This is a genomic window from Dysgonomonas sp. ZJ709 (assembly GCF_011039195.1).
In the GTDB taxonomy this organism is placed as follows: domain Bacteria; phylum Bacteroidota; class Bacteroidia; order Bacteroidales; family Dysgonomonadaceae; genus Dysgonomonas.
This window is the reverse complement of record NZ_JAAKEM010000028.1, coordinates 1-44562: the sequence shown is the minus strand read 5'-3', so window position 1 is coordinate 44562 and position 44562 is coordinate 1. Positions and strand designations below refer to the sequence as shown.

General features: G+C 33.2%; 39 protein-coding genes and 1 other RNA gene. 23 read left to right on the top strand and 17 right to left on the bottom strand.

What is annotated here, in order from left to right:
• Window positions 1–1157 precede the first annotated feature (1157 nt).
• The 10 genes from G7Y56_RS15240 to G7Y56_RS15195 all read left to right on the top strand — a co-directional run bounded on the left by G7Y56_RS15240 (window position 1158) and on the right by G7Y56_RS15195 (window position 9652).
• Window positions 1158–1475 (top strand): helix-turn-helix domain-containing protein, encoded by a 318-nt coding sequence (locus tag G7Y56_RS15240; RefSeq protein ID WP_165044812.1) that lies wholly within the window; start codon window positions 1158–1160, stop codon window positions 1473–1475.
• Window positions 1450–1749, top strand: a complete 300-nt coding sequence (locus G7Y56_RS15235; protein ID WP_165044810.1) for a helix-turn-helix domain-containing protein — start codon at window positions 1450–1452, stop codon at window positions 1747–1749. The genes G7Y56_RS15240 and G7Y56_RS15235 overlap by 26 nt, the downstream gene beginning before the upstream one ends.
• A gap of 12 nt (window positions 1750–1761) precedes the next feature.
• Window positions 1762–2049 (top strand): helix-turn-helix domain-containing protein, encoded by a 288-nt coding sequence (locus G7Y56_RS15230; RefSeq protein WP_165044808.1) that lies wholly within the window; start codon window positions 1762–1764, stop codon window positions 2047–2049.
• Window positions 2046–3287, top strand: coding sequence for a tyrosine-type recombinase/integrase (locus tag G7Y56_RS15225; protein WP_165044805.1), 1242 nt, complete (start codon window positions 2046–2048; stop codon window positions 3285–3287). Before G7Y56_RS15230 ends, G7Y56_RS15225 begins: the two co-directional genes overlap by 4 nt.
• Before the next feature lie 851 nt (window positions 3288–4138).
• Entirely contained in the window at window positions 4139–4357 is a 219-nt protein-coding gene (locus G7Y56_RS15220) for a hypothetical protein (RefSeq protein WP_165044802.1), read from the top strand.
• A 152-nt stretch (window positions 4358–4509) separates the two neighbouring features.
• On the top strand, window positions 4510–6078 hold the full coding sequence (locus G7Y56_RS15215; protein WP_165044800.1) for a vitamin K epoxide reductase family protein: 1569 nt from the start codon (window positions 4510–4512) through the stop codon (window positions 6076–6078).
• A gap of 20 nt (window positions 6079–6098) precedes the next feature.
• Entirely contained in the window at window positions 6099–6872 is a 774-nt protein-coding gene (locus tag G7Y56_RS15210) for a glycosyltransferase family 32 protein (RefSeq protein ID WP_370457704.1), read from the top strand.
• Window positions 6873–6962: 90 nt separating this feature from the next.
• The gene (locus G7Y56_RS15205) at window positions 6963–7208 is read left to right on the top strand and encodes a hypothetical protein (RefSeq protein ID WP_165044798.1); all 246 of its coding nucleotides are present in this window, start codon (window positions 6963–6965) and stop codon (window positions 7206–7208) included.
• A 645-nt stretch (window positions 7209–7853) separates the two neighbouring features.
• Window positions 7854–8714, top strand: a complete 861-nt coding sequence (locus tag G7Y56_RS15200) for a glycosyltransferase family 2 protein (protein WP_165044796.1) — start codon at window positions 7854–7856, stop codon at window positions 8712–8714.
• Window positions 8715–8869: 155 nt separating this feature from the next.
• Entirely contained in the window at window positions 8870–9652 is a 783-nt protein-coding gene (locus G7Y56_RS15195) for a hypothetical protein (protein WP_165044794.1), read from the top strand.
• A 26-nt stretch (window positions 9653–9678) separates the two neighbouring features.
• Here G7Y56_RS15195 and G7Y56_RS15190 read toward each other — a convergent pair whose 3' ends face one another.
• Window positions 9679–10557 (bottom strand): HEPN domain-containing protein, encoded by an 879-nt coding sequence (locus G7Y56_RS15190; protein WP_165044792.1) that lies wholly within the window; start codon window positions 10555–10557, stop codon window positions 9679–9681.
• Window positions 10558–10810: 253 nt separating this feature from the next.
• Between G7Y56_RS15190 and G7Y56_RS15185 the strand changes: the two genes are divergently transcribed.
• The gene (locus G7Y56_RS15185; RefSeq protein ID WP_165044790.1) at window positions 10811–11206 is read left to right on the top strand and encodes a hypothetical protein; all 396 of its coding nucleotides are present in this window, start codon (window positions 10811–10813) and stop codon (window positions 11204–11206) included.
• Window positions 11207–11265: 59 nt separating this feature from the next.
• Here the strand turns inward: G7Y56_RS15185 and G7Y56_RS15180 are convergent, their stop codons facing one another.
• The 9 genes from G7Y56_RS15180 to G7Y56_RS15140 all read right to left on the bottom strand — a co-directional run bounded on the left by G7Y56_RS15180 (window position 11266) and on the right by G7Y56_RS15140 (window position 20165).
• Window positions 11266–11970 carry a hypothetical protein gene (locus G7Y56_RS15180; RefSeq protein WP_165044788.1) on the bottom strand — a complete coding sequence of 235 codons (705 nt, stop codon included), beginning with the start codon at window positions 11968–11970 and terminating at the stop codon, window positions 11266–11268.
• A 2-nt stretch (window positions 11971–11972) separates the two neighbouring features.
• Window positions 11973–12968 (bottom strand): relaxase/mobilization nuclease domain-containing protein, encoded by a 996-nt coding sequence (locus G7Y56_RS15175; RefSeq protein WP_165044786.1) that lies wholly within the window; start codon window positions 12966–12968, stop codon window positions 11973–11975.
• The gene (locus tag G7Y56_RS15170) at window positions 12934–13311 is read right to left on the bottom strand and encodes a MobC family plasmid mobilization relaxosome protein (RefSeq protein ID WP_165044784.1); all 378 of its coding nucleotides are present in this window, start codon (window positions 13309–13311) and stop codon (window positions 12934–12936) included. Before G7Y56_RS15170 ends, G7Y56_RS15175 begins: the two co-directional genes overlap by 35 nt.
• A 398-nt stretch (window positions 13312–13709) precedes the next feature.
• A complete protein-coding gene (locus tag G7Y56_RS15165) occupies window positions 13710–14051 on the bottom strand; it encodes a helix-turn-helix domain-containing protein (RefSeq protein WP_165044782.1) in 342 nt (113 codons plus the stop codon).
• A 312-nt stretch (window positions 14052–14363) separates the two neighbouring features.
• Window positions 14364–15860 (bottom strand): RNA-binding domain-containing protein, encoded by a 1497-nt coding sequence (locus G7Y56_RS15160; protein ID WP_165044780.1) that lies wholly within the window; start codon window positions 15858–15860, stop codon window positions 14364–14366.
• A gap of 27 nt (window positions 15861–15887) precedes the next feature.
• On the bottom strand, window positions 15888–16691 hold the full coding sequence (locus G7Y56_RS15155; protein ID WP_165044778.1) for a hypothetical protein: 804 nt from the start codon (window positions 16689–16691) through the stop codon (window positions 15888–15890).
• Window positions 16684–17946, bottom strand: coding sequence for a site-specific integrase (locus G7Y56_RS15150; protein WP_165044776.1), 1263 nt, complete (start codon window positions 17944–17946; stop codon window positions 16684–16686). The genes G7Y56_RS15155 and G7Y56_RS15150 overlap by 8 nt, the downstream gene beginning before the upstream one ends.
• Window positions 17947–18463: 517 nt before the next feature.
• On the bottom strand, window positions 18464–19480 hold the full coding sequence (locus G7Y56_RS15145; protein WP_165044774.1) for a YafY family protein: 1017 nt from the start codon (window positions 19478–19480) through the stop codon (window positions 18464–18466).
• The gene (locus tag G7Y56_RS15140) at window positions 19464–20165 is read right to left on the bottom strand and encodes a hypothetical protein (protein WP_165044772.1); all 702 of its coding nucleotides are present in this window, start codon (window positions 20163–20165) and stop codon (window positions 19464–19466) included. Before G7Y56_RS15140 ends, G7Y56_RS15145 begins: the two co-directional genes overlap by 17 nt.
• A gap of 17 nt (window positions 20166–20182) precedes the next feature.
• Here G7Y56_RS15140 and G7Y56_RS15135 point away from each other — a divergent pair, with 17 nt between their 5' ends.
• The 8 genes from G7Y56_RS15135 to G7Y56_RS15100 all read left to right on the top strand — a co-directional run bounded on the left by G7Y56_RS15135 (window position 20183) and on the right by G7Y56_RS15100 (window position 27400).
• On the top strand, window positions 20183–20932 hold the full coding sequence (locus G7Y56_RS15135) for a nucleotidyltransferase domain-containing protein (RefSeq protein ID WP_165044770.1): 750 nt from the start codon (window positions 20183–20185) through the stop codon (window positions 20930–20932).
• On the top strand, window positions 20929–21987 hold the full coding sequence (locus tag G7Y56_RS15130) for a DNA polymerase beta superfamily protein (RefSeq protein WP_165044768.1): 1059 nt from the start codon (window positions 20929–20931) through the stop codon (window positions 21985–21987). The genes G7Y56_RS15135 and G7Y56_RS15130 overlap by 4 nt, the downstream gene beginning before the upstream one ends.
• Window positions 21988–22000: 13 nt before the next feature.
• A complete protein-coding gene (locus tag G7Y56_RS15125) occupies window positions 22001–22768 on the top strand; it encodes a HEPN domain-containing protein (RefSeq protein WP_165044766.1) in 768 nt (255 codons plus the stop codon).
• Window positions 22769–22850: 82 nt separating this feature from the next.
• Window positions 22851–24152: a class I SAM-dependent methyltransferase gene (locus G7Y56_RS15120; RefSeq protein ID WP_165044764.1), complete on the top strand. Its 1302-nt coding sequence runs from the start codon at window positions 22851–22853 to the stop codon at window positions 24150–24152.
• Between the two features lie 2 nt (window positions 24153–24154).
• Entirely contained in the window at window positions 24155–24415 is a 261-nt protein-coding gene (locus G7Y56_RS15115) for a MafI family immunity protein (protein ID WP_165044762.1), read from the top strand.
• A complete protein-coding gene (locus tag G7Y56_RS15110) occupies window positions 24415–25599 on the top strand; it encodes a hypothetical protein (RefSeq protein ID WP_165044760.1) in 1185 nt (394 codons plus the stop codon). The genes G7Y56_RS15115 and G7Y56_RS15110 overlap by 1 nt, the downstream gene beginning before the upstream one ends.
• 7 nt (window positions 25600–25606) lie before the next feature.
• Window positions 25607–26482: a DUF5677 domain-containing protein gene (locus tag G7Y56_RS15105; RefSeq protein ID WP_165044758.1), complete on the top strand. Its 876-nt coding sequence runs from the start codon at window positions 25607–25609 to the stop codon at window positions 26480–26482.
• The gene (locus G7Y56_RS15100) at window positions 26483–27400 is read left to right on the top strand and encodes an AAA family ATPase (RefSeq protein WP_165044756.1); all 918 of its coding nucleotides are present in this window, start codon (window positions 26483–26485) and stop codon (window positions 27398–27400) included.
• A 137-nt stretch (window positions 27401–27537) separates the two neighbouring features.
• On the opposite strand, the gene G7Y56_RS15095 is transcribed toward G7Y56_RS15100, so the two are convergent.
• The 7 genes from G7Y56_RS15095 to ssrA all read right to left on the bottom strand — a co-directional run bounded on the left by G7Y56_RS15095 (window position 27538) and on the right by ssrA (window position 38069).
• On the bottom strand, window positions 27538–30819 hold the full coding sequence (locus tag G7Y56_RS15095) for a reverse transcriptase domain-containing protein (protein ID WP_165044754.1): 3282 nt from the start codon (window positions 30817–30819) through the stop codon (window positions 27538–27540).
• Complete coding sequence (locus tag G7Y56_RS15090) at window positions 30812–31486, bottom strand: hypothetical protein (RefSeq protein ID WP_165044752.1); 675 nt, start codon at window positions 31484–31486, stop codon at window positions 30812–30814. Before G7Y56_RS15090 ends, G7Y56_RS15095 begins: the two co-directional genes overlap by 8 nt.
• An 85-nt stretch (window positions 31487–31571) precedes the next feature.
• Window positions 31572–33245, bottom strand: a complete 1674-nt coding sequence (locus tag G7Y56_RS15085) for a hypothetical protein (protein WP_165044750.1) — start codon at window positions 33243–33245, stop codon at window positions 31572–31574.
• Window positions 33245–35335, bottom strand: coding sequence for a hypothetical protein (locus tag G7Y56_RS15080; RefSeq protein WP_165044748.1), 2091 nt, complete (start codon window positions 35333–35335; stop codon window positions 33245–33247). Before G7Y56_RS15080 ends, G7Y56_RS15085 begins: the two co-directional genes overlap by 1 nt.
• Entirely contained in the window at window positions 35332–35982 is a 651-nt protein-coding gene (locus tag G7Y56_RS15075) for a hypothetical protein (protein WP_165044745.1), read from the bottom strand. Before G7Y56_RS15075 ends, G7Y56_RS15080 begins: the two co-directional genes overlap by 4 nt.
• A gap of 203 nt (window positions 35983–36185) precedes the next feature.
• The gene (locus G7Y56_RS15070) at window positions 36186–37409 is read right to left on the bottom strand and encodes a site-specific integrase (RefSeq protein WP_165044743.1); all 1224 of its coding nucleotides are present in this window, start codon (window positions 37407–37409) and stop codon (window positions 36186–36188) included.
• Window positions 37410–37672: 263 nt separating this feature from the next.
• Window positions 37673–38069, bottom strand: a transfer-messenger RNA (tmRNA) gene (gene ssrA, locus G7Y56_RS15065).
• Between the two features lie 207 nt (window positions 38070–38276).
• Here ssrA and G7Y56_RS15060 point away from each other — a divergent pair.
• From G7Y56_RS15060 to G7Y56_RS15045, 4 genes are all read left to right on the top strand, one after another.
• Entirely contained in the window at window positions 38277–40961 is a 2685-nt protein-coding gene (locus G7Y56_RS15060; protein ID WP_165044741.1) for a TonB-dependent receptor, read from the top strand.
• 141 nt (window positions 40962–41102) lie between these two features.
• Window positions 41103–42269, top strand: coding sequence for an ATP-binding cassette domain-containing protein (locus tag G7Y56_RS15055; protein WP_165044738.1), 1167 nt, complete (start codon window positions 41103–41105; stop codon window positions 42267–42269).
• 12 nt (window positions 42270–42281) lie between these two features.
• Entirely contained in the window at window positions 42282–43832 is a 1551-nt protein-coding gene (locus tag G7Y56_RS15050) for a hypothetical protein (RefSeq protein WP_165044736.1), read from the top strand.
• Window positions 43833–43910: 78 nt separating this feature from the next.
• Complete coding sequence (locus G7Y56_RS15045; protein WP_165025886.1) at window positions 43911–44342, top strand: helix-turn-helix domain-containing protein; 432 nt, start codon at window positions 43911–43913, stop codon at window positions 44340–44342.
• Window positions 44343–44562: the final 220 nt, after the last annotated feature.

Sequence of the window (44562 nt, the reverse complement as noted above, 5' to 3'; positions counted from 1 at the left end):
ATACCTTATCAACATGAATGGACAGTCGTACAGAGTTAAAGAAACTAAAAAAATGTTACAACCTGATGAAGAATAAATATCTTTAGCCAATCTCATCCGAGACACTTAGTGGTATACTTTTCAATTACTAAGTGGACTACTTTTCAATTATATTATACAATATATATTCTTGAATAATCTATATTGATATCAACTATTTTATAACAATAAAGAATTTCATAAAGACTGAAAGAGCATAATAATTGGTGGCTGACAGATGAGCGATCAGTATAGAAAGTAATATTGCAAATATGACAGTAAAGAGCAAACTATACAATTATTGACCAGCTTGCTAGCATACCTGATAAGTATAAAGATAATGAAGTATAACGGAAAATATAGCTGAGTGCTTTTCATGAACTCTAGCAGACAAACAATTTGCAATCCACAACTTGCTTGATGAGACTTAAGCTTTTAAAACATATAAAAATAAATTTATTGAGACATTAGCAGAACAACCAATGAACCTGCCAATACGATTCCCAATTATACTTTTTGAATCTATATCTCTATTTATCAATTATATTCTGTTGAGGTGAGAATTCTATAGCATGTGTCAAACGGCTAAGGCATATCAACAAGATTAACCCATTTTAGATTTCTATTGGCTTACATTACACCAGAGTACATTTGTTCATTAGTTACTCCTATATACTATAGAAATAATTTTTGACTAAATTAAAGAATCATTTAACTCTACTTTTAGCTATCTGTACATATAATATGTAGCTCTTTATATATATTGAACTTCATCAGGCAATTATTCGGTTTAATTATTGATAATAAATAAATTAGATCAATGTATTGGGTGCGGATAAACTCTGAATTTTCCAACCCACATATATTTACCGTCCTTTTCTGAATATTAGTAGAGTTATTAATATATTGGAACTGGCATTTGTTGGATTATATTCTAGAATTGCGTTATTGTCTACAATTTCAATTTCATAAAATATGCATGTCTAATAATCAGAAATCCGGTTTTTAGATCAGAACAGTTTATCTGTGTAATGAAATCAGACGAAATATGATGAAACGTTATGACACGTATTTTTATTTTACATCAAGATATAATAAATTAGCAATCAATAATTTAAAAACTATTAATTTTAAAAAAGATGGATATTATCAATATCGAAAAACAGACATTCGAAGAAATGTTAGTCAGGTTTGGCCTACTGGCTGACCATATAAAATTATTATGTGAGAAATATAGCAGCAAAAAATTAGGAGAGTGGCTCGACGGGCAGGATGTCTGCCTGGTGCTGAATATTTCACCACGCACCTTGCAGACTTATCGGGACTGCGGTAGGATTGGATTCTCTCAGATTAATCATAAGATTTATTACCAATCAAGTGTTGTCGCAAAATTAATCAATAACAACAATATTAACCCTAAAAAAGAAAAGAATGAAACTGATCACAAGGAACGATGAAAAAGTTATCTCTTTTTTCAATTCAATGAACCGAATTTACGAGTCATTGAAAAAGCTGGAAGAAATAAAGCCATTATTCAATGGAGAGCGCTACCTGACAGATAAGCAACTTTCCCAAAAGTTGAATATCAGCAGACGTACACTACAGGATTACCGGACTAAGGGTATGTTATCATATATCATGATAGGTGGGAAAGTATTATATAAAGAGTCCGATATACAAAAGATGCTTGATAATGCTTATTTGAAAGCCTGGAAGGAAAATAACATTTAATATAATAATATTATGGATAAATATATCTACGAATCTATTTTTAGAAAGCTTGAATCCATTGAAAAAATACTTACTGAAATTAAAAAATCAGGAACAATCAGTATTACGATGGAGCCAGATCCTAAACTTATCAAAATTGATGAGGCAGCTATAATAACAGGATATTCAAAAAAATACCTCTACATCTTGGTACATAAAAAAGTAATTCCTTTTTACAAGAGAGGCAAAGCAATACGTTTTGACCCTGAAACCTTGAGGGAATGGATGAGAAATAATAACATTCAAAATAAAGATATATGAAAGTAACAGTTTCATTATTAATAAATAACAGATATCTTAAAAAGGATAATACCTATGCAGTAAAACTTGCAGTTTATTTTGATGACAAATGTAAAAGGTACACTTTACCAAATAAGGTTTCGATGACGAAAGAAGAGTGGGATAAGTTGAACCAAAAGTGGCTTCGCAACAATGATTTAATCCAAAAAAGAGATTATATCACTGAAGAAAAGTCAAGAGCCTTTCATATAGTTAAAGAGCTTGGAGATAATTTTTCTTTTGAACAATTTGAGGCAATTTATAAGGGTAAACATATAAATAATAATCAAGTTCAACTATATAGACTATATCAGGAAATCATTGATTATTTATCTATTGGGCACAGATTAGGGATGTTGAACTGCCATAAAACAGCAATGAAGTCCATACAAAGTTTCGCACCTAAATTGAAGCTAACGGAAATTACGCCTATGTTCCTCAAAAATTATGAGCAATGGATGCTGGATAGCGGGAATTCAATAACAACAGTGGGTTTTTATTTACGTTCTCTACGTGTTATTATGAATATTGCCCGTAACCGTAAACTAATAACAGATGAGATGTACCCGTTTGGGTCCGGTTACAAAGGGAAATATGAAATACCAAGAGGCCATAATATTAAAAAAGCATTGAGTACAGATGAATTAAAAAGTATTATAAATGCGAAATGTCATACTAAAGAGGCGGAATTTTCGCGTGATATATGGTTATTCAGTTTGTATTGCAATGGCATGAACATGGATGATATCTTTTCTCTGAAATATGAAGATATTCAAGATGACTATATCCTATACCGTAGGGGAAAGACTCTGCGGACAATCAAAGAACAAAACCCTTTGGAGGTTTATTTGTCTAAACCGGCTTTATCGATCATAAAGAAATGGGGAAATAGGGATAAGTCAAGAAAAAACTATATCTTTTCTATATATAACTTGTCAATGACTCCAGAAGAAAGACATCGCAAAAAGTATCTGACCATACGACAAATTAATGGATACATGCAACGCTTGGCGAAGAACTTGAATATTCACTCCAAAATATCCACTATTGTGGCAAGACATACTTGGGCAACCATGTTAAAAAACAATGGAGTCTCAGTAGAAGAAATTTCCGAAAGTTTAGGGCATGTAAACCTGATTACAACCCAAAGATATCTTGATTCCTTTCCTAAAGAATATCACAAGAAGAATGCAGATAAATTATTGGACTTGCTTAAGTAAACAGAGATATGTAGAAGACAAAATAGACTCACTGACTCTTAATCAGGGGGTCACTGGTTCAATCCCAGTTGGGACCACTTAAAAATCAAGCAGTTAAGCATATTTCGCTTAGCTGCTTTTTTAATTTGCACCACAAATTTGCACCACAGGTATTTTGAGATGATAGTGTTCCTTAAGTAATGAAATTTTCTTTATTCAATATTTTGCTCCACAACTTTTGAGGAATATCCGAAAACAGTAGTTTAGTGAGCAATGATTGATCTCAAATACCGTTTTATCATAGCAACCAATCAAGTGGATTCACTCAAAATCTCTGAAATCGAAAATGTCTTTGAGTACAATAGGCATGAGGATACAATACAGATAATCAGAAAACACATTGAATATCATAAGCTTGCATTAGAACTACATTCCCCAAATATGGAGAAAGCTAGACTCAAGGAAGAAGAGATTAAATGACTAAAGAAAGAGGCAAGTATGTTATAATATTATAAGCGAAATTAGTGTTGGAACCCATAATATTCAGTTTTATATAAATATCGAGAATTTTAAAGCCTAAGTACAAGGGGCAAAGAATTTATTTTGTCTGTATGCAGTTAATGATAACAAGAAAATTTAATATGTTATAAAGCACAGATCATTGATTGTTGATTTTTTTTATGTAATTTTAGGTATTATATAATAAAAGAACAAAATGATATGATAGAGAAATTTAGCATACCTATTAATTGTTTTTGTCCTGTAACTCATCCTGTAGATAAGTGTGCAATAGCTTTCTGACGTGTATGAGAACATTCTAGAAATGAATATAAGAACGAATAGAATGTATAATAATTATTAAAAGATGAAAAATGACTGAGGAAATTCTAATGCGTTACCTTATCAGACAGACAGATATGAAAGAAGATATTGTAATTGAAAGTTGGATAAGAGAGTCGAATGATAACAAGGAAGTTTTAGAACAATTATATTTTATATTAGTCGCCACTGACAAACTAAAGATAATGGAATCTGTAGACACAGACATTGCTCTATGTAGATTCAAATTTAGATTGAAGTATAAGCGCTAAAAATAAATACAGAAATATGAATATCCAATTTAATATTTTACATATGACTAAGAATTTTCCCTGAAAAGATGGGTCTCCACTGCTTATATTTTTTATCTTTAGCAGATAGTTAACTTTAAATATCATAAATACTACTAAGAAAGGCTGCACCTATGAAGAATCTATTATCATCAAGTACAAGAGATAATACTCTAACATCCATGCTATATTTTTTGAAAGTAAAACACACAAAATCATATGCAAATAAGCATTTTAATGAGCATCCACATAAATATAATATGCTAGGATTATCTAAAATGTTATCTCATTTTGGAGTCGAAAATCTAGGTGTAAAGGCAAATGATAAAGAGGAAGATATTCTCGCCTTAGAGACTCCCTATATCGCTCATATAGGAAGTGATTTTGTGACCGTGTACAAAGTGACAGAATCAGAAATAAGTTTTATTCGAGATGGAAAGGAAATAACAGTCTCACTGGAAGAATATCTCAAAATATGGTCTGGAGTAGTATTACTTGCTGAAACCAATGAGAATTCTATGGAGCCAGAATATAAGAAAAATAGGAAGAGTGAATTTTTAGGCAGAATACAAAAAATGCTGTTAATCCTAGCTATAGCAGTTCTTTCTATTATTTTGCTTATTCATAATGATATATACCATAATATTGGCTTAATACTCTTACTGATACTATGTGTAATTGGAGTCTATATTGGTTATTTGCTCGTTATTAAGCAATTGAATATTCACAGCAACTATGCAGATAAAATATGTTCACTATTCAGTAAAAGTGATTGTAATGACGTATTAGATTCACCAGCTGCTAAGTTTATGGGTATAATCAGTTGGAGTGAACTGGGTTTAAGTTATTTTACATCCAATATTATTCTCATTTTATTTGCCCCTTCCTTATTGTCTTTCTTGGTGATAATAAATATTTGTGCAATTCCCTATAGTTTTTGGAGCATTTGGTATCAAAAGTTTAAGCTTAAACAATGGTGTCCACTTTGCTTAGTTGTTCAAGTATTATTTGGGGCTTTATTTATTGTAAATCTTACATATGGATTTGTACAAATACCTGATTTTACAATTATTAGCTTCTTATCAGTTGGTACAATCTATGCTATACCTTTTTTTACTATAAATTTAGTATTACCTAAATTCACAGAGGAGCGGAAAATAGAACGCATTACTCAAGAGTTTAATAGCTTTAGAATAAACGAGAATGTATTTCTACCACTATTAAGAGATCAACCTCGTTATGAGTTAAACAAAAATACTTCACGCATTCTTTTTGGAAATCCTGAGTCTAAAAATCTACTTACCATATTTACCAATCCACATTGTGAACCATGCGCAAGGATGCATATGCGGGTGGAGAACCTCTTAAGCGAAGTAGAGAATAATTTTTGCATACAATATGTACTTACCTCGTTCAATACAGATTTAGATTCAAGTAGTGAATTTCTTATATATATAAACAACAACAAATCAATAGAGGAACGAAATAAAATCTATCATGAATGGTTTCGAGGAGGGAAATATAAGAAAGAAGAGTTTTTCAGAAAATACAAATTCACATATAAGAGTGTAAGTGAAGAGTATAAGCAGCATAAAATATGGAAAGAACAAGCAAAACTAATGGCCACGCCTATCATCATTCTAAATGGATTTGAATTGCCCAAAAATTATAATATTGAAGATTTGAAGTACCTGATAATTTAAATGTCGATTAAAGTAGCCCACTGAAAAATCTCAGAGCAACAGAAAAAAAAGAAATGTCTCAAACAATTCAAAATATGCAAATCCCTAAAATAATACACCAGATATGGTCAGGCGTTGATGAGTCTCTTCCCAAACACTTTGAGATATTAAGTGAAACATGGAAGGAACACCATCCTTCTTGGAGATATATAGTTTGGAATAATCAAATGATGAATTTATTTGTTCAGGAGCATTATCCTCTATTTTGGGATGTATACAGTGCTTTTCAGTACAATATTCAACGATGGGATGCCATTCGTTACTTGATATTGGATAAATTAGGAGGAATGTATGTAGACTTTGATTATGAATGCCTTGAAGCACACGACTCTTTACTTAAGACAAAAATATGCTGTTTTGCATCGGAGCCAGGAGAAAATGGAAGCGAATTAAATGGGAAGAAGTATTTCTTTAATAATGCCTTGATGGCGTCTGTACCCAATAGTCTTTTTATGAAGACTATCATAGATTTTGTATTTTCATACAATAGAAATGAAAGAGAAAAATACAATTATCCAAAAGGATTTGAGGTGTTGATTACGACAGGTCCCATAGCTTTAAATAAATTATATGAAGAGTACGAAAGCAAAAGCGATGTTTATATAATACCTTCTAAGCATGTTTCTCCTATTACATCGGGTGAGTCACGACAGATTTTATTAGAGAATAGAACCGACAAGGAAATAGAAGAAAAGTTTCAAGAAGCCTACTCCGTTCATTATTTCTTTAGTGAATGGATGAGAACAAAAAACTAATAGAAAAATATTGATTCTAAATAACTATTGTTAAGTTGCAGAACGATAGTAAAAGAAGCATAGTCTGCAATACTTTTAAACTTATTAATTATGAAAGAATTCAGCAAATTGAAATTAAAAATGTTCACTGAAATGAATGAAGTAGAAATGAAGAATATTATGGGCGGCGGCGGATATGGTGAAAATGGTGATGGCTATTGTAGAATGACTTGTAATGGGGAAAATCGATATATAACCTGTTATGGTGTGTGTATAAATGAAACTCCGCATACTATAAAATGTGTGACAGACCAAAACATGGTATCTGGAAGCATTTATTGTCCTCCAAAAAGTTAATTCAATAAATAGATATCGGAAGAAAGTGTTCTTTCTTCTGATATCTATAAAAAGTAGTTTTAATTTTAAGAAAGAAAAAATGGATAGTAGAATTGTAGTGAAATGACTAATCCCTGACTATTACCCTACTCGACGCTATAGATTGTGACTCTACATGCCTACGCATGATAGTCAAGAGGCATAACACCTACTATCTTGCAAAACTTGCATGAGAGAAGTTTTACCCTCGTGAGAGAGAGTACATCGGTATTAGTGATACAAGTATCAGTTTCTTACAAATGAGGTGTGTATTGGATTCGAACACTTAGTAAATAGAGTTGGATTACCTTGTATATTGATAACTATTAGGCTATATTAAGTAAGTGATAGGTTTATTCACCCCTTATAGGATGCTAAGAAAAGTTTAAAATGGTTGAACTAAACCCACAGTAAAGAATATAAAGAGCAAACTTTTGAAAAGAAGATTAGTTTCATAATTGAGGATAAAAGGATTTGCCTTGAAAATATATATTTAAATTATGATGGCACCGATAAGAGGCTATGTGCTAGATAATTTGTCTTTTAATAGACTAGACTTAAGGAAAATTAACTGATATAAGTTAAGATTAAGCTAAATGACTTCAAATAAATACAATATTAAGAGTGATGGAAATATCCTATTGTGTGCCAGTTACAGTAATGATTCCTGTTTATAATGCGGAATCGTTCTTACGAGAAACAATTGATTCTGTTCTTTGTCAGACATATTATGACTTTGAACTTCTCCTACTAGATGATGGTTCTACTGACAGTAGCATTGACATTATTAAGTCATACAAAGATTCTCGAATATGTTATATCTCTTGTTCTCATGATTTTGTTGGAACTCTTAATAAAGGACTTGATATAGCCAAAGGTAAATATCTTGCTCTATTAGATCATGATGATCTGATGATGCCTCACAGACTGCAAATGCAGTATAATTATTTAGAATCCAATCTTAACATCATAGCTTGTGGAGGTTATATGCATTCTTTTGGTTGGTACTCAAAAGAAATTAAAGCTCCATTAGAATATAATGAGTTGATTAATGAAATGATTATACGAAGTCCAATGCTTAACCCGACTGGATTTATTCGAAGAGATGCTATAGTGTCACATAACATTAGATATCAAAAAGGCTATTCATTTGCTGCCGATTTTAAGTTTTGGGCAGATCTTGTCAAGGTTGGAAAAGTAGTAAATATACCGAAAATACTTACCCTATATAGGACATATAATCAACAGACTAGCATTGTTTTTCGTAAAGAGTCGTCTGTTGGAGCACATAGTATTCAACTAGAAATAGTTGAATATTTGTTATCTCTAGTTGATAAGAAAAGTAGAATTTATGATACCCTAAATGAGAAACTTATTCCTGCTCTGGATGATTTAGGAGAATTGTCATTTTTTTCGGAAAAAGTTTTTTTCTCTTTTATGTATGAAGTCATTAAGGGTATTCACAAAGAAGAAGCAATAATGTTATGAAAACTCTAAAAATCCATTGTTAGGGCTTCATTTCAATTGGAATTATTATACATCTGTAGAGGTAGGTTCGGACAAATGACAGTTGTTCTGTTAGTTAAATACCTCTTTGTGTTTATTTTAAAATAATCCTTAGAAATGCCAATTACTAAAATAGAATGAAAAACAATATAAAAATAGGGTATCTTATTTCTTATGATTACAAGTATATGAAATATTCTCTCCCAACAGTTTATTCCTCCGTTGATTATATTGTACTTGCGATAGATAAAGAAAGAATAACATGGAATGGGGAATCCTTTGAAATAGAAGACTCTTTTTTTCACTGGGTAGAATTTTTTGATACTGAAAAAAAAATACATTTTTATGAAGATGTTTTTTATCTATCTAATCTTACCTCTATGGAATGTGAGACAAGAGAGAGGAATATGCTTGCGCAATTTATGGGAGAAGGTGGATGGCATATACAAATGGATGTTGACGAATATTTTTTAGACTTTGCAGGTTTTGTAGAAAGCCTCAAGTCACTGGATACAAATATCCCAACCACTATATATGCTAAATGGATTACTATCTTTAAACAAAGTGATTCAGATATGTTTCTTATTAATTCTAATGAGACCTTTCCATTAGCAACAAATACTCCTTCGTATAAAATGGCAAGGAATACAGGGCGACTAGAAAGAAATTTAAGTACAGATTTCAAGGTATTACATCAAAGTTGGGGTAGAAGTGAAGAGGAATTAATGTTGAAATTAAGGAACTGGGGGCATAATATTGATTTTGAAATCAATGCTTATTTTAATTTATGGAAAGCCATAAATAGGCACACTTATAAATATATAAAGGATTTTCACCCAACAAATCCGACTTTATGGAAAGCCTTAGAGCACGTGGAGGCTAGGGATATACCCATGTTAATAAAAATATTTCAAGAATAATTTTTTTACACAAATAGTCGGAGCTATCACCCCATCACCCCATACTCTTTAATCCTCTCCTTACAAATACGTTTAGTAATATCCCGAAGAAGTTCCACTTTCAGCAACAAAGCATCAATATCCTCCCTCGTCACCAAAAACTTAGGATTATACCGAGCCTCCACATAAGCATCCTTTAACAACGTAAACAACCGCTTCTCCTCCGCCGTATGCTGAGGGAAAACCTTTGCCAAATCCTCAGAGTAATGTTTAACCGACGAAGACAGCTTAGCTAAATTATGTTGCTTATTACTCCTCAACGTAAAAGCCAAGCGGATAGTATGATAATAATTTTCAGAGGCTTGGTGAAGTTGAAAAGAAGCCATTACATATTTGCCTTTTTCATGAGCGAACAAAGTTTGTTCTAAAAAATCATTTGCTCTTGTAAACTTGTCATTAAAATATTCTTCTGCCTGTAGCTGTATCTCTTTAAAATTCAGCTTTCTTCTTCTCGCAAGTTTAAATTTACCGCTATCATAGAGGATTATACCCTCCTGCTTTAGTTGAGTATAAAAGTATCTGCCCTCCTCCAACTGACTATTAAGCGTCTTAATATCCTCGTTGATAAACTGAACAGGCGTTTGCGTTTCAGGGTTTTTGTAATACAGATTATCTATATTATCCAGAGCATGCGAGGCTTTCTTATTGAGCATACCGCTTGTAACGACCAAAATATCATAATCGGACATAAACAATGTAGGTATGCCGAACTCTACACGCTCATCATATTCCACATACTTACCTGTAGCATAACTACCGTAAAGAATAATCATTTCCGCTTGTGGCAGGCGTTCCCTTATCTTACTGACAAGAAAATACAAGTCTTCCTGTTTACGCTTGGGCAGATGTGAAATTGACTTTTTCATGAGAAAGTATTTTGATACGAACAAAAATAGTTAATTATTAGTTTACAGCCACTTTATAATTTTATATAAATGCAACGTAGATATAAAAATAAGAAATAACTTTTATATTTGTAATAATAAACTCCGGCTGTGATTTTTATTTGCCCCACGCACCTTTGCGGGCAGATAACACAAACCCCGCAGGCGAAGCACGAAGCTGAAACTAGTAATCACAAAAGCTTGCTACCCTTAGCAGGCTTAAAAGCGGATGTTTATGAATCAGAAAAATAACGATTTCACGCACCTGGTCGGACACGCATGTTCAGCCCTCCCCCTGTCTCACCTGGCAGTAAAAGAGAAGTACAACAACTATCCTGTATGCCTGATAAGATATATGGAAAAAGGCAATCTCCTGGATTATGTGGAAGTCAGTTTTGACAAAGAGAATGCCTCCCTGACCTTTATTATGGACAAAGAAGATAAGTGCTATTCAGCATCAATCCATTTCTATGAACCCAAAGATGAGACCTTATTCATCATCTTTTTACGTCAGTTCTCAAAATATTACAGTTACAGAAAAAAGTGCTGGATATTGAAAGACTCGATTTATTGTAAAATAGAAGAAAATGAAGGAACACACTTCTATTTTTATAAAATGCCGACTCCATAAAAATTGGAACAGAATCTTAAGCCAAAGGCAGTTTTTCTGCCCTTGGCTTAATTGGTCAATCATTTCTCTTTAAGCATTTTAATCTCACTATCCAGTTTCTCATTCTCTTTTCTGTTCCTTTCAATCTGCTCCTGCTTCTCGATCTGCTCCCTCAGCTTCATTTCATAATCAAGAATTTGATTCTTCAAACCCTTTACCTTCTTTATACTGTCGGGAGAACCAAACATACGCTCCAGATGAAACACATCATCGGTATAAATACCACCGTTCATCTTCACAAAACGGTATTTCCAATCAGCATCCGTCAACTCATTATTGGTCTGATACTGATTATAATTACCCAATAAAGAACACAATAAACCGAGTGAAATAAGAACAATAGCAATAAAGTTCCTGCTCTTTTTAAAATCAATCAAATATTCATTCCTTACTATACTTGGCATTTTAGCTATCTGCCGTAACTCTTCCACCTTTTCATTCAGAAATTCGGCAGATGCTTTATTGGCTTCTTCCTGCAATCGGGTCGTAACACTAATTACAGCATTAACAAACTTTTTTAAGTCTTCTTCGTCTATTGCTTTCTTAGCCTGCCCGATCGTATCGGATATCTTATTCAACAGATCGGTGTTCAGAGCAGATTCGATATTACTCTGATTGCCCTGTTCATTTTTCTTGTTGAACTTTACACACTCTTCTTTTATCTCGGACAGCGTTTGAGAAAAGCTATCGAGCATAATTTCCAAATCCTGATTTTCTGTTTTCATACTTATCTGCTCCTTCCTATTTTACGATTAGTCTTCTTATTAATTTTCTCCTGTTCATATCTCATCCGTCTGGCAAACTCCTCTTCCTCGGCATCATTACCATGTGCTATAAAGCCAGTACCCCATGAATCAGACTTAGACAATAAAGCAACATTATTGCTATCTGTTTCCTGAGATGGTTGGATAGTTCGCTGATTAGTTTGCTCGTTACTCGGTCTCTTACTTGGTTGGTTCGTTTGCCTTTGTCGTTGTTCTTGTTCTTGCTGCTTCTGCTGCCTTTCCTGCAAGAGTTTGTCTATTTTGGAATAGCTGAAACTGCGATCCAGATCAGAACCTTTGAAGCTGACAGTACCTGCCGTAAAAGAGATACCCTGCACCTCGCTGGTCTGCCCCTTGTATTGAAAGACAATCTCGATTCCTTTTTCTTTCAACAGCCTGTTAAAGTCATTCCTGTTGGCGGACTTATCCAAAGCACCCTTAACAGCATTATATACCTGATACTTGGTTTTGTCCTTCCCTCGCAGTCGATGCTGTTTGACTTTCTCTTTGCCTTTACCATAGGTTAAGCCGTATTTATCCTTTAGTTTTTTACATACAGCCTCATTTCTATATCGGTCGTTTTTATCACTTATTACTTTACCGTTATTGTCAATACGGTTATAGACTAAATGAACATGGGGAATCCCATTGTCGAAATGACGGACTAGTATATACTGGGTATCTCTTATATTCATACCCTCCATATACTCTTTAGCCAGTTTTATCATAGCTCCATCACTTAAGCGGTCTTTATCCTCTATGGAATAGCTTAAAGAAATATGTCCTACAGGATGCTTTATCTTGGGTTTCATTAACCGTTGGGTATGGAAACTTTGCACAATGCTTTCGAGACTACCTAGCAATACACCGTCAAAAGAAAGAAGCTTGGCTTCTTCTTTATTCATTACATAGCGGACGCATCCGTTAAAAGCTGCTCTTTTCATAACTTTTCCAATCATGTGACAGTTGGTTAATGATATTTACAATTACTGCTTTAAGATTTACCAGATCTTTAGCGACATGGGTAAAGCCCTCCTTGTTGGCAGCACGTGCCAGTTGGTTCAGGTTATTGGCTTCTCCTGAGAGCTTGCGGAGGGTTTCCGCATCGCTTTTACTTATTCGCTGAACAATCTTGCCCGAGAGTAAAACGGCACGTGTAAACTTGCTTAAAGTCACTCCTGCGTCTTTGGCTCTTTTCTTTAGTGCCTGGTATTCTATTTCCAGAAAGCGGGCACTCAGCACTTTCTTTTTGGTCTTCTTTCCGACCAGAGATTTATTAGATTCAATAATATTTTTATTCATAAATAATTCAATAATTAATTTAAAAAGATACTTATTAGATAAACCCTCCGAATAAAATTGCCGACCATCGGGAGCAATTTTCCTCTTTGGCGATAGCCAAAGCAAGGTGGGAAATGTATACATTTCCATAACCTTGCCATGAGCGGTCTTTAAGGGGGATAGCTGCTGCCCGAATCAGCAGATGGGGATAAATATACAGCCTTATAGCTGCTGTTCGGACAGAGGCAAAGGATCAGGATTCAGGAAACCCGGCACACTGAACAGGATGTTTTAACTGAGGTCAGTGCAATGAGTATTTCCTTTCAAGGGACACCACAATAATTCATCGGTCGGGGAGCGCCCAACGGCTAGGGGGGAGACCACTCCTCCCGACGAGTGTAAAACGGATACTGTAAAAATCATTGTTGTGTATCCTCCTTTAGCTTTCTTAATCCCAGATCGACAATCTTGGGTTTGCCTGCTCTCATCCATGCGTCCAGTTCCTCCAAGTCGAACCGCAATGATTTACGAACTCGTATAAACGGAATCGCATTTTGATTTACGAGGTTGTAGATGTACTTTTTCTCAAAACCTGTAAATTCACTGGCTTCTTTCAGTTTGACTAATTTCTTAGGATTTTCTTCTTTCTCTTTTTCTCTGAGAAAAGGAAATACTTTGGGAATAAGCTTTTCATCAATAACTTCACTTACCCATTTCTTAATGAGCTGTTCCAACGATTTTTTATTAAACAATTCTTCCATAAAGCAAATAATTTTGGTGATACAAAAAATTTCTATGGAGCAAATATCTTAATAATCAAAAAGTTATGGAATTAGAAGTATTTATATGTGTAATGCAATGTAATACAGCGAATTATCACACACTGAGATGGTGTAGTATTTCCTATATTATTCATAGTATTTGATTTTAGAATACTATTGTTCAGTTTCGACCGAAAATAAATAATTTGAAGCATGAGAAATTGTGTGTTTTGCTCAGTATTAATAGAAAAAGCCCCCTTATAATGGAAAGTTTCCAATATAGGGGGGACATTTTTTCGAGAAAAAAATATATTATTTCTTTTCTTGATCTAAAATTTTCAGGAAGGTGTTTCCTCTTTCTGTTATTTGGAATTTTTGAGATGGATGATTTATGTTATTGGGGATGGTATGCTCAATAAGTTTGTCCTCAATCAATTTTGTGATTATTTTATTGAGCTGTCCTGAAACTTGTTTCTGCCCAAGTTCTACGGATAATTCCTTTCTCGATAAAGCCTTGTTTGTAAGTATTAATAGAATTTCCGCATACAATGATTTGTTTTGCAACTCTTGCTGTAACTCTTGCTGTAACTCTTGCTGTAACTCTTGCTGTAACTCTTGCTGTAACTCTTGCTGTAACTCTTGCTGCTTAACAAACTCCTTTTTTATAAACTGAACCTGAAACGATAATCCTGTTTCTCTCCACTTAAATTCTATATCGGGATATTCTTTCAATTCGTCAGCAATCATTTTTAACCCATTTCCCCACTGGTCGATAATGCCCAGACGCTTGAAAACAGGTGCAATTATTTTATTCTTTGCATCAGACTGACGGCTTTCCATTGCAGAATAGTCAATAGATGGAGGAAGTAGTCCGGGGCTTGTAATCTCAATCATATCATCATAGATGGCAACTTTTATGTCTTTCCCTGTCAAAGAATAATCACGATGGACGACTGCATTCCGTATAGCTTCTCTAATGGCTTTAAGCGGATATTCCCAACGAGATATCGTATAAACGCCTTCAACTGTAGCCCCTTTATTGATATGGCGAAGAACAAAGTTGTAGGCTTCTTCGGCTTGCATCGAAATGTCTGTGCTTATAGTTTTCTGATCTATAAACGTTTCGGACTTAGTGCCTTTAAAACGTGCACATTCGATTTTGGCAAAGTGAAACAAAGAATTACGCAAATTATCATCCGAAAATAATATAAGTGCCTGAGTTGGATATAATACCCCCTCAACGTCTTTTACAAGTTCTAACTTTTTCAGTGCTTGGAGGTCTAAATCTTCACTTGTCTTATCCTTGTATATTTGCTTGAAGCTGTCATATTTAAGTGCACTCAAAGGTTTATCAAGTACAATTTCACTATCAAAAGACAGATTTCGTTTTCGTCTTTCAAGTTCGCCAATAATATTTTCATCCGCCTGACGATTGGTTGAGCCGACACGTATAAAAGTACCGTGTAATTTCCCTAAATCCTTCACATAATAAGGAGGGGTATTTCCTCTGTATATAGTTACTCGTATAAGATGCTTGTCTCCTTCGGACAAAAATGTTATATCAGGAATTATTGTCGGATAACATTTGGTATAAATGATATTACTTATCTGCTCCTCGATGGAGGTCAAATCATCTTCGGGCAGACCAACCACTTCATGAGGATTATCTTTTACCCCTAGGAAAAGTTCGCCACCTGCGTCATTTGAAAATGCCACAATTGTTTTCGCTAAATCCGAAGTTTTAGGCAATTGCTCCTTAAACTCTAATCGGCGACCTTCTGGTTGAGATAATATTTTTTTAAAATTCATATGTTGCGTATATCTAAATTCTATGGTCTAATCAAAAACGAAAAACTCTTTTATCCTGTCTTTCGGCTTTATTTTGAGAAATTCATTTTGTGCGGTTTTTATTCTTTCACTCGTGTAATGCTCCAGTTTCTGATTCGGTATATTGGGATTTGGGCGAAAGTTAGAAGTAATATATTCCATTATAAATTGATCTTTGCCATCAAAGCCCTGACGATATATTTTACCTATTTCAATCCCCTCTTCAACAAATTGAACCAATTTTATAAGCCCTTTACTCCAAATAAGTTTATTGACTGGGGTAGCTCCCATCATTATTAAAACAAAATCACTCTTATATTCTGACAGAACACATTTATATGCTAATAGATTTTCCCAGACTCTTGTTATCCATTCGGGTTGCCTTCTTGAAATATGGGGTATTCCTGTTTCTTCTTCTTTTTGTGCTCTGTATTTCGTAAATAGGTAGTCTAAAGATTTCTCTGCTTTTGATTGCTTTTCCTTTGTTATAACATTCCTATATATGTATTCCTTCAATGTTATTTCTTGTTCGGTCAAAAATTTAATGGCTTCGTCAGCCGTAAATCCTCTTGCCTGTATTTGAAAATCCATGTAATGAGCATCAAAAGCAAAGTCGTTAAATTTCCATGAAAGATATTCCACATACAGACAGATACCAAAAAAGCTTTTTATGAAAAATGTAATTATTTTCCAACCGTACCTAATAAGAAAGTTTTTATCAGCTACATTTTCATTATTCCGATTGAAATAGTCATTCAGCCGAGAAAGTTTCTTCCTTAAAAGTATTTTTCTATATGTTGCTAATTCATCCATTTGCGAGTTTAGTTAGTATTTCTGCAACATCTTTTTTCTGGTCTTGCGTAAAACCTCCTAAATATTGCTCTGTGGTAGCAAAAGAAGCATGCCCGAATCCTTTTGAAATATATGCTGTTGATACCCCATTTCGTAAAAGTGTTGTCGCCCACGAATGGCGTGCCACATATGTTGTGACTTTTGCATCTATGCCCAAACGTTTAGCTATCCGCTTCATATAAGCATTAATACTACGGATGGTTATATGAGTTGTATGATAGATATCATCGGGGGTCATAGTACTATTTATTACATCAAATATATGATTTTTATTCAAACGTTCTTTATTTCCCCATCGTTTAATTATAGCTGCTACTGGTTCGGAAATAAATATTTCGAGAGGCTCTTGTATTTTTCGGGTTCGAATCGTTTTCTTACGATGAAAATAAATAAAATTACCATCTATATTTTCATATTTCAAAGCAAATATATCAGCCATATTCATTCCGTTGCAATAGAAGCTGAAAAGCCATAAATCACGAGCTTTGGCTTCTTCCTCGGTTAAAGGTTCGTACTTAACTATTTCGGTAATTGCAGATTCGTCTAATGCCTTTTTGATATTGTTTGCTTTAGGAATTTCATATTTGCGATGGCTTTTCATTCCGAAGGGGTATTGGTCTTCGCTGATTATTTTATCGGCTTTAGCTATGTTTATGATAGCTCTTAATGATCGCAGATAAATTCCAATAGTTGTAACAGATCTTCCATTCTCCAACATATGCCGTTCATAAGAATTGAGAAAATCTACGGTTACATTCTTAAATTCCAGTTTAGGGGAAAAGGAACGTAAAGATTTTAAAGCATCAATATAGGATCTTGCTGTGCCAATTCGTTTTTCATCTTCCAGTTTTCCAATGTACACTTCAAAGCTGCTATAAACATCCTGTTTGTCTGCCCTTTGTTTTATTTGCTTATCATAGAATAGTACTTCAAAAGCTTCAAAAGAAAACGTGTCGCCTAACAATTCAACAGTTTTGGTTGCTTTAACTCTTAGAGCCTCCATATCCGTTTTCAACTTCTTCAATACCTTATCTTTCAATTGAACCGAATTTAGCCTATCCCAATCTTCGGGGGAGAGAGAAAAATCCGTATTATATCTTTTCTTCTGCTTGTTGTAATAAATTACGAGTTTAACAGGACACCTCCCATCCTTTAAAATTCGGCGAGTGTCAAAGAATAATGTAGCTGTCGGTTGTTTGGAATAAAAGGTACTCATGGCATTGTCAATTGAAATTTTTTATGGCTCGTGGTGCAAATTAATTTGCACCAAAATTTGCACCACAAGTGTACAAAATATAATGATAATTTGCACCACGGTTAATATTTATTAACATTTTTAAAGTTTGTAAATAACTGTATATCAATTAGTAATGAAAAATTCTGAAATAGAATGAAATGGCTAAAATCTGACTCATAATCAGTATGCTTATTTTACTTTAGTTTCTTTTATATTTCAACTCTTACTACTGTTTTAAAATATCAAAAATGAGGTAATTGAATTTGTAGCCTGTCTGTCGCTCCAGTAATAATATTTTTTTATAATCTATTTTGCTTTTTCTTTAAATTTTAATGAATAACCCCGAGGCAAGCCCCGAGGTATCAAATGGACTTTATTATTTGTTTCCGACCCAAGGATCAGGGAATTAAACCACTTTAAGATTAAACTAACACCCTATAAAAATTACGAAACATTTAAGAATATTTTGAAGAATATCAGATGTAAAATATAATTATCATTCAATCTCATTATACCTTTCCTTTGCCAATCTGAATTTCCATCCCATAAAGTCCACCAACGACTGAGGCGAAAGAACCTTAATCGTATCAGCAAAACCGAAGAACTCCCTTTGAAGTTCCTGATTGATTACGACATTTAGTTCAAATATCATGGAGCCATCCTCTTGGGTTTCTATCAGTTTTTGGCTTTTATGGAAAGGCTTAGTCTGCACATAAGGAGCATTCTGTTGATCTACCCAGAAATGAACAGTTTCTGTTTTCATCCCAATGTTTTTAGTAACACCGATAACATCAGAGAAGAAAGTTTGGGAATCAAACAGATTATTATCTATAAATCGTTGTTTTTCTGCGATCTCGATATTATGTATCCTGTCCAAAGCCAGATTAATTAACGAGCCTTTTCGTCGTCCAAATACAAACCAGCGGTTACGGTATTCTTTTAGCAGATAGGGGTAAAAGATAAACGTATTTGCCGAGCGGGCTTTAAAGGAACGGTATTTTATATTTAGTACTTGTTTATTTACAATCGCATTGTAAATAACATCGAGATAGTCCAGTCCTTTCAGGTTCTCGTTTTTCTCAAAATCAATTACAGGAATGGTCTTTTGCTTTGCGGAGGTAACATGATCTTCCAATCGGCTGACAATATCTCCCATGTCTGAGAAATAAGAAAAGCCTTTGAATTGGCGGAGTACTTCAACAGCCACCGACATTGTTTTAAGGTCTTGTTCCGATAAAGGTGTATTGGTTATGCTGTAATCTTCATCCTCATATTTATAGTATTTGTTATCATAAACGACAATAGGTGCATTGTAACCCAGTTTTTCACTGCGCATCATCTGGATATCCATCTGTACAGTGCGTTTACTAATACCTTTATCTATACCTTCGTATTCATAGAGGGCATCTGAACAGGCATTTATCAAATCCTCAAGAGTCCACTGCCTGTATTTATTTTTCAAACAAACATCTATTGTTTTGTAGCGAATGAGGGCGTTACGGTTTACGGGCATAGTCTATTTCATTTAATCCTGAAGATGGATTTATTATCTGTATTTGTTCTAAATATAGTTTATTGAAAGTGAAGATAAAGTTTCGATAGACCTTCTCTCTATTTACAAAAGTTACGATATATGATATTTGATATTGATTATCTGAAATCTTCTGTAATTTACCCAATCGAGGTTTTGATAATATACCCATGGAGAGAAACATATTTGCTATAGAGTGGCAATACTTTTCAATATCTTCTTGTTCAATATACTTTTCTTTAAAATATGAAATCGCTTCAGATTTTGGATTTCTTAGATCAAAAGGAAAAATTATAAAATACTTTCCCCGGCTATTATCAGATAGTACGATTGCTTTATATTCCTCAACCATCCAACCTATCAATTCTCGATACTTTATCTGAAATATATCTATAGTATCCTGATATTTAGACCAAATTGAATCATTCAGAAGAACTATACTATTGTTTACATATTGAGGCTGATTACTAGAAATTGTTTCCGAATAAGGATATTCTTTCTTCAAATATTTCTCAATTTCCGCTGTATTTTGACTTGATGAAAATAGAGGAAACAAAAAAGATATTATCATTAAAAACACTTTCATATAATCTGTTTTCTCAAAAATAATAAAAATATTTCCATCTACGCAAAAATACTGCGCATTCTGTATTTTTCTTTGCATCATAAAACGATAAAAGTAAAATGAAAACAACCATACAACAAAAACTAAAAGACATAGAAAAAGAGCATAGCATAAAAATACATTATGCTTGCGAATCCGGCAGCCGTGCATGGGGATTTCCATCACCCGACAGCGATTACGATGTGCGATTTATATATTCACGCCCATTGGAAGAGTATTTGTCGATACAAACAAAGAAAGATCATTTGAGTTTCCCAATCAACGACGAATTGGATATATACGGCTGGGATATATCAAAGGTGCTACAAGTGATAGCTAAATCGAATACTACACCTTTTGAATGGTTACAATCGCCTGTCGTTTATCTCGAAGATAAAACATTCAAAGATGAATTATGGGCTCTCAGCCAAGACTATTTCTGCCCACGGAGCAATATACATCACTATTTGGGTGTTGCCAAAGGAGCGATGGAGACTATGCAAGCAGAAGAGATAAAAATAAAGAAGCTATTTTATGTTCTTCGTCCGTTGCTTGCGGCTCTTTGGTGTGCCAAACGCGATACGATAGCACCGATGAGTATATTTCCATTAATGGATTTATTGCCTGACGATTTACGCAAAAAGATTTTATCTTTGATAGATTTGAAATCGACAGCCGTTGAAAGCTATCCGATAAAAATAGATACAGAGATAAAATTGTGGATAGATAAAACTTTTGACTATAGCTCACAAGCATCAGGAACGATGGAAAGAAAAACACTTGATGTAGAATCTGCGAATATATTTTTCAGAAAAACAATATTGAAATGACCATACAGGAAATAAAAGATAAAGGCTTGCTGCTTTTCGAATGTATAAGTGGCAGCCGTGCCTACGGATTAGATACTCCTGAATCGGATACCGATCTGAAAGGTGTATTCTATCTGCCGAAAGATAAGTTCTACGGATTGGAGTACATCTCTCAGATAAGTAATGAGACGAATGATGAAGTGTATTATGAATTAGGGCGTTTTGTGGAATTGCTTTGCAAAAACAATCCGAATATATTGGAGGTATTAGCTTCGCCCGAAGATTGTGTCTTGTATAAGCATCCATTGATGGATAAACTCAAACTTGAAATGTTTCTCTCCAAATCGTGTAAAGATACTTTTGCAGGCTATGCTCATTCTCAAATACGCAAAGCCAGAGGATACAAAAAGAAGATTGTGAATCCGATGGAAAAAGAACGCAAAAATGTACTCGATTTCTGCTATATACTGGAGGGGCATACTTCCGTTCCTTTCATGCAGTGGCTTGAACGGAAGAAACTGAAACAAGAGCTATGCGGGCTTAGTTCGATACCGCATAGTAAAGGTTTATATGCTTTGTTTTATGACTACGACAGGAAATTTGGATATCACGGTATAGCTAACCATACCAATGCGAATGAAGTCTCGCTGTCTTCGATAGAGAAAGGAGAAAAAGAGATTGCTTATCTGAGTTTCAATATAGAAGCCTATTCAAGTTATTGCAAAGAGTATAAGGAGTATTGGGATTGGGTGGCAGACCGAAATGATAACCGCTATAGTACTAATCTGAATCATGGCAAGAATTATGATTCGAAAAATATGATGCACACCATACGCTTGTTACAAGTGGCGGAAGAAATATTACGGGATGGAACACTAAAGGTAAAGCGTCCAAACCGAGAACAATTGCTTGATATAAAATCGGGCAATATGGATTATGACGTCTTGTTGGCAATGGCTGATAAGTTGATGGAGAGTATAGAAAATTACGCTTTGACTTCATCTTTGCAGGATTTGCCTGATAAGGAAATGGCAGAAAAAGTGTTGGTGGGGATGAGGAAGGAATTGTATAAATGAGAAAAATATGATCATGGATAAAGAAGACTTATTAAAAATATCAAAAGCAGACTTAGCATCCTCAAAGGTGTTGTATGATAATGGAATATATCATCAGGCTTTTTCTACATTTCATCAATCAGTTGAAAAAGCTACTAAATTTTTAGCCCTATCCGTCGGTGGAATTTCAGAGAAAGATCTTAAAAATAAAATGAGTCATAATGGCATCAAGTTATTCGAGGAACTTTTTAGAATATTAGCTTCTAGAGTAGATTTTATACCCATAGACGAAATAAAATCTAATGATTTCAAGATGTTGATAGGGCAAATGAATGAAATGACAGATCCAGAGAGGGTAGCTTTTATAAAAGAGGAAATTCAGTCTCATGTTTTAGCTCCTTATCCAATTCCGATTAATGATCTTTCTATGCCACTACAACTTGTTCTCGATTATATGAAACAGCTTGGAGTAACAGACGAACGTATTGTTGGTCCAATGAAAGAATGTGATTATAGGTATCTTGAAAAAAGGATGATGACAAGTACCTTGAATACTATTATAACTGTAAATTTTACAGGTAAAGCTATACCACTGCTATTTAGTTTTACGGTATTTACAAACTATTTTAGGGCAGACGAGCTTAGATATCCAACCCTCAAATTAGGGAACCCAACTGAATACTTTTCTAAGAGTAATGTATATGTTCTCGAATTACCTTTTTTTATTGTGATGTTTGGAAAGACTTTAGAAATTTTGGAGAAAATAAATTGGACTATTGAAGATATACCCTTAAAAGAATAAAAGATATTTAAGAAAAAATCTACGCAAAAAGACTGCGTATCTCCTAGTTTCCTTTGCATCATAAATCAATACATAAGAAATTATGATTTTAAAAATTAAAAGTAACAATGACCGCCTGTTAGATATTCTTTATAAGAATCCCGACACCGACAATGGGTTATATTTCAAGACATTGAAAAACGGGCAGATTGTAGGCAAGACGGTCAACAAAAACTATTACGAAGTTGTATTTCAAGATACCAAGTATAGTTATATGCCCGAAGAGGCAAACCAAATAGACTATCAGAGTTATTGTACGCCATTGGCGGTATTGCATATCTGCAACGAACTATTTGGACATATACTCAAAAGCAAAGATGAATTTTCGAGCAAAGAAATCGGATGGCTTGGCATTACTCAGGGAGAAGCCGATACCGAAAATTGTACAATCGAAGTAACATCATTCTATATCGATTCCAACTGGTACAGAAATGGTAAATTTCTTCTATGCAAATATTTTGAAGGCATAGAGATCGTACAGCAATCGAACCGTATTTTTAGATTGAGCGTTTCGGCAAAAAGCGTATTCGAGGCATTCAATTTATTAGCTTTGACATCGCTATTTACCCATGTAACCAATGATTACGGGATGTTTACCTATATTGATGACAGCCTTGCTCAAAAATACGGGCGCATATTGACAAATATTGACAATGTCCCTTATTTCGTATTTTACCTGTTTATTATGAAAGCAGTAAAGTCGCCTCGGCAGTTTGAAGAATTGAAACCTGTCTTTGAAAATTATCTGCAACAATATGGATTGGAAGCCAATCTTGTGTTACAGGGAACATACTTGCAACGGATTCATTTTATTACCAATCTGCTGGAGCTAGACATCCCGATTCTGGATATTGGCTGTGGAGAATTTACCTATTATAAGAGGATGATGAACAAGGATTTTTCTTCTGTTTACTATGCTGTGGACCATGACGTCAGATTCGAGCGACTGGCAGAAAATATTTCACGCCGCTATGATAATGACAATTTGGTATTTATGAACTCGTTAGAACAATTTGATTCTAAAGAGTGTGTAAACATCTTGCTTACGGAAGTTATCGAACACAATCCCATAGATGAGGCAAAAGATTTGATAAGAAAGACATTGTCTTACAATTTTAACAAGCTGATTATTACAACCCCCAATGTGGAATTCAATCAGTTCTACAATATGGAACAGGATATGCGCCACGATGATCATGACTTTGAGCCTACCCGACAAGAGTTTGAAACTCTGATAGCAGAATGCACTACCGGAAAAGAAGTTAATATTGAATTTTTTCAGCTTGGTGACAGTTTAAATGGAATACAACCGACACAAGGATGTGTGATAACGAGAGAAGCTTGATTATGGAAAAAAAGAGATTACAAAAATTATTAGAGAACGCTAAATCTTTAGGATTAGATCAACACTCTATTGATATTGCAAATGAATACCTTGAGTATAAAGAGTATGAGTTATGCTTTGATATAATTGCAGAACATCTCTATGAAAATAATATATTGATAAACAAGCTTGTTTTTGAACAAATGATGTCTTTGGTGGAATGTATGAAATTATCCAAAGATAATTATTCGTTCTTAGAAGAACTTTATAAGACAAAAGAATAATGGAAGACCTAAAAAAGCTAAAAAATAGAATCGATTGGTTTTGCAAGAATAAGGTTAACGCCTTTTCTCCAACTATATCGCCTGCGCCAAAATCGAAAGAACGAAACGAGATAGAAAGTATCTTTGAAGCTATTCGCTATTTCTACCAAAATGAAATAAAAGAAATTGTTGTTGAGAAAAAATACATGGGTTCGTATTGTGATATTTATCTGAACAAGAACCTCGAAGATACTTATTTCGTCAGCCGCAACGGACATAAGATAGATCACATAGACCTTGCAGCAGCTAAAAAGGCTTGCCGTGATCTTCATGCTCGTTTCAATTGGGAAAACCTACAATTGGTTATCATTCAATCGGAGTTGATGCCTTGGAGTGCTATGGGCAAAGGATTGATTGAAAATGAGTTTGAAGGTTACCTCAATGTGCATCAAAACCATTACGAACATTTGGCAAACACCGACTTATACAAAAAGATTGCCGATGTAAAGGATTCAGTGGCGTACAGACAATTTGTAGAAGATAAGAATACATTGTCATCAAAAGAATTCAGGACAAAATATCCGCATCATATAATTCGCCAGTATGAGTCGTTATCGGAATTTAAAGTATTGGATTTGGATATTTACAAACAAAGTATTGATATTTACCAGACTCAAATCAGTCATTTCGGACAAGAGGGCGATATTTATTTCAAGCCTTTCAATATTCTGAAAAAAGTATTTGATAATGGTTCGGAAGAATTTGTAAATGACAATCTAAGTTACAAAGATGTAAATGACGACGAATTTTTGCATTTGCCGATAAGCAACGAAGAGGAATTGAATCACGCAGTAGAAGAAGTTTATTCTTGGTTTGCCTCTTTAGAACAGAATAACGAAGAGGGAATAGTTGTTAAACCTCGTCAGGCGTTTATCAAAGGCATACCTCCGGCGTTCAAAGTAAGGAATAACCAATACTTGACTATGATATACGGGGTTAATTTTTACGACCAGTACGATTATTACATCTATAAACGTAACATCGGTAGGAAACTGGAATGCTCCATCAGCGACTGGATGCTGAACTGGGAGCTATCGAAAGTTCCTTATAAAGAGATCGACAAAGAGAATTATTTTCTTAAAAATCTCGTTTTCGACCGCATTATGGGCGAAAAGGCTGAAGCGGGATTGGATACAAGATTGTAAAAAGAGTATGAATAAATGGATAACAGATAGACCAATAATAGAGGATAGATATATCAGAACAACTGATATATGCATCTCTAAATTAAAAAATATCATTGATAGTAGCCCTCAACTTGCTCCTATATATCCTTTGGTAAAGTTTACGATGGATCGTCTTCACTCCGTATTGACCCTAACTGTCAATTTTATGATACGGGATGCAGAAATAATATTAAGGTCTGCAATAGAATCACTTATAAAATTGACATTTATATGTTCTGCTGAGAGTAAAGATGAACAAAAAATACGCTTGGATGAATATTGGGTTTCTTTAGCTGAAATTTTAGAGTTAAAGGAATCAGAGCAAGCTAAAAAAAATTTAAGGACTCTACCCGATAGTCAAAAGCATAAAATTGCTTTTTTGCCTATAATATTATCGGAAGAGAGAGAAAAAGAATTAAGAGAGAAATGGACAAAGAAAAAACGCCAACAACTAGAACAAAAATGGTCTTTTACTGAACTTTTAAATTCTTTATCTAAAAATTACAAAGGAAAACCATACCCCATACTTGACGTATTATCATATAGCTATCGAATGTCTAGCCACGTTACCCATGGAGATGAAACGGGAGTTCTGATTATTCAAGAAAGAGATAGTCGTAGTATTGAAGAGCAGGAAAAAGCTTACAATGGTCATTATTTAAGATTGTTAAGCGATGTTTTAACTCTATGTACCCAAGTAGCGTTTGAATGTATTGCCTTTATTGAAAAGCCAGAAGAACTTCATTTTTTTGTTGAAAATCTAAATCAGATCAAGGCTATTGAGTATCTGGAAAAGAAATATAAAGGAAGAGTTTTTGAAGATGTTGCATATGATCAGTATAGAAAGAAAAGTGAAATATAAATGAAAAGAAAAAATCCACAACTATTAATATTAATCGGTGCTCCCGGTTCAGGGAAATCTACCTTTGCCAAATATTTTATCCGCACCGAAGAAAACTGGATGCGTCTATGCCGTGACGATTTCCGCACGATGCATTTTACATATTCAAACCTACCCCCACATGAAGAAGGCTTGATAACCGAGATACTGAATGTCTCTATTGAAGTACTACTCCGTAAACGATGCAACGTATTACTGGATGCAACCCATTGCCGTGCAGAATATCTTAATCACTATATCGACAAATTTAATCATTTGGCTGATATATCATTCAAGATATTTGAAGCCGATGCTAAAACAATTGCAGACCGTTGCGAAAAGCGTAACAAGGAAACTGGGAAATACATTCCAATCAATGTGCAGAAGCGTTATATGAAAGAACTGGAAGAATTGAAACAAGTTTTCGACTTCTCTCCCCGTCCTCTCCGGGATAATCGTATATTGGCAATGGAGCAAAATAAAGATCTACCAAAGGCAATTATTTGCGATTTGGATGGAACATTGGCTTTAATGCAGCACCGTAACCCGTTCGATGCAAGCGGATGTGATAACGATGATTTGAACGAACCGGTAGCCAATACGCTCAAAACTTTTGCAAAGGAAGGCTATCAGATACTTTTGGTATCGGGTCGTGAGGATCGTTTCCGTGAACCGACAATTACATTTTTAGAGAAATATTCCATTCCTTACTATCAACTGTGGATGCGTCAGTCGAAAGATTTCCGAAAAGATTCGATAATCAAAAAAGAAATCTTCGATGCTGAAATTAAAGATAAGTACTTTATCGAATTTGTTCTTGATGATAGGGATCAGGTTGTTGAGCTTTGGCGAAACGACTTGAAGCTGCCTTGCTTTCAAGTAAATTATGGGAGTTTTTAATAAGAAGGTGTCTCATAAATTGGAACAGCTCGTTTTCTTCAGGTCGATATCTGAGGTCGATTTCAAATATTCAATTTGCAGAGAGTTAATATTACCTATGGGACACCTACTTGTTTTATTCAAAAGTAGCAATCTAATTATCGCTTTTCTAAATATGATTTGACAATATCAAAGAACTCAGCATCAAGAGGCAATGAATTACTAAATTTAATTTCTACAGTTATATGTGTGTTAAATAGAGAATTATTTACCTGTTTCAAATATTTTTTCAGTTCATATAATTCCAAAAATAGATAGTAATGTTTTTGGGTTACCCACTTGCAAAGGAAGGGACACTTGTCTTTATTGCTACATTCAGTTTCGTTATCCAAAATATCAATAATTATAGATCCTTTCTCTAAGTGAGACTCGCAACCCTTGCATCCTTCTTTAATAGATATGTGCGATAAATTTTCAGTATTAAGAATAATCTCAATCACTATTTCTTCTTGTATAGAACCATTTTTTAAATAGTTATCAAGTTTGTCCTCTTGAGAGTATAAGGTCTTAATATTACACTGATCCGTAATAAGATGAGATATCCAATGAAATTGAGAAATATTCTCCATTTGGTTGATATTCTCTTTCAAAATATAATAACTAATTCTATCTTTAGTCATATCTAAAACATCAGCTAAGCGTAAGACAATCATCATGTACTTAATACTATACAAATCTTGTTGTGCCTTAGATCTTCTGCCATAGACTTCAGAGGCATTATACCCATGGGATTCTGCAACCTCTGCTATTATTTGAAGCGTGCTTTCTTCAATGAATTTTAAATAAGAATCATGTCTTTGTTTAATAAATTCGGCACTAAGCTTTGTATGGTTATCTCGGACATGATTCTCAAAGAAACAAAATACTGTTTTAAAATTATTCAAAATTATTTTTTTAGCAACAGAATCTATTATCCCATTATTCAGTTCTTTTTCTAATTCTAAAAGAAAGTTAGAAGCAATAATGTCACTTTTTAATATTGGACTAGTGAACTTTGCTAAATTAGGATGGATAACCATACTTATATCATGCAAATAACAAGCTAAAAATAAGATATAATAATCTAATTCTTTCATACTTAGATAATCAACAGCTCTAACTAGTCTTACGCTATTCTTGATTAAGTCAACTGCATGTTCTTCATTGTGAAGTGTATATGAATTTAAAAATTTTGATCCATTTTTCCAAAGACCATTAACTAAGCGATGCGTAAGAATTAAATCATCTACAAGTTTGGGATTTTTGACTCGTTTTATGAAAATATGAATCACATCGAACAAAAGAGTATCAATTTTATTTAGACCTTTATCTTCTCTACTATTATTTAGAACATCTGTAGCAAAAACGACAAAATCGTGTATTTTAAATATTCGATTGCGTAAATATGTTAGAATTCTTAATTCATAATATTGTAAAGTTCTATTATTTAACTTATAAATAGAGAGATGTTCAGATAAGTTAACAGCAAGAATTTGGGACATTAACGCATTATATATTTTACGTTTGAACTCATTAGAGACATTATATATAAATTTAAAATAATCACTGTCAAATGGATCAACCATCGGCACTTCTAGTATCTGGTGTATTTTATTCTTCTTTTTGATGTCACTTGAATACGAATAGTTTTCTAGTAGATCTTTGGCCCATTTTTCTAATGTATCATAAGATTTATCTTTTAATGCTATAATTTGGAGAGTTCCAGTTAGATCTTTCGTATAGTATAAATTATTTTTACAATCTTTGTTTAAAGACAATGCTTGAGAAACAATACGAAATTCAAAATCCTTGATTTTGCCACAAAGGTTTTCTTTTTTTGATACTGCAATATTTGATAGTAATAACCTTGATTCTGCCATAAAGATATCTTCATCTATTGTTTCGAATAGTGTATCAAAGGCTAATTCTTCATTATTGATTTGAAATCTATCATAATATTCTTGTAGAATTTTATCCGACACATCTCCTTCATTTCTTATAGATAAGAGTCTTTTCCTATACAAGAAGAACCTTCTATATCTTTTCAGCAATTTGAGGTTATACTTTATTGCTTTGCCATTGTTGGCTCTATTATTTTCCTTTTTACTGTATCGTTTGATTTCTCTATCGATAGCATCGATTAAGATATCAAGTTTTTCTTTAACAAGATTGTCCTCGACATCATCTAAAGTGTCATTGAAGACAGCAGCATTAGACACCTGTCGTGCTAAATTTTGTAGTGCTATGAAATTTTCATAAGCATTATCAATAGCAGTACATGTACTTTTACCCTCTGTGTGAAACTCAACCTTATAATCAAGTAATTTCTGAAATTCTTTTGCATTCTCAGATAGAATAGCCTCTTCTTTATTGAATTTTTGTAATTCACTGGAGCACTTTGCGTTTATAGAGATTACATTCTTTTCAAATTCTTGCTCAGTAGAGTTGGTATATATCACAGAATCATCAACATAGTAGTATGCGTTACCAGGGAATATTTCTGATACGATTCTGGCAATCTCAATCATGCATAAATTTCCGAAAAAGTATGCTTGAGGTAATCCTTGTGGTATACCTCTACACATACGGATGTCTGAACTCGCGATATCTATATTTGGATAATATATGTTTTCCCAAACCTTAATGTCTTCCTGTTTGATCTTAAAATATAACAACTTGGAAAGTACTACACGCAAACATTTTTTCTCCTCTTCTCTCTCAAAAATAGTTGATGATTTTTGGTAGATGTAATTAAAAATGAATTGCGGATTTATTGAAGGAAAGAAGTCTTTTAAGTCAAGACAAACTTCATGAGAATATTCTTTCGATTCTTTAAATTCATTATACTTATTGATGACATTCTCTGAGTATTCTTTATACTTAACCTTCCAGTTAATAAATAAATTATCAGCACTAGAAGATGGGATATTTCCATAAAAATTAGACGGAATAAGCTTTGAAATATCTGAAAAATGTCTACCTATATTTACTTTATTTTCTACACTTTTATTCTCGTCTTCTAGCCCAAAATCTTTGTACATTATAGTATTAAGCAAGCACACTAAACATATTTGTGTTTCTAAATCAGCAGTATGTATAGGTCTATATCGAATTTTATTCTCTTTATAGTCCTTCATCCTAAAGTATGGCTTGATTTCAAATAATTCGTCATCAGAATTGAGTATATTTTCAATACGTTTTTTGCATTGTTCTATAACCCCACTTATTAATGATTTATCATATTTGTCAGATAATTGGCTGTATAATTTTAGGTCGGAATCCTCTAAAAGTCCTTTTTCAAAAACATATGATTCTAAAGAATAGATGGCATTATATATATTCGTGTCACTAACAATCATCTTATATAAAGACGCTCCCTTTATACTTTTTATATTAGTCATTGGTGATAGTATATGTTTTAATTGTTTTTTCTTTTTCTATTAATTGAATCTTGTTTAAGGAATCTAATTCCTGAATAGAAACAGTGAGATTTGTTGCTTTATCTAATATCCTGAGAATGTATTTTCTTTTATAATTGAAACTGAAATTATGTATATTTTGAATTTCAATTTTTGCATTAAAAGAACTATTCTCAAAATAGAAATCATATAGTTCATCAAAACGGAATATATACTTGTTTAAACTTTCTTCAGGAATTGAGTTACAACATTTGATAATATGGTCTAGCCGTTGTTGAATATGAAGTATTGATTCTTTAAAAGTTGGTATTTTTTCTGAGAAATACCCAAAATTGTATAAGATATTTTCTTCTTGAAGTAGAAATAAGGAGAACATGTGCAGTATATTGTCATCAGGAATAGCTGTATACTCTAAATAAGTACAAATAAGATTTATTTTATTTGTAAGTCTCTTTTCTTCACTCTCATTGATATTTGAACTCTCATCATTACTAATTTGCTCTTTAATTTTCCGGATAACTTCTGCTCTATTCAAAGTCTTAATTTGGGCTGAGATTAATGCATCACTAGTTGATTTTTTAGCACTGATGTCGTTTTTGTCAATCTTGGCTGATTTTCTTTTAGAGGAATCTTTTTTTCTTTTAGCCATATTATTCGAATCGTTTTAATAAGTATTTTAAATCCTAAATTCAAGAAAGGCATCAAATAAGAAACCCCAATTAAATAATTTCAATCTAATTATTTAGATGAATAACTAGATGATAAAGATTTGTGTGGAAATCGTACCTTCTATATTCAATTTTTAGAAGTTTAATATTCCCAAAACCAGAATCAAGCTCTTCACTATTAACAAACTCAAGACCCCAATTATAAGATGTCACATGAGCTTTATATTTTATCCAAAAATCAGAGAAGTTTACAACTTCGGAATAGACTAATATGATATTATTTTTTAATCCATTAGGATCATAACCATATAACTTTTGTATATGATCTTCTAGATATTTTTGCTTCAGGCTATCTAAGTTTAAAACTTCAATTATACAAAAAGGTGTTTTTTTAGTGTTTAATACTACAATATCTACCTCTCCAGGGTTAGTGCCACTTTGAGATTTTCCCCAAAAACTTTGATCTTTTAAATATAAACCTGACGCATCTAATAAATCTCGAATATATGTATTTCTAAAATCTTCAGGTTGTTTATTATACAAGCTATTTCCTTGTAACTTTATACAAGCGGAGATGATCTTACTTAAAACGTCAGAAAACTTTAAATTCTTATTTTCTATGTATTGTAATACTTCAGAAATTAATTCTTCTTGAGATTCTGTTTTAGAAGATAAAAATATTAAAAGCTCCTCTGTTATTTCTTGATATGTTTTCTTCAATTTCTCTAAAAGATCAGATGTCTCTTTTTTAATAGAATTTTTATCACTAACTAATGAATATAAATACTCTAGAAAATCTTTTTCTTCTTTTGTAATACTTTCAAGTTTTAGACACTCTTCAATTTTAATTCTCTGATTACTAAAGCTTACAGTTAAAAATGGTAAAACATTGTCCCTTATAATATTTTCAGCCAATGATGCTATTAATTTAGAATCTAGAAATTTGTCTTTTAATTCTAAATTCTTGATCTGTAGAAATGATACGCAGAGACAAGTAAATTGATTTATATAATCAATCCATAAGTTAGGATCTTCTTTATTAATCTGAGCTAAATTGATTATTAATAAATATATTTTATACTCAAATAGATTGTTTTTTGAGGAAAATATATTTCTTTCCCATAATGACTCTTTAATAGTTTTTATATGATCTTTTAAAATGAAAGGAGAATATTTTACAACAGATATAATGTCACAAACAGTAGTAAAAAATATTGCATCAATTCTATTTTCAATAAGGTTACGAGACTGAGAAAAGTAAGCTCTACTATGGTTTATAATAATTGAAAATTCTTTCTGATTATTTGCAATAATGGCTTTGAAGAAATTGATTATACCGAGAGAGTAGAAACATTCAGATTGGAGTTCTGCTTCATCTGTTATGAAGTTTAAATAATAATTTTCGATTTCGGAAGGTTCCTTTTCAAAAAAAAGATATAGATTTTTTAAACATTCCAGCTGTATAAATAAATCAGATTGACTTGAAATATCGTCAAGAATTAGATTAATAGTTTTTCTTTCAATCGTTTTGTCGATGAAGGCCAAATTAAATATATTATGTAAAGCTCTTTTTCGTATATAATCATTTTCATTTTGCTGTAATACAATTTCTTTTAGAAAGGCAAATAGTTCTGTGGAGGGGAGTTTTTCTAAATTCACGCAACCTCCATCAAAGATCTCCAACTTACGTTGTAGATCCCAGTTGTGAAATTCTTTTATTATCAGTGCTTCATTATTCATTAAAATACAAATTGGCCATCTTCAAAAATAAGCTGATTTTTAAATTTATTTTCAAAATCTCTTTCAGCTGTACCTATTAATATTTGCAAATCAGCATGCATTGTCTTATCTATGTTTTGTAATTCAGATATTAATCCTGCTAAATAATATTTGTCTCCTTCTTCTTTTGCTGGACTGTCAATTATCAAAAAATGAGAGTGTTTTCCTAATTGTTCAAAAATATCAAGTTCAATCAAACTAAGATATAAAGATATTTTAGCTCGTAATTGTTCTCCTTCTACAAGATTCTTAAATTCTTTTTGAACGCCATCTTGTATGTATCTAATCCCTAGGCCTTCAGTGATTTTTATTTTTGAAATATTCTTTATACCAAAAGAATGAATTTTTGATAAAATTATTTCTTCTAATTTATTTATTGAACTATTTCCAATACTATATCTCATATGTTTCAAATCAAATATGGCATTATCTAACAACTCTATTTGTTTGTCATAAGAAGACGTGTCTATTTTAGCTTGTTCTTGGTTCTTTAATTCAAGTTTTTTGTATTCTAACACCGCTATTTCTTTTAAAAGGATTGAAAGGTTAGGTGTTGGTATTTCTGTTTTATTGTTAACCAAAGCATTTTTGATTTGTTTTTCCGAATTTGAAATTTCTTGAGAGAGATAATTTAAATCAAAATTAGGTTTGACGTTAATTTGTTTTTTCTTGTTAATCAGAGGCTCAAGTATTCCTGAATAATTGGAATATTCGAACTCTAGGTCTGAGATGAGTGTATTCAACTGATTTACATTTTCAGTTAAATCATTTACTCTAGTTAGTATATTCTCTTGGGTTTCTGTTTCATCTTTTGAATGGACATCCTCACTACATAATGAACATTTATGCTCATTAGCTTGCATTTTCATTTTATCAGGAGATACTGGATGATCACAATTTGGGCAATGCTTTATATCAAGATTTGAGAAAAAAGAAAGGCTATCTTTATATTCATTTAAATCATTAATTCTCTTTAGTTTTTGTTGGTTTTCTTTTTTTAAAGAACCGATTTTGCTTTTTAGAGCTTTTCTTTGTATTTCTATTTTCTCTTCGTCTTCTTCAATTGTCTGTAATTCTTTTCTCATCAATATTAGCCGTTCATTCTCGTTATTAAGCTTTTGAGTCAAAGATTGATAATGATCATATAAAGATTTCGTATCGATAATCTTTTTTTGTACAGGCTTTACTGCTTGGTTGTATTCTTTATTCTTTAAAATCAACTCTTCTTCAATCTTTTTCTTTTGTTTTTCATCAGCATTTATTTTTCTTGTAATATGATCTGCGTTTATTCCTTTTTCCGATTTCAATTTATCTAATTTTACAGTTAAACTATTTATGGGATAGGTTAGTTCTAGGCCAAATAACATCTCAAATGTTTTAATCTCTTGATTACCAAAAGAAAGTTCATAACTATCTTTTGATTCTAAAAAAATCGAATGGAAATATGTTTTCCATGAAGTAGCATTTTCTTGTAATTCAACTTTATCCTTTTGGGATGGTTTTTGAGTCCATTTAAGTGAATAATAAGAAAATTGGCTAAAAAAGAACTCTTGCATTTTAAGTATATAATCTTCTTTACTGGATACTTCCCAAAATAAATCAGCATTTTCTATGTCTTCGTATCTTAAAATATTCCCTTTTAATAATTTGGCTTTAAGTCTATGGCTACTACAATCAATATATGTAGAATAAAAATTGTTATTGACTTTAAAACTTAATAGAACTTCTTTTATCCACTGTCCAATATTATCTACATTTTTCCCCGTCAAAGCGAATCGAATAATTTTAAAAACAGAAGATTTTCCTTTCAGGTTGTCTGCTATCAACACATTAACCCCTGATTGAAACTTATGAGAAAAGAAAAACTCTGTTTCATCACTTTTAACTCCACGAAATAATAGACTATCAACTATTAATCGTTGTCCTGTAGACATTGGACTATCTTTTAAATACTCATCAACAAAAAGAATATCTTTTATTTGATCTAATGTAAAGGCATCTTTATGTTTTGTATGAATATTTTTAATAAAAGCATCGTATCTAAAACTCATAATATTTCATTATATATTAGGTGAAATTCTGTATATACCTTATTTTGTATATCCGATATTAGGTCTGAGTATGCAGTTTCTTTATATTCTTCAATTTGATACTGCATATCCTTTAAGGTTGATCCTGAAAATTGACCAAAGTATTTCTTTATCAATAAACAGCGTTTCTTATACCAAAGTAAAGCATTGTAGTTATCAATCAGCTTTAACTTCTCTAAAGCTTTATCTGTCAGATAATATTTTTTATCTACGGTTCTCAAAATATTGTCCTTCTTACTTGAAAATTCTAATAAACCAAAAGACTTTAGAAAAGAAATTACATCATCTATATGTTCATATGCACCAAAAAGGAATCGCGTCATTTCCATTTTACGCAATACTGGTTCTTTATTCAAGAAAATTTCTTTTATAATACTTTTAATTTCCGCTTTATCTGCTTGATTATTTTTTACTTGCATAAGTAGTTCATATGCTAAATAGTCTGGATTACGAAGTAAGAAGTCTAGCTTTTGGAGTTTAACCTCCGTTCTAAGAATCTTCTTTTGATGAGGATTTTGCTCATCTGAGTAGTCATCTGAAAATATATATAAAATAAATAATATTCTAATTCTATCTTGGAATAGTCTTATTTCCCTTTCTTCTTGCATGATCCTGATTTTAACATATATGCAAATATAAACTATTGTTAATAAACTAAGTAATTATAAAGTCCAAATTATTTATTAAATCAGAAAATTATCCTTTAATACATAAAATAAGTCTCCCAAATAATATGGAAGACTCTTTATTTTATTTAGGTTTAGTTCTGTTTCTCGCCAGTTTTAAGCAAAACGATTAATCAGTATAGTCGTTACTCCTTCAATAAAAATTTCTTATTCACATTCCTCATATCCCTCAAAATACTCTTATCTAAAACCTTTGCATATTGCTGAGTCATTTTTGTATCGGAATGACCTAGCATTTTAGCGACATTCTCCATCGTAACGCCGTTGGCGAGACAAGTAACCGTCGCAAAAGTGTGTCTTCCTGTATGAGTCGTAATCGTCTTCTTGATACCACATACATCAGCAATTTCACGGAGATAAGTATTCATCTTTTGATTAGAAAGGACAGGCAATAAAACTCCTTTCTTTTGGCAAACAGGATGATCCTTATACTTCTCTAATATTTTCTGAGGAATATCCAGTAAAGGAATATTACACATATTATTGGTTTTTACCCTTTGCTTGCGAATCCATAGTGTACCTTCGTTATCGGTTACCAAATGTTCTTTGGATAAGGTTTTTACATCCGAGAATGCCAAGCCCGTAAACGAGCAAAATACCAGAATATCCCGCACATTGCTTAACCTTTCTATCTCAAACTCTTTATTCATTATATTTTCTAATTCATGAAGTTCAAGGAATTCGCGTTCGACTTCTTCATAAGTCATTTTAAAATTTACAAAAGGGTCTTTCTTAAGCCATTCATTTGCCAGAGCAATACGGATTATTTTCTTAAAATTCTTTAGGTATTTCATTGTAGAGTTATGATTACAATTTCGTTCCGTTTTAAGGAAGAATTCATAATCCTTTACAAACTGGTAATTCACATCTTGTATATTAATATCATCCTTTTTATATTGGAATTGTATAAATTCCTGAGTATGCCGGTAGGCTGTTTCATAGCGTTTGACTGTAGAACGAGACATATCTTTGCCTTCCAATTTATGACATCTTTGGTTATGTTCCTGAAACACATAAAGAAGTGTAATCTTAGGTTCTGTTTCAATACCTTTGTACTTATTGACTATCTTGCGGGCAGTGATATCTTCTCCATCGATCTCCATCTCCCGGTAAATTTCCATAAGACGAAAACGAATAGAGTCCAGACGACTATTTATTTCCAACGATTTACGATCCTTGCCTGTAGCTTTCTCAGTACAAGAATTCCAAAGGTTAGGATTTATAGTCTGATTGATTGTAACTTCAATCTTTTCTTTATTCACAGTTACTTTCAACTGGATTGCTACTTCACCGTTTTTTGTTACTCTGCTTCTCTTCACAAAAAACAATACACTAAATGTTCTTTTCATACTTTAAAACGTTTAATTTTTTCATTAATACAAAGTACGAAACCGAAGCATTCATATCAAAATTACAGCATTGCATTTCTTTGATTTACTGCGACTTGCTAGGTTGTTGAGTGCAAAGTCGCTGACAAAATACCCGTCATAAATCTGTCAGCGTTTTTACACGTGAAATATGCTTAGAATAGCTATTTTCTGCTGACATTACAAAAAAAATATCCCTGTAAATGTCTAATTTACAGGGATAAGATGCATTTTTCTAATACTTTCAGTGGAGCTGGAGGGATTCGAACCCTCGTCCAAACAAGGAATTAACTTGCTTTCTACATGCTTATCTTCGCTTTAATTGTAGGGAGTGGGCAAGACCGAAGCCACCAACCCAAACCTTAGCTTCTTTATTTCAGATAGAGACCGAAGCCTTCCCTATCCTATCTCCGATTTACCTACACCACCATATCGGAATGCTTCGAAGCCACAGCTTCCGGGTGATGTCTTGTCTCTACACCTGTGCAGAGATTAAGCTTTATCTACTGTAATTCGATTAAGCAGCAAGAGCGTAATTATTTTCGCCAGTTAAAATTTTGACGTCTGAGATTATAGTGCTAGCCGACTACGCACTGCATGCTTACAAATCACTTCATCTCGCTGTCAAAACCGGTCAGCCCCATGAGTTTAATACGAAATTCTGAACATCTAACACAAATATCAGTAAGTGTTTGCCAAGATATTCGATAACAAAGATAGTTATTTTTTAGATTTATTACTTCTATTCGTAGGCATTATACAAAAAAGTATTATTCTTATTTTATTATTATAACAGGAAAGTATTATCTTAGTCATGAAAATCTTACGTCCAATTAACCAAAATACATTATGAAAAATATAAAACAATCATGGTATACTGGTAGGTTATTATGGATTAATTTAATCTTCTTCACACTGCAATTAGTCTCTACTAATATTTACGCACAAAACTCAAATACTCTGATTGACTCTATACAAGCAAGAATCAATAGACAGTTGGAGACCTATCCACAAGAAAAAATTTATGTACATAATGATAAACCCCTCTACGTTACAGGCGAAAATATATGGTTTCGAATACATTTAGTGAATGCCCTTAGCCATCGACACAATACTACCAGTCTATATGTCTACGGCGAACTCATCGACCCGATAGGGAATGTAGTAGACAGTGTAAAAATAATAAGGAGAAATGGAATTTATACTGGTCACTTCAAAATTGATGAAGAGTTAGCCGATGCAGTATACACCATGTCCTTTTACACAAAATACATAAAAAACTTAGGTGAAGACTATTTTTTTAAACGAAATATAATAGTTGGCGGTGGATTATCGAACCTATGCCATATAGAACCCACTTTCCAATATGAAAATGATAAAATAGAAATAAATTTAAACTTTATTGAAACACAATCAAATAAAACTTTTGTATCAGAAGAATTACGTATCAGAAATAAAAAAGGTCAATTACAAGAATATCATACAGATCCAAATGGATTATTATCTTTAGATTATCCGAGTTCTAAAGATAATCCATTAACTCATATATATTTGGAATACAAATTTGATAAAAAAATCAGAAAACAATACATACAAGTTCCATCCATTAGCCAAGACTATGACATTCAAATATTACCTGAGGGCGGTAATTTACTAAAAGACATAACAAGTAGAGTGGCATTTAAAGCCGTAGATTCGAACGGTCTGGGCGAAGATGTGACGCTGGCTGTTATTAACGAGAAGGGAGATACTATTTTAACTTCAAAATCAACACATAAAGGGATGGGCTTATTCTCTTTTACCCCCACAGATACGAGTAAATATACTGTCCACTGCCTGAATTCAGATAACATCTTAAAAAAGATAGATTTATCAGCCATGATAGAAAACGGTCATGGATTATCTCTATATTCTGCAAACGGATACATATCAGCAACTATCAATTCGACAAATTCACAAATATCCGATTCCTTATTCCTTTTAGTACATAGCAAAGGGGAAGTATTCTATATTAATACTATAGATAAAACTTCTGTCGTTTTCCGAAATAAGGAATTCCCTTCAGGAATAATTAGCTTTCAATTATTAGATTCTAATATGAATCCAATCAGTGAACGCCTCATTTATAACAAAAATGAACTAGCAGAACCTAATATTAATATAGAGACAGATCAATTACATTATAAACCAAGACATCTGGTTAAAACGAAGATTGTTTTATCTGACAAATCGAATATTATGCTGACAGGCAATGCTTCTGTAAGCATAATAGACAATAAAGATGTAAAAGTCGATAGCACACAAAATATCTTATCATCCTTATTTTTAACTTCCGAGTTGAAAGGAACAATAGAAGAACCATCTTATTACATGCAAGAGAACCATAGGTCAGAATCATTGTTAGACCTGTTAATGCTTACTCACGGGTGGCGACGATACAATATGAAAAATATTTTGCGGGGAGAAATTGCCAAACCCAGTATCGGTATGGAATATACAAATATTTTAACCGGAAATGTGAAAAGCGGAATCCTTTTAAATCGAAAAGCCAATAACATAGACATTACAGTATTAACCCTAAATCCATATTCATTCAAAACCGTTGAAACTGATGAGAACGGGTACTTCGCAATCGGAGGGTATGACCTCCCCGACAGCACCATATATTCTATTAATGCCGTCACTAAACAAGGAGGAGAGCGTTTAGAACTAACAATAAATCAGGATAATTTTGTAAAATACAGAAAACCATTAACACATAATTATAAATGGAAACAGCCGATCGTAAGCGAGGATCTTGATAACTACTTTTCTAAAGCAAATTTAAAATATACATACGAAAACGGGCAACGGATCATACACCTAAAAGATGTTGAAGTCTTTGGCAAAAAGAAAGGAAAATCTCTAATGACTTCGGCTTACAGTAAAATTTACACTTCTAAAGATCTTTCTGAAACGAAGACATCTGACATTGGTGTTATGCTCCGTCATCTTGGGATATTTGTTGAATATGGAGAAGGAGGACCAATCGGTAATCTGTATATTAACCGGGGTGCCAAAAGAAGCCCATATCCACATATACCGGCATTAATAATTGTAGATAATATAGAAAATCCATATTTTATGACTTCCGGATTTCTTGTAGAAGATATAGATAATATAGAAGTTGCCGAAATGACTACAGCAAGTGCACTATTTGGTCCTAGAGCCAGTAACGGAGCCATCATGATTACGACTAAAAAAGGAGACTCAGCACCTAAATATAAACCGAACCAATCACAATTTATACCCTTAGGATACCAAAACGAAATGAAATTTTACTCACCCAAATACACAACGATTCAAGATATAGAATCTACTATTCCTGACTTGAGAACCACGATCCACTGGGAGCCTAATATTGAATTTAAAGATGGAGAAGCAGAAATTCAATTTTACACATCAGATGCAACAACAGAATACTCTATTGTTGTAGAAGGAATAACAGACAATGGAATTCCATTCTACAACGTAGATAAAATAAGTGTCGAATAAACCGGTGGACAAAACCCACTCCGGATAAACCGATATCAGTTTTTTCAAATAAATGAATCTCTTTATGGAAAAAGAGATATATTTGTCTCTAGTTTACAAAACGATAAAAAACACAAAATATAATAAAAACACATTGTGCTTATGAACATATTTCAAATCCAGTTTGAAGAAATCAGACAACTTATCGATTATGATGATTATTCATTACTGATTAAGCGGGTAATAGATTTAACACTCGACACCGAAGATACTAATCATTATAAAGAGACTGTCAGTTTTCTGGATTGGCTGGATCACAATCATGATAATATCCCCGAGAAGAAAGCAAAATTCACCAATATACTCGACCATCTCTATGAAACACTTAAGGACAGGCCGCTACAAGCTACCGAAAACGGTGTTCCATTACTATCAGTATATAACCTGATAAGATCATATAAAAGATCTTCGTTTGCACTAGGACCCATTAGTTTCGAAGTAAAAGAAGGACAAATATTAGGGCTGGTTGGCGAAAACGGAAATGGAAAAACAACCCTGCTCCGTTCGTTATGCGGAGAATTACAACCTACCAGCGGAGAAGTTAAATATCTCTTTCCACACAAAGACAGCTACGATCTTCGATCGCATCTGATATACATACCCCAGCGTACAAATTCGTGGCAAGGCTCACTGCTATCCAATCTGCAATTCACAGCAGCATACTACGGCATCAAAGGAGAAGAAAACGAATTAATGGTGCAACTTATTATTGCACGCATGGGATTGCGTAAGTATAGAGATTATAGCTGGAAAAATCTATCGTCGGGATACAAAATGCGATTCGAATTAGCAAGAGCGCTCTTGCGCAAGCCAAAGCTATTATTGATAGACGAACCTCTTGCCAATCTCGACATACTAGCTCAACAAATAGTGCTGGACGATTTCAGAGACATTGCACGCTCTCCATTCCGACCTTTGGGTATAATACTAAGTTCACAACAACTTTATGAAGTAGAAAAGGCTTCGGATTTCGTAATCTTCTTGAAAAACGGAACACCTCGCAATCTAACGCAAGACACTGATGCTGTGTTTACCGAAATAACAAAATTCATTGTAGAGTTCGAGTCCGATTGGTCGCAAGAGCAGTTACGACTGGTATTTGAGACTCTCCAACTTGAAAAAATGCAGATCAATGGAGGTACATACGTCGCCAGTTTCCCTAGCACCATAACACAAGAAAACTTTCTGAGATTAATACTGGATAAACAAGTTCCAATATCTTACTTCAGAAATATATCAAATTCGACCCGTAGATTTTTCCTTTCATAAAACAAAAACAAAATGATAAAAAACATACAAAAATATCTGCTATTACACTATCCGATTATTTGGAATATAAGGCTAATACCTATGTTACTTATATTAATAGCTATACACATCATATTCTTTGCCATAGGTTATGTAGCTACCGATACCGTTTTCGATAGCAGTAATTACTACTATTCACCTGCCGACGACTTGGGGCTTATCTATTTCGGCAGCATACTGGTCGGAATACTCTTGTTTATCGGATGGCTTATTTTCTATAGCCGCAACAATAGCTTTAAGAATTTCTACCCGCGAAAATCACCCTATCTCTTCTTAGAATGGATACTCATTTTGGTGATCACTACAAGCATAACACTAATTCCTGCCACACTCACGCGAGGCAGTATCTACAAATGGAACTCTGCCGCCTCACTCTCCGAAGCGACTAAGGTTATGGATCTGTTAGACAAAGTCAAAATATTGATTCCTGATGATAAGGACAACTACAGGTACGACTCTGATAACAACAAACCAATTCCCATCCCCAGCGGCATGGCATTGCGCATAGATACTTTAGATCTAGACCTTTATGCTTTCGACTACAACAGAGATGGAAACATCGTAATAAAAGGATACACAGGCCCGTCAATTCTGTTTTATCATAATTACGACTACAACTACTATGACACTAACTACTATACTAATTACGAGTACAGTGCTGACGAATTGAAAGAGAAAAAAGAAGCAAAAGAAAGAGTCAAAAAAATTGAAGAAATAAAACAGTGGTTCAGAGATGGTAACAAAGAAGCCATTCTTGCACTGATGACCGACTATCTTAAATTACAGGAAAAACATAATATGCCTGCTACATTAACAGCAAATGAATGGTTGAAAAAGATATACAATCCACCTTATTTTGCCGTAAATGAGAATACAATTATAGCAAGTAGCAGCAGCGACGCTTATTATTATGACTATGATCATGATACAAGTAGACAGCAAACCTATCTCCAGTATCAAGAATTATCATCCGGATATGATAAGATTATCAGAAGCTATAACGACAATGATGTTATACGCATAATAACACTAGTCTGCATATGCATCTCGACAATTCTATCGGTTTTTATATTTTCTTTCAGAGCGGCTACAGGCAAAAGCTGGCTTATAGCATTCGTGGCATGTGGCGTCCTTCTGTTTTTATCAGCTTTTATAGGAGTCGTTTTATCCGAAATTGCAGACTATAGAAGAGGCGAAATATATGGGTTATTCCTGTGCTCGTTCTGGATTATTCTTTTCTTTATTTTAATGTCCATTATTATAGCTAAGATCAAGAATACAGGAAATAAAGGGAAATCAAACATATTCGTAAATTTATTTATGTGGTTGTTACCATTTATTTGCCCACTTATATACTTTGGACACTACTTTTTCTTAGATGTAGTTGAAAGTGAATATTACTATAACATTAATGACAATGAAGTATTAGAATGCGTTTTCTGGGTAAACATATTAATTACGATCGTAATAATGTTCCCGATCTCTATGCTAATCCGTAAATGGAAAAGTATTCCCGAAGAATAAATACCCGCTTTTTTTATACATTTTTTCCCAAGTCTGAAATTGATTTGTATATTTGTTTAAACTATAATAACAGCACGGATGAGAACAGATAATATCGAAAAGAAAAAAATACACCACGGGCATAATGTTAAGCGTCTGCGCGAAGCACGTGGTATCAAACAGGAGGTAATAGCCAACGAATTAGATATGGCACAGCCTAGTGTTGCACGACTCGAGCAAAAAGAAGTGATCGACGATGAAACATTACAAAAACTGGCCGTTATCCTATCCGTTCCTGTCGATATTATTAAACTACTCGAAGAAGACCCTGCTGCCATTTATATTGAAAATAATACATTTGAAAGCAGTAGTATTATAGGACAATCTGTAGATAATTGTGATACAATCTATAATCCGCTAGATAAAATTATAGAACTGGCCAACGAAAAAGCGGCACTTTACGAACGCATGTTAGAACTGGAAAAAGAAAAAATAGCTTGGTTAGAAAAGCTATTGAATGAAAAGAAATAATATGTACATGTAAAAATGTACATGGAGAAACCATACGTGGAGAAGCTGATCATAGCTTCTCCACTTTTTTATGCCATTATCCTTTGTATTTTCTGAATTCTATGATTAATTCCTATTAATATTGTTAAAAGTTATCGCATTTTTCCTTTTTCAACTACCCGTTTTTTAGGGGGGCAGATTGAAAAAGGGAAAATAGCTTACTTAAGCTGTTTTCTTGTAA

Excerpts from the sequence above, each read along its gene's own strand:
- G7Y56_RS15240 (WP_165044812.1), top strand. The coding sequence starts at position 1,158 with ATGGATATTATCAATATCGAAAAACAGACATTCGAAGAAATGTTAGTC.
- G7Y56_RS15235 (WP_165044810.1), top strand. The coding sequence starts at position 1,450 with ATGAAACTGATCACAAGGAACGATGAAAAAGTTATCTCTTTTTTCAAT.
- G7Y56_RS15230 (WP_165044808.1), top strand. The coding sequence starts at position 1,762 with ATGGATAAATATATCTACGAATCTATTTTTAGAAAGCTTGAATCCATT.
- G7Y56_RS15225 (WP_165044805.1), top strand. The coding sequence starts at position 2,046 with ATGAAAGTAACAGTTTCATTATTAATAAATAACAGATATCTTAAAAAG.
- G7Y56_RS15220 (WP_165044802.1), top strand. The coding sequence starts at position 4,139 with ATGACTGAGGAAATTCTAATGCGTTACCTTATCAGACAGACAGATATG.
- G7Y56_RS15215 (WP_165044800.1), top strand. The coding sequence starts at position 4,510 with ATGAAGAATCTATTATCATCAAGTACAAGAGATAATACTCTAACATCC.
- G7Y56_RS15205 (WP_165044798.1), top strand. The coding sequence starts at position 6,963 with ATGAAAGAATTCAGCAAATTGAAATTAAAAATGTTCACTGAAATGAAT.
- G7Y56_RS15200 (WP_165044796.1), top strand. The coding sequence starts at position 7,854 with ATGGAAATATCCTATTGTGTGCCAGTTACAGTAATGATTCCTGTTTAT.
- G7Y56_RS15195 (WP_165044794.1), top strand. The coding sequence starts at position 8,870 with ATGAAAAACAATATAAAAATAGGGTATCTTATTTCTTATGATTACAAG.
- G7Y56_RS15190 (WP_165044792.1), bottom strand. The coding sequence starts at position 10,557 with ATGAAAAAGTCAATTTCACATCTGCCCAAGCGTAAACAGGAAGACTTG.
- G7Y56_RS15185 (WP_165044790.1), top strand. The coding sequence starts at position 10,811 with ATGAATCAGAAAAATAACGATTTCACGCACCTGGTCGGACACGCATGT.
- G7Y56_RS15180 (WP_165044788.1), bottom strand. The coding sequence starts at position 11,970 with ATGAAAACAGAAAATCAGGATTTGGAAATTATGCTCGATAGCTTTTCT.
- G7Y56_RS15175 (WP_165044786.1), bottom strand. The coding sequence starts at position 12,968 with ATGATTGGAAAAGTTATGAAAAGAGCAGCTTTTAACGGATGCGTCCGC.
- G7Y56_RS15170 (WP_165044784.1), bottom strand. The coding sequence starts at position 13,311 with ATGAATAAAAATATTATTGAATCTAATAAATCTCTGGTCGGAAAGAAG.
- G7Y56_RS15165 (WP_165044782.1), bottom strand. The coding sequence starts at position 14,051 with ATGGAAGAATTGTTTAATAAAAAATCGTTGGAACAGCTCATTAAGAAA.
- G7Y56_RS15160 (WP_165044780.1), bottom strand. The coding sequence starts at position 15,860 with ATGAATTTTAAAAAAATATTATCTCAACCAGAAGGTCGCCGATTAGAG.
- G7Y56_RS15155 (WP_165044778.1), bottom strand. The coding sequence starts at position 16,691 with ATGGATGAATTAGCAACATATAGAAAAATACTTTTAAGGAAGAAACTT.
- G7Y56_RS15150 (WP_165044776.1), bottom strand. The coding sequence starts at position 17,946 with ATGAGTACCTTTTATTCCAAACAACCGACAGCTACATTATTCTTTGAC.
- G7Y56_RS15145 (WP_165044774.1), bottom strand. The coding sequence starts at position 19,480 with ATGCCCGTAAACCGTAACGCCCTCATTCGCTACAAAACAATAGATGTT.
- G7Y56_RS15140 (WP_165044772.1), bottom strand. The coding sequence starts at position 20,165 with ATGATGCAAAGAAAAATACAGAATGCGCAGTATTTTTGCGTAGATGGA.
- G7Y56_RS15135 (WP_165044770.1), top strand. The coding sequence starts at position 20,183 with ATGAAAACAACCATACAACAAAAACTAAAAGACATAGAAAAAGAGCAT.
- G7Y56_RS15130 (WP_165044768.1), top strand. The coding sequence starts at position 20,929 with ATGACCATACAGGAAATAAAAGATAAAGGCTTGCTGCTTTTCGAATGT.
- G7Y56_RS15125 (WP_165044766.1), top strand. The coding sequence starts at position 22,001 with ATGGATAAAGAAGACTTATTAAAAATATCAAAAGCAGACTTAGCATCC.
- G7Y56_RS15120 (WP_165044764.1), top strand. The coding sequence starts at position 22,851 with ATGATTTTAAAAATTAAAAGTAACAATGACCGCCTGTTAGATATTCTT.
- G7Y56_RS15115 (WP_165044762.1), top strand. The coding sequence starts at position 24,155 with ATGGAAAAAAAGAGATTACAAAAATTATTAGAGAACGCTAAATCTTTA.
- G7Y56_RS15110 (WP_165044760.1), top strand. The coding sequence starts at position 24,415 with ATGGAAGACCTAAAAAAGCTAAAAAATAGAATCGATTGGTTTTGCAAG.
- G7Y56_RS15105 (WP_165044758.1), top strand. The coding sequence starts at position 25,607 with ATGAATAAATGGATAACAGATAGACCAATAATAGAGGATAGATATATC.
- G7Y56_RS15100 (WP_165044756.1), top strand. The coding sequence starts at position 26,483 with ATGAAAAGAAAAAATCCACAACTATTAATATTAATCGGTGCTCCCGGT.
- G7Y56_RS15095 (WP_165044754.1), bottom strand. The coding sequence starts at position 30,819 with ATGACTAATATAAAAAGTATAAAGGGAGCGTCTTTATATAAGATGATT.
- G7Y56_RS15090 (WP_165044752.1), bottom strand. The coding sequence starts at position 31,486 with ATGGCTAAAAGAAAAAAAGATTCCTCTAAAAGAAAATCAGCCAAGATT.
- G7Y56_RS15085 (WP_165044750.1), bottom strand. The coding sequence starts at position 33,245 with ATGAATAATGAAGCACTGATAATAAAAGAATTTCACAACTGGGATCTA.
- G7Y56_RS15080 (WP_165044748.1), bottom strand. The coding sequence starts at position 35,335 with ATGAGTTTTAGATACGATGCTTTTATTAAAAATATTCATACAAAACAT.
- G7Y56_RS15075 (WP_165044745.1), bottom strand. The coding sequence starts at position 35,982 with ATGCAAGAAGAAAGGGAAATAAGACTATTCCAAGATAGAATTAGAATA.
- G7Y56_RS15070 (WP_165044743.1), bottom strand. The coding sequence starts at position 37,409 with ATGAAAAGAACATTTAGTGTATTGTTTTTTGTGAAGAGAAGCAGAGTA.
- G7Y56_RS15060 (WP_165044741.1), top strand. The coding sequence starts at position 38,277 with ATGAAAAATATAAAACAATCATGGTATACTGGTAGGTTATTATGGATT.
- G7Y56_RS15055 (WP_165044738.1), top strand. The coding sequence starts at position 41,103 with ATGAACATATTTCAAATCCAGTTTGAAGAAATCAGACAACTTATCGAT.
- G7Y56_RS15050 (WP_165044736.1), top strand. The coding sequence starts at position 42,282 with ATGATAAAAAACATACAAAAATATCTGCTATTACACTATCCGATTATT.
- G7Y56_RS15045 (WP_165025886.1), top strand. The coding sequence starts at position 43,911 with ATGAGAACAGATAATATCGAAAAGAAAAAAATACACCACGGGCATAAT.